Raw genomic sequence first — 44,758 nt, 5'->3', positions numbered from 1 at the left:
CAATACTAATGAACCGTGAGGCTTAACCTGACAACACCGAAGGTGTTTTCGAGATTGAGAGATGAAGTTGATTCAATGAAGTGGGAAGCCGAGAGGTGGACACAACAGCTTGTTCAGGATTGATATTCTGGTTTAGTGGATTAAAGGCTAAACGGGAATAAACAGAATTTGTCTGGCGGCAATAGCGCGGTGGTCCCACCTGACCCCATGCCGAACTCAGTAGTGAAACGCCGTAGCGCCGATGGTAGTGTGGGGTCTCCCCATGTGAGAGTAGGGAACTGCCAGACATTAATTTAAAACTTATTGCGAAGCGATAAGTTGCCGAAAGGCAAAAAGAATAAGTGGAGCGGTAGTTCAGTTGGTTAGAATACCTGCCTGTCACGCAGGGGGTCGCGGGTTCGAGTCCCGTCCGTTCCGCCACTTAATTTAGGGGCGTAGTTCAATTGGTAGAGCACCGGTCTCCAAAACCGGGTGTTGGGAGTTCGAGTCTCTCCGCCCCTGCCAGTTACCAATTAAGTAATAATAAAAGAAGTATCTATTGATAACCCGATTATATTAATCGGGTTTTTCTTTTTGTATCCCTTAATTTTCTTCCTAACTGTGAAATTTTTTAGTATTTTTCATATCTTCATATCTTCATATCTTCATATCTTCATATCTTCATATCTGCTTTAAGTATTATTCCATTTAAGAGACATATATTTGCAATAAAAAAGGCGATAGCTCGCCCTATTTTTGAATTCTTTAATGCCTATTGTGTGTTTGGTATTGGTGTTTTAATAAGTTGATTAATTAGGACTTGCTGATCATTTTTTTTCAGCCAAATGGCATATAAAGGCTTAGTAATAACGTTATTTGAGAGTGTTTTTAACGTTGGATAATGTTGGAGCCAATGTGCTGGTAAAAATGCCGCTGAAAGCGATACAGGCAATAATTGACGCGTAATTTCTGCAGACGTCGTAATCATTACAGGGGAATCATCTTGCAGTAGAGTTGGCTCATTTTTGGGATGAAAATCAGCTCCCCATTCTAACTTGATAAAATTATATTGAGTAAGGGCTATGTTCTTTTGAGAAGCCATTAATTGAAGTTGAATAGAACCAATGATGGTACTTTCAAATTCATCCATTTTTGGTGGTTCGATCGCTATCAGTAAGTCTAATTCTCTAGAATGTAACTGTTTTACGAGTGATTGACGTGTGGAAACGCGTGCTTCTAATCGTAGTTCATCATGTTGGCTATATAGAACCTCTAACCAGCCAGTGAGATAGCTTTCCCATAATGATGACGTAGCGCCAATAGACAGTTCTGTATGCTGGGATGCGTGTGTGATCTCTTTTTTGGCTTGAAGCCATGTATTCATTAGAGATTCAGCATAGGGAACTAAACGTTCTCCAGCAGCAGTTAAACGAATATTATTACGGTGTCGTGTGAATAGGCTTGTGCCTAATTGTGTTTCTAACTGTCTGATACGAAAGCTAACGGCAGACTGGGTTAAGTAGAGAGATTCTGCGGCTCTGCCGAAGTGTCTGGTTCTACTGACTTCTAAAAAAGTTCTTAATAACTCGCTGTCCACACGTATCTCCAATAATTTTTGTCGTGATGATTTAAATGTTTTGTTTTACAGATTGTCAATGCTGTCTAATACTCCGCGCCATATAGAGTTGACCGTAATCAGTTAGGAGTGTGTCAGATGGCAGATAGCTTCATCACGACTAATCGTTTTTTTGATAATAAACATTACCCACGTGGCTTTTCTCGTCATGGTGATTTCACCATCAAAGAAGCTCAGTTGCTAGAACGTCATGGCCAAGCTTTCAATGAGCTTGATACAGGAAAACGCGCAGCGCAAACAGAAGAAGAAAAATTATTCGTCGCTGTTTGCCGTGGAGAGCGCGAACCTACAACCCTTGAAGAAAAGGTATGGGTGAAATATTCTAGCAGAATTAATCGTCCGAAGCGCTTCCATACACTATCAGGTGGTAAGCCACAGATAGATCCAACAGAAGACTATACCGATACGGATGATTAATTTCATTAGTATTAAAACAGTATAAGCATTAAAACAAATAGGGACTTAGGTCCCTTTTGTTGTTTATGTCTAATCATTAACTTTTACCTTAATTCCTTCAGCTTACTTGTTTTTGCAAATGAAGCAATAACTTATCCATTGCTCGATATCCTAGCGCCTCTAGTAAATGTTCCCGTTGTATATTCGATGAATAATTAAGATCTGCAATTGTTCTAGAAACTCTAAGAATTCTGTGCCAAGCACGAATAGATAGCCCTAGTTTATTAAGTGCATTCTCTAAGAATAGTGCATCTTCAGTGGCCAGTAGGCAGGTTTTTGTTGTTTCACTTGCGGTTAGCTGACTATTAATTTTACCAGCTCGATTGATTTGTTGGTTTCTTGCTTCAATAACTCGTAAGCGAATTTGTTTGCTAGTTTCGCCTTGATGCGTTTGCTGGCTTAAAGTACCTAGAGGGAGTAAAGGTATCTCAATAGAGAGATCAAACCTATCTAAGAATGGCCCTGAAACGCGTGATAAGTAACGTAGTACTTTTGCTGGAGAGGAACGACTCATTTCTCCTTGGTAATGCCCTGTGGGGCTAGGGTTCAGGGCGGCGATTAATTGGAAGTTAGCAGGGAAACATACCTTAGCCTTTGCTCTTGAAATGATAATTTGATGAGATTCTAGTGGTTCTCGTAAAGAGTCTAATACAGAGCGCGTGAATTCAGGTAATTCATCTAAAAATAATATACCGTGATGGGCGAGGGATATCTCTCCTGGCTTAGGTAATGAACCACCGCCAATCAAAGCGGTCATTGATGTATTGTGGTGAGGGCACCTAAATGGTCGTGTAGGCCACTTATCTATGGTTTCCATGGTTTGGCTAAGGCTATGTAATGCTGTGACTTCTAGAGCTTCTTGAGGCGTTAAGGACGGCAGTAAAGTTATCAACCGGTGGGCTAACATAGTTTTACCTGTACCGGGAGGACCTAGCAATAATAAATTGTGCCCACCTGCAGCGCTGATTTCTAATGCTCGCTTTCCTTGCTCTTGGCCTATGATATCGCAAATATCGTTTTCATAGTCAGAGGGATAAGCATGTTGAATAACTTGTTGATTAGTCGATAGTGTACTTTTTTGATGCAAGTAATGGCAAAGTTCCAGTAAAGATGTGGCAAAACTGACGCTGCTATCAGCTAATAAACTGAGTTGATATTGATTATCTTTCGATAGAATTAATTGCCTATTTTGACTTATTGCCGCTTGAGCGGCAGGGATCCCGCCGTTGACATAACGTATATCTCCGGAGAGCGCTAATTCACCAAGAAACTCATGGCGCTCTAATAACTGATCAGGAATTTGTCCGGATGCAGCAAGTATTGCAATCGCAATAGCTAAATCATAGCGACCACTTTCCTTCGGTAAATCTGCTGGCGCTAAGTTTACCGTCATCTTTTTTACAGGATATTCAAAGCCGCTATTAACCATAGCACTCCGTACTCTATCTCGCGCTTCTTTAACTGCCGTTTCTGGTAACCCAACTAAAGTTAACCCCGGTAGTCCATTACTAATATGCGCTTCAACAGTGACAAGTGGAGCGTCTAATCCAATAGATGCTCGAGTGTAAACAATCGCTAACGTCATAAATCATCTCCTTGATTGGCTAGCATAATATGCTGTTATGGATTAGACGTATTTTCCTATTGAGATTCCGATATTTGCGAAGCGACTCGATAATTAAATTGTTTAATTGCACGGTGTTTCATTTTTTTTCGAAGCGCTTTGAAGCCTTTAATTTAGCTAGTTACATTCATTTTATTTTTTGAATAATAATAGTTTCAACAGCAAATTGATTAAGTTAAGTTAATTTTTTGGATAGGCATGATGGCGTACATTTCGCTAAATCAAAGGCAGAGAGTTGAGCTGAATCATGGGTGAATATTATTGCTAATCGCTGGGTTTTTACTTTATTAATGGTTGTTTAGTCTGAATTTTTTGTAATTCATTGAATTTAAATGAGATAAAAAACTTAATCATTAAAAAAATAAATAAGGGTTGTCAAAGTAATTTTAAAATGATAACTCTTTAATAAAGATAACGATTAAAGTTGAAAAGATTAAACACATGAACAAATTCATCCAAGTGATTAGCCTAATTATTAGCGTGGTGGTGATTATTATCCCACCGTGCGGGGCTGCACTTGGACGACGAAGGCTGAAATAGTAGCCAAATCTTACGAGAACCCCGCACCGAAAGGCGCGGGGTTTTTTTTGACATAAAATTTATGCAAACCAACAAAGATAATAAAAACATAAGAAATACAAGTAAATAAACAAAGGCAGATAGGTGATAAACATGAACGGAGCACAGTGGTTAGTTCAAGCATTAAGGACACAAGGCGTTGATACTGTTTTTGGATATCCAGGTGGCGCTATCATGCCTGTTTATGACGCACTGTACGATGGTGGCGTGGAACATTTGTTGTGTCGCCATGAGCAAGGCGCAGTTATCGCAGCCATCGGATATGCTCGTTCGACAGGAAAAACAGGTGTTTGCATTGCGACCTCAGGCCCTGGAGCAACAAACGTGATTACAGGGTTGGCTGACGCATTGCTCGACTCCGTCCCTGTTGTTGCTATCACAGGGCAGGTAGCTTCAGAGTTTATTGGTACAGATGCCTTTCAGGAAATTGATGTTTTAGGGTTATCTCTGGCCTGTACAAAACATAGTTTTTTGGTGGAATCCATAGAGGACTTACCTCGTATTCTCGCTGAAGCTTTCGCAATCGCAAATAGTGGGCGTCCTGGGCCAGTACTGATTGATATTCCGAAAGATATTCAGCTGCAACATGCAGATTTATCCCCCTATTTAATGCCTGTAGAGCAACCAGACTCAACTTCTGAGGATGCAATTCAGCAAGCAAGAATGCTGTTAGAGCAGTCAGAAAAACCAATGTTGTACATTGGTGGTGGAGTCGGGATGTCTGGGGCTGTAACTGAATTGAGAGCCTTTATCGAACAGACAAAGATCCCATCAGTTGTCACCTTGAAAGGTTTAGGTGCCGTACATCCATCAGACAAAAACTATCTCGGTATGTTGGGGATGCACGGTACGAAAGCGGCTAATATTTCAGTGCAACGTTGTGATTTACTCATCGCAGTTGGTGCGCGTTTTGACGATAGAGTCACAGGTAAATTAAACACGTTTGCTCCGAATGCGAAAGTTATTCATATCGATATCGATCACGTTGAATTGGATAAATTACGTCAAACTCATGTTGCACTATTGGGTGATGCGAAAGCGTTATTGCCTCAATTGATGGTGACAAAAAACATCACGAGTTGGCAGGAAGAAGTTCAACAGCTTAAGCAGGAGTTTGGTTGGCGTTATGACCACCCAGGTGAACCCATCTACGCCCCATTATTGTTGAAACAACTGTCAGACAAAATGAAACCCAATACCGTTGTTACAACAGATGTTGGTCAGCACCAAATGTGGTCTGCTCAACATATTGTTGTTGATGGACCAGAGAACTTTTTAACTTCAAGCGGGTTAGGAACGATGGGTTTTGGGATCCCGGCAGCAGTGGGTGCTCAAGTCGCTCGACCTGAAGATACTGTTGTTTGTGTATCTGGCGATGGTTCTTTCATGATGAATGTCCAAGAGCTAGGAACGATTAAACGCAAACAGTTACCCGTTAAGATTTTATTGTTAGATAACCAACGCTTAGGAATGGTTCGTCAATGGCAAGAGCTGTTTTTCGAGCAACGCTACAGTGAAACCATTTTGACTGACAACCCAGACTTTGTTGCATTAGCGAACGCTTTTGGCATTCAAGGTCGCCGTATTACATGTAAATCAGAAGTGGACGCAGCACTCGATGAGCTACTGACAAGTGAAGGTGCGTTTTTATTACAGGTATCAATTAATGAATTAGAAAATGTCTGGCCATTGGTTCCACCAGGGGCTAGTAACGAAAAAATGATGGAGAAACCGTTATGATGCAGCATCAACTCTCGATATTAGCCCGTTTCCGCCCCGAGGTTTTAGAGCGTATTTTGCGAGTGACTCGCCATCGTGGATTTCGGATTAGTTCTATGAATGTGGATCAATTATCAGATAGTGATAATGTAAGTATCGAACTAACTGTCAGCAGCCAGAGACCGTTGGCACAGTTATGTGCACAGTTAACGAAGTTGGCAGACATCACTGAAGTTGAAATAAAACAACAAGAATCGCGACTATTACGCACACAAAGTGCAATGTAAGGAATAGATAAAATGACTAAGAAAGCTGACTTTATTTGGTTTAACGGTGAAATGACGCCATGGGCAGATGCTAAAGTTCATGTAATGTCTCACGCTCTGCATTACGGAACTTCCGTATTTGAAGGCGTCCGTTGCTATGATTCACACAAAGGACCCGTTGTTTTCCGTCATCGTGAACACATGCAGCGTTTACATGATTCTGCGAAAATTTACCGTATGCCAGTCAGCTACAGCGTCGATGAGTTAATGGAAGCTTGTCGTGCAACTCTGCGTAAAAATAACTTAGTCAGTGCCTATATTCGTCCATTAGTTTTCATTGGTGATGTGGGCATGGGCGTGAATCCACCAGATGGCTACAGTACTGATGTCATTTTAGCCGCATTCCCTTGGGGGGCGTATTTAGGTGAAGAGGCATTAGACCAAGGAATTGATGCAATGGTCTCTTCATGGAATCGTGTTGCACCAAATACTATTCCTACTGGTGCAAAAGCAGGTGGTAACTACCTATCTTCATTATTGGTTGGTAGCGAAGCGCGTCGTCATGGTTACCAAGAAGGTATCGCGCTGGATGTTCATGGTTATCTTTCTGAAGGCGCAGGCGAGAATATCTTTGAAGTGAAAGATGGCATTCTGTACACCCCACCGTTTACTTCATCAGCATTACCGGGGATCACCCGCGATGCCATTTTGACATTGGCGAAAGATATGGGAATCGAAGTGCGTGAACAAACGCTGTCTCGTGAATCTCTGTACTTAGCGGATGAAGTCTTTATGACAGGAACAGCTGCTGAAATCACTCCAGTTCGCAGTGTTGATGGTATCCAAGTTGGTATCGGTCGTTGTGGTCCTGTGACGAAGAAAATTCAGCAAGCATTCTTTGGTTTATTTAACGGTACAACAGAAGATAAATGGGGCTGGTTAGATCCAGTAAACCCTCAATAATTAAATACTATAAATTACAGGCGGTCGTTCCCCGCCTGTTTTAAAACTCGGGAGTTAAGATATGCCTAAGTACCGTTCAGCAACAACCACTCATGGCCGTAATATGGCAGGTGCGCGAGCATTATGGCGCGCGACAGGTATGACCGATGATGATTTTGGTAAGCCAATTATTGCCGTTGTAAACTCATTTACTCAGTTTGTTCCGGGTCATGTACATTTACGTGATTTAGGTAAACTCGTCGCAGAACAAATAGAACAAGCAGGCGGCGTCGCGAAAGAGTTTAACACTATTGCTGTGGATGACGGGATTGCGATGGGGCATGGCGGTATGCTGTATTCCTTACCTTCCCGAGAGCTAATTGCTGATTCTGTGGAATATATGGTGAATGCGCACTGTGCAGATGCCATGGTCTGTATCTCCAACTGTGACAAAATTACCCCAGGCATGTTAATGGCGTCTTTGCGCCTGAACATTCCCGTGATCTTTGTTTCCGGCGGACCAATGGAAGCAGGAAAAACCAAGCTTTCAGATCAAATCATCAAGCTTGACCTTGTGGATGCGATGATCCAAGGTGCAAACCCAAATGTCAGTGATGAAGATAGTGAAAAAATTGAACGTTCAGCATGTCCAACGTGTGGGTCATGCTCAGGAATGTTTACTGCGAATTCAATGAACTGTTTAACTGAGGCATTAGGTCTTTCTCAGCCAGGAAATGGTTCATTACTTGCGACTCACGCTGATCGTAAAACGTTATTTATCAATGCAGGTAAGCGAATTGTTGAGCTGACTAAACGTTATTATGAGCAGAATGATGAGAGCGCATTACCGCGTAATATCGCAACAAAAGCCGCGTTTGAAAATGCGATGACATTAGATATCGCGATGGGTGGCTCCACAAATACCGTTCTGCATTTGCTGGCGGCTGCGCAAGAAGCGGAAGTGGATTTCACCATGGATGATATCGACCGCTTATCTCGCCAAGTCCCTCATTTATGTAAAGTTGCACCTAGCACCCAAAAATATCATATGGAAGATGTACACCGTGCTGGTGGCGTGATTGGTATTCTTGGGGAGCTGAGTCGTGCAGGTTTATTGCAGGAAGATGTGAAGAATATTTTAGGTCTTTCATTACCAGAAACATTGGCTCAGTACGATGTTATGTTGACGAATGATGAGTCTGTAAGGTCTATGTTCTCAGCGGGACCTGCGGGTATTCGTACCACCCAAGCATTTTCTCAGAATTGCCGTTGGCCATCACTGGATACTGACCGTGAAAATGGTTGTATCCGTAACCTCGAACATGCTTATAGCTTGGATGGTGGTTTGGCGGTACTTGCAGGAAATATCGCTGAAGATGGTTGTATCGTGAAAACAGCAGGGGTTGATGAAGGTAGCTTAACTTTCTGTGGGCCTGCGAAAGTGTTTGAAAGCCAAGATGATGCGGTAGAGGCAATTTTAGGTGGAAAAGTTGTCGCTGGTGATGTTGTCGTCATCCGCTATGAAGGCCCTAAAGGCGGACCGGGTATGCAAGAAATGTTGTACCCAACTTCCTATCTGAAATCGATGGGATTAGGCAAAGATTGTGCACTGATCACCGATGGGCGTTTCTCCGGTGGAAGTTCAGGTTTATCAATCGGCCATATCTCTCCTGAAGCGGCAAGCGGTGGATTACTGGCTCTGGTACAAGATGGGGATATTATCGATATCAATATTCCAAAACGTACCATGTCCCTAGATGTTAACGACAGTGAGCTGGCAAAACGTCGTGAAGCGGAATTAGCGCGTGGAGATAAAGCTTATACTCCGCGTAACCGTCAACGTGAGGTTTCTTTCGCTTTACGCGCTTATGCTTCTTTGGCGACGAGTGCGGATAAAGGCGCTGTACGCGATAAGTCTAAATTAGGAGGCTAATTGTGGCAGCCGCAAAACCATTACCAGCGGCACCGACAGGTGCCGATTATCTGAAGGCGGCGCTCAGTGCGCCAGTCTATGAAGCGGCGCAAGTGACACCGCTTCAGGAAATGAGCAAACTCTCTTCGCGTATGGGAAACACCATTTTAGTCAAACGCGAAGATAGGCAGCCAGTTCATAGTTTTAAGTTACGTGGCGCTTACGCCATGATTGCGGGCTTGACCGAAGAGCAAAAAGCCAAAGGTGTAGTCACTGCATCAGCGGGAAATCATGCACAGGGCGTAGCGTTGTCGGCTAATCGTGTTGGTATTAAGGCCAAAATTGTTATGCCAGTAGCAACCGCAGATATCAAAGTAGATGCTGTTCGCAGCTTTGGTGGAGAGGCCATTTTATACGGCGCAAATTTTGATGAAGCTAAAGCTCACGCAATTGAGATGGCAAAACGCGAAGGATATACCTTTGTACCGCCGTTTGATCATCCGTCTGTGATAGCAGGTCAAGCAACTATTGCACTAGAACTCCTTCAGCAGGATGCTCACCTCGACCGTATTTTTGTGCCTGTTGGGGGCGGTGGATTGATTGCCGGCGTCGCTGTATTAATCAAGCAGTTGATGCCTGAAATTAAGATTATCGGTGTAGAAGCTGAAGATGCTGCTTGCTTAAAAGCGGCATTAGAAGCTGGTCATCCCGTTGATCTCCCTCGTGTTGGTTTATTTGCGGAAGGCGTTGCTGTTAAACGTATTGGCGACGAAACCTTTCGACTATGCCAGCAGTATGTCGATGATGTGATCACCGTAGATAGTGATGCCATTTGTGCGGCACTGAAGGATATTTTTGAAGATGTGAGAGCGATTGCAGAACCGTCGGGGGCGCTAGCGCTGGCGGGACTGAAAAAATATGTTCAGCAACATAACATTAAAGGTGAAAGGCTGGCGCATATTCTGTCAGGCGCCAACATGAACTTCCATGGTTTACGTTATGTATCCGAGCGTTGTGAATTAGGTGAACAACGAGAAGCGCTTCTTGCAGTGACTATTCCTGAACAGAAAGGCAGTTTTTTGCGATTCTGCCAATTGCTTGGTAACCGCTCAATCACTGAGTTTAATTATCGTTATACTGATGCTGATCCAGAGCGAGCCTGCATTTTTGTGGGTGTTCGCTTAAATGGTGGTGAGCAAGAGCGGCATGACATCATTCAAGGGCTGCAAAATAATGGTTATGAAGTGGCTGATTTATCGGATGATGAAATGGCGAAGCTGCATGTGCGCTATATGATCGGTGGGCGACCATCGAAGCCATTAGATGAAAAATTGTATAGCTTTGAGTTTCCTGAATCTCCAGGGGCATTATTGAAGTTCCTAGAAACACTGGGAACTCACTGGAATATCACGCTATTTCATTATCGTAGTCACGGAACAGACTATGGGAGAGTGCTGGCGGCCTTTGAGCTTTCTGGTCCAGAAGTACGCTTTGATCGCCACCTTGATGCACTAGGATATGAATATCATGATGAAACGGGAAATCCATCCTTCCGTTTCTTCCTAGCGCCGCAAGATAGCAAAAGAACATTAGATTGAGTGTTCTGGGAGCAATTCCCAGAATGCTTTAATTAATGGTTCACTTAGGCGTTTGCTGAGCAGGCAAACGCCAAGTTCAAATGGTTCTACCATCGAAATATTATCGAGTTGAGATACACGGCTACGGACAGGCTCGGGGCTATTATCAACGACGACACTTGGTATTAATGCAATACCACAGCCCAATGCCACCATTGACACAATGGCTTCATGACCCGAAACCGTCGCATAAATTACCGGGTTATGGATTCGATGACGCTTAAACCATAATTCAATACGTTTACGAGAAGGGCCATGTTCAGGAAGAATGAACGGTACTGTAGACCAATCCGGCTCCTCTTCAGTCACCATACTCCGTACTGCGCAAGGTAGTGATGGGGCAATAAGTACGAGGGGGATTTCTCCAATTTTGGCGAATCGCACGTTATCTGGCAATTTTTCAGGTTTACCTGCGATGCCTAAATCCGCCTCTTTGGTTTCGACTTTTTCAACGGCATCTGCGGCATCGCCCGTGGTGAGTTTTATTTCAACGAGCGGATGCAAAGCACGAAATTTATCAAGCACTTGAGGTAAATGACTATATGCCGCAGTGACCGAGCAGAATAGGCGTAATTCGCCACTTAGTGATGGACTTTGCTGATTAAGCGCATGCTTTAGCTGCTGATATTGCAACAATGTTTGTTGGGCAAACTGTTTGAGATGCTCACCCGCTTGGGTCAGTTTCACCGAGCGGTTATCACGAATGAATAGTGGATGACCCAGTTGATCTTCCAAACGCTGAATTTGTCTTGATAGTGTGGATGGACTGACATGCATGGCTTTTGATGTGCGACCAAAGTGGCAACTTTCAGCTAAGTGCAAAAACAGTTGTAGATCACGAATATCCATTTTGCCCTCTGATGATACCTTGATTGATGTTGCAAATATTGCAACATTATATTGTTAATATATCAATTTAAGCAATGCTCATCATCGCATATAGTAAATCCATAACTGCTCAATAATGAGCAACAGGTAACGAAATTGCCTGATAATACGAACACAACAGAACACTGACCGAATAATGGAGTAAGACCATGGCGAATTATTTTAATACATTGAATTTACGTGAGCAGTTAGCGCAATTAGGCAAGTGTCGTTTCATGAAACGCGAAGAATTTGCAGATGAAGCAGGCTATCTGAAAGGTAAAAAAATCGTCATCGTCGGTTGTGGTGCTCAAGGACTGAACCAAGGTTTGAACATGCGCGACTCTGGTTTAGATATCGCTTATGCTTTGCGTCCAGAAGCGATCGCAGAAAAACGTGCATCATGGCGTAAAGCGACAGAAAATGGCTTCAAAGTTGGGACTTATGAAGAACTGATCCCTGAAGCAGATTTAGTTGTTAACTTAACGCCAGACAAACAACACTCTACCGTTGTTCGTGCGGTTCAGCCAATGATGAAACAAGGTGCTGCGTTAGGTTATTCTCACGGTTTCAACATCGTTGAGGTTGGTGAAGAAATTCGTAAAGACATCACGGTTGTGATGGTTGCTCCAAAATGTCCGGGTACCGAAGTTCGTGAAGAGTATAAGCGTGGCTTCGGTGTTCCAACGTTGATCGCGGTTCACCCTGAAAATGATCCGAAAGGTGAGGGTATGGCGATTGCGAAAGCATGGGCAGCAGCAACGGGTGGCCATCGTGCGGGCGTTCTGGAGTCCTCTTTCGTTGCTGAAGTTAAGTCTGACTTAATGGGTGAGCAAACAATTCTGTGCGGTATGTTGCAGGCAGGTGCGTTACTGAGCTATGACAAAATGGTTGCTGATGGAGTAGAGCCAGGCTATGCAGGGAAATTAATTCAGTTTGGTTGGGAAACAATCACTGAAGCACTGAAGCAGGGCGGCATCACCCTGATGATGGACCGCTTATCTAACCCAGCGAAAATCCGTGCTTATGCTTTATCAGAGCAGCTGAAAACCATTTTAGCGCCACTGTTCCAAAAACATATGGATGACATTATTTCTGGTGAGTTTTCATCAACAATGATGGCGGACTGGGCGAATAATGATAAAAACTTACTGGCATGGCGCGAAGAGACCGGTAAATCATCTTTTGAAAACTACCCAGAATTTGCAGGTAAAATTGCAGAGCAAGAATATTTTGACCACGGCGTTCTGTTAGTTGCGATGGTTAAAGCGGGTGTTGAGTTAGCATTCGATACTATGTTGGAAGCGGGTATCTTAGAAGAGTCAGCATATTATGAATCACTGCATGAGCTGCCATTGATTGCTAACACAATTGCACGTAAGCGTTTATATGAAATGAACGTGGTTATCTCGGATACTGCAGAGTACGGTAACTACCTGTTCTCATTCGCAGCGGTTCCAATGCTGAAAGAGTTTATGACCAAGTTACAAGCGGGTGATTTAGCGAAACCAGTTGCAGATAATGGGACAGATAACGCGCAATTACGTGATATCAACGAAGCTATCCGTAATCATCCTATCGAGAAGATCGGTAAGGTTTTACGGGGGTATATGACGGATATGAAGAAAATTTCAGTTGGAAGTTGATTTTTCGTCACTCTTCGCGTGATAGGCGCGTTGGCTGCGTTCGGTTACCCAAGTCACATACTCAATGTATGCTCCTTGAGATAACCTAATTTTTCGTCACTCTTCGCGTGATAGGTGCGTTGGCTGCGCTCGGTTACCCAAGTCACATACTAATGTATGCTCCTTGGGATAACCTCCTTTGCCGCCTTCCTCTAACGCGAATAGTTTAGAAAAATGTATGGCTGTCAAAAAAAACAGAAAACAGAAAACAGAAAACAGAAAACAGAAAACAGAAAACAGAAAACAGAAAGCAAACAAAACCACATCACTCTGCTGAATGATGTGGTTTTTTGTTTTTTATAAATAGGCAGGATCGTTGCTCAAGAGTTGGTTGGGTTTCTGCTACAATCTGTAGCGAATTCCTTTTTGAATAACTAACTGATGCAGAGAAACCATGCGATTAAATCCTAGCCAGCAACAGGCAGTTGAATATGTAGATGGTCCGTGCCTTGTTTTGGCAGGGGCAGGCTCAGGTAAAACACGGGTTATTACCAATAAAATTGCGCATCTGATCCGCCATTGTGGTTATCAGCCTCGGCAAATTGCGGCGGTGACATTTACCAATAAAGCCGCGCGCGAAATGAAAGAGCGTGTGGGACAAACATTAGGTAAAAAAGAAGCCCGAGGGCTAATCATTTCCACATTCCATACTTTGGGACTGGAAATTATCAAACGCGAATATAAAGCGTTAGGGATCAAAGCTAATTTTTCTTTGTTTGATGACCAAGACCAAATGGCGTTACTCAAAGAACTCACATTTGATCTGCTTGAGGAAGATAAAGATCTTCTTCAACAGCTGATCTCGGCGATCTCAAATTGGAAAAACGATCTGATCTCTCCGCAGCAAGTGGTTGGGCAAGCGAGAACGGAAAAAGAGCACCATTTTGCTGAGTGCTATCGCCGCTATGAGCTGCATTTAAAAAGTTGTAATGTCTTGGATTTTGATGACTTAATCAGCAAACCAACATTGCTGCTTTATCATAATGAAGAAGTCCGTGAGCGTTGGCAGCAAAAAATTCGTTATTTGCTGGTGGATGAATACCAAGATACGAACACCAGTCAGTATCAGCTAGTGAAATTACTCGTGGGCAGCCGTGCCCGCTTTACCGTCGTTGGTGATGATGACCAGTCTATTTATTCTTGGCGTGGTGCGAGGCCTCAAAACTTAGTGTTACTCAGCCAAGATTTTCCAAAACTGAATGTGATTAAGCTGGAGCAAAATTACCGCTCATCAGGCCGTATTTTGAAAGCGGCCAACATTTTGATTGCCAATAACCCCCATGTCTTCGAGAAAAAATTATTTTCTGAGTTGGGTTATGGGGCGCCATTAAAGGTGCTGACTGCAAATAATGAAGACCATGAAGCGGAACGTGTGATTGGTGAATTAATTGCTCACCACTTTATTAATAAAACCCAATATAAAGATTATGCGATCTTGTATCGAGGCAATCATCAGTCACGTATTTTTGAAAAAATGCTGATGCAAAACCGTATTCCTTACCGAATTTCGGGAGGGACATCCTTTTTCTCACGTCCTGAAATTAAAGATCTTTTAGCTTATTTGCGGGTGCTGACTAACCCTGAAGATGACAGTGCTTTTTTACGTATTGTGAATACGCCGCGCCGAGAAATTGGCCCTAAAACTATCCAAAAATTGGGAGAATGGGCGAATCAGCGAGGCAAAAGCTTATATCACGCCAGCTTTGATTTAGGTCTGGAACAGACTTTAACAGGGAAAGGCTTGGAAGCGTTGCAGCGTTTCACTCATTGGATGGAAGGGATAGTCCGGATTTCGGAGCGTGAACCATTGATAGCGGTACGGGATCTTTTACGGGAAATGGACTATGAGAGTTGGTTGTATGAAACCTCGGCCAGTGCCAAAGCCGCCGAAATGCGAATGAAAAACGTCAATCAATTGTTTACATGGATGAGCGAAATGATTGAAGGGGATGAGCTAAATGATCCAATGACGCTCAATCAGGTTGTCACTCGCTTTACGCTGCGCGATATGATGGAACGTGGGGAAGATGATGAAGATTCAGATCAGGTTCAGTTGATGACATTGCACGCATCTAAAGGTCTTGAATTTCCTTATGTTTTCTTAGTTGGAATGGAAGAGGGATTATTGCCTCATCAAAGTAGTATTGATGAAAATAATATTGATGAAGAGCGTCGACTGGCTTACGTGGGAATTACGCGAGCGCAGCGAGAGTTATTCTTTACTCATAGCCGTGAGCGTCGCCAATACGGCGAACTGATCCGCCCTGAACTGAGCCGCTTTTTGATGGAATTACCGCAAGATGATTTGGTGTGGGAACAACAACGAAAAGTGGTTACCGCTGAAGAGCGAATGCAAAAAGGGCAGTCCGCTTTAGCGGATATCAAGGCACGCTTGGGGTTAAATAAGAAAACTGATCAGTAGCAAAAGAGTTTAAGAGAGAGTTCCCACGACGAGGTGGGAACCTATCATGATCAATTTAGAGCGATATCAATTGGAGCTATTACGCTCTTCTAAGGCCAGTTGCCAATTCACATACCCTTGCCACTGAACTTCTTGCTGTAAATTTTCAGCTCGTAAAGGGTGTTCCTCAAGCCAGCGGTATGGCAGTGCGATGGTTAAATCTTGCCCATTAGCGTTAAGGCGCAATGCTGGTAATGTATCGTCACGTCTACGGCTGGCAAAAATAATGGCTAGGCGCAATAAACGGCATAATGCGTAAGTTTGCTGAATAGGTAATGCATTTTGTTGGCTCAGCGAAGCGAGGTCGATTTGACCTTGCTGGTTCTTGAGAAGAACCGCGAGAAAGCGTTTTTGCGCTGGTGTGAAGCCTGGTAAATCAAGGTGAGTGATTAAATAACTTGCGTGCTCTGGGCCTTTGCGAAAATCAACACTCAGCCCAATCTCATGTAATGCACAAGCGCTGGATAATAAATCACGGCAACGGCTATCTAATTCCCACTCTTTGGCAACTTGCAGGTAGAAATGTTCAGCAAGCTGGCGCACGCGGCTAGCCTGTTCAATATCCACAAGGAAGCGACGCTGAATATTGCGTAGCGTGCGTGCGCGAATATCTTGCTCAATAGGCAGTTCAAGCATGCCATACACTAAGCCTTCGCGAAGAGCGCCGCCGGCTAATGTCATATTTTCGATATTCAGAGCTTTGAAAATTGCGATCAGGATCGATAAGCCACTTGGGAAAACGAGGGCACGTTCAAACGTGAGGCCCTCGATTTCAAGCTCTTCTAATTTATGGCACTGGATAGCTTTATGTTTCAGTTGCTGTAATTTACTCAGAGTGATGAGTTCATCCATCCCTTGAGCAATCATGATTTCCTGAATCGCTTGTACAGTACCCGATGCACCGACACAAATTTTCCACCCATGGTTTTTAAGGGCATCTGCGATAGGCGCAATGACCTGTTGAGCTGCCGCTTCGGCTTGAGCGAAGTTTTCTTCTGTTAGCGTTCTGTCGCTAAAGTAGCGTTCAAGCCAAGTCACACAGCCCATTTCTAGGCTATAAAGTAGCTGAGCTTTAGCGCCTGTACCGGTGACAAGTTCGGTGCTGCCGCCCCCGATATCGACCACTAAGCGTTGCTCTGGCCCGCCAGTTGTATGGGCGACGCCTTGATAAATCAAGCGAGCTTCTTCTTCTCCTTGGATTATTTTTACGGGATTTCCGAGGATTTGGCTGGCTTTCTCAATAAAGACATCGGCATTTTTGGCAAGGCGTAATGTCGCGGTTGCCACAACTCGAATTTGCGAGTTAGGAATATCTTGCAGATGTTCTGAGAAGAGACGCAGGCATTGCCAGCCTCGTTCCATGGCTTGCTCAGATAAAATATTATCTTTATCTAAACCCGCAGCCAGACGAACTTTCCGTTTAACCCGAGAAATAATCTGAATGCTACCTGCAGTTTCGCGAACAACCAGCATATGAAAGCTGTTGGAACCCAAATCGATAGCGGCATACAGAGAAGAAGATTTCAGCATAGGGTATTTACTCAGCCTGCACGTTTATGGTTATTACGTGGGCCATTATGGCGACGCGGCGCATTAGAATTGCGGCGTGGACCACTAGGGCGCGGACGGTGACGGCGTTTTGGTGCCGGCAGGTCGCTCAGCAGTGCATCACTGTTATATTTACTGACAGGGATGGAGTGCTGAATATACTCTTCGATTGCAGGTAAGTTTAGTGCGTATTCTTCACACGCTAAGCTGATAGAATTTCCGCTTTCACCTGCACGACCTGTACGTCCAATACGGTGCACATAGTCTTCGCAATCGTCAGGTAAATCATAGTTAAATACATGAGTTACTGATGGAATATGTAATCCACGAGCAGCAACGTCAGTCGCAACCAAGATATCAATTTGACCTTGGGTGAACTGTTCTAAAATGCGCAGACGTTTTTTCTGTGCGACATCGCCAGTTAATAACCCGACACGGTGGCCATCGGCAGCAAGGTGAGCCCAGATATCATCACAACGATGCTTCGTATTGGCGAAAATAATGCAGCGCTCTGGCCACTCTTCTTCGAGTAGCGTTTGCAGTAGGCGCATTTTTTCTTCGTTGGATGGATAAAATAGCTCTTCTTTAATACGGTGACCGGTTTTTTGTAGTGGTTCAACCTCCACATATTCCGGGCTGTTCATTTGTTCAAACGCTAATTCTCTAACGCGGTAAGAGAGTGTTGCGGAGAACAGTAAGTTGAGTCGGTCTGCTGCGCCAGGCATACGGCGGAATAACCAACGAATATCTTTAATAAAACCGAGGTCGTACATACGGTCAGCTTCATCCAAAACAACAACTTGGATAGCCGCTAAATCAACGTGACCTTGTTTTGCATAATCAATAAGACGACCGGTTGTTCCAATAAGGATATCAACGCCGTTTTGTAATACGCGTAATTGCTCGTCATAGCCATCACCACCATAGGCTAGACCCATTTTCAAACCAGTGTACTCAGCCAGCTCTTTAGCATCTGAGTAAATCTGTACGGCTAATTCACGAGTAGGAGCCATGATCAGCGCACGTGGCTGATTGGTTTTTTTCCCCTCGATTGCCGGGTGAGTTAAGAGAAAATGAAATGTAGACGTTAGGAATGCTAACGTTTTACCTGTACCTGTTTGTGCTTGCCCCGCAACATCTTTGCCTTCGACAGTATAAGGCAGGGTAGACGCCTGAATAGGCGTGCAAAAGTTGAAGCCTTTTTTATTAAGTGCTTCAATGACTTTTGGGTGCAATGCGAAGTCGGAAAACTTCTTTTCTGTCAAGTGTGCTTTACTCATAGTATGTTAGAATATCAGTTATCGGTTGGTTTACGAAAGCGTATCTTTTGAAATAAAGCATACTGCTGCCAATTAATGTTACACTATGTCTGTAAAAATGATCCTTTGGAGTACAACATGAGCGACAAAATTAAACATATTACTGATGCAAGTTTTGAGTCAGACGTTCTAAATGCAAGTTCACCTGTTTTAGTCGACTTCTGGGCTGCATGGTGTGGACCTTGTAAAATGATCGCGCCAATCCTTGATGAAGTTGCTGAAGAATATACAGGCAAAGTGACTATCGCAAAACTGAATATTGATGATAATCCAGCGACTGCCCCAAAATTTGGTATTCGCGGTATCCCTACACTGTTATTATTCAAAAACGGCAGTGTAGCTGCAACTAAAGTTGGTGCTTTATCTAAAACTCAACTGAAAGAATTTCTAGACGAAAATCTGTAAGTTATAGCTTTATATAAGCCAAAACGTTTAGCGGCGCATTTATTTTATATAGAGAGTCGCTAGACGTCCCCATTTAAGCATGATAAGTTATCCGCATTCCTCATAGAGTACCCATAAGAATTACCTTGTTTTCCTTTGCTCTTTTCTGAAACGTCTAGCTTGCAGTTCTGTTCAATGCCAATTTTAGTTACTGACTATTAATCTAAAGTTGATAATTCATGGTTGTATCACTGTGACTTGAGTCTTGAGTAAATAAATGGGCTGTATTAGGGATAAGATGTTGTCCTAAAATGTATAAAAAACTATTGCTAATATTGATTACGTTTCTAATAATATGCGGCATGTCATCTTGATGATTACAACGCTTTCGTTAGTCACAACACCTTCACAGCAATATTAGTTGTAGCTAGCACAAATTTTAATGCATTGTTGTTGGTTATAAGTCCATATCTATCAACAGGGCACTATAAAGTTAAACTGGCGCTTCATAGGTTCACTATACTAAATAGGTTCACTATAAAAGTTGCCTCCAATTTACGTTCATAGTTCGAGAAATACCCCGAGTTAAAGAACCCACCATTATGAATCTTACCGAATTAAAAAATACGCCTGTATCAGAACTGATTACGTTAGGCGAAAACATGGGGCTAGAGAACTTAGCCCGTATGAGAAAGCAGGATATTATTTTCTCAATTTTGAAGCAGCATGCTAAAAGTGGAGAAGATATTTTCGGCGATGGCGTACTGGAAATATTGCAGGATGGATTTGGTTTCCTCCGTTCAGCAGACAGTTCTTACCTCGCAGGCCCTGATGATATCTATGTTTCCCCTAGCCAAATTCGCCGCTTTAACCTACGCACCGGCGACACCATTTCAGGAAAAATTCGTCCCCCGAAAGAAGGTGAACGCTATTTTGCACTCTTGAAAGTTAACGAAGTTAACTTTGACAAACCTGAAAATGCCCGCAGCAAAATCCTTTTTGAAAACTTAACCCCATTACATGCCAATAATCGTCTGCGCATGGAGCGTGGTAACGGTTCTACTGAAGATTTAACGGCGCGCGTATTGGATTTAGCCGCACCTATCGGTCGTGGACAGCGTGGTTTGATCGTTGCACCACCGAAAGCGGGTAAAACCATGTTACTGCAAAATATTGCGGCTAACATTGCCCATAACTACCCTGACTGCGTATTGATGGTTCTGCTGATCGATGAGCGTCCAGAAGAAGTTACTGAGATGCAACGCTTAGTGAAAGGTGAAGTTATCGCTTCAACGTTTGATGAGCCAGCTGCGCGTCACGTCCAAGTTGCTGAAATGGTTATCGAGAAAGCGAAACGTCTGGTTGAGCATAAAAAAGACGTTATCATTTTACTGGATTCTATTACTCGTCTTGCTCGTGCATACAACACCGTCGTTCCTTCATCAGGTAAAGTATTGACCGGTGGTGTGGACGCAAACGCATTACATCGTCCAAAACGTTTCTTCGGTGCTGCTCGTAACGTTGAAGAAGGTGGTAGCTTGACTATCATAGCGACCGCGTTAGTTGATACCGGTTCGAAAATGGATGAAGTGATTTACGAAGAATTTAAAGGAACAGGTAACATGGAATTACACCTGTCCCGTAAAATTGCTGAAAAACGTGTTTTCCCTGCGATTGATTACAACCGCTCTGGTACACGTAAAGAAGAGCTGCTCACCTCCCAAGATGAGCTGCAAAAAATGTGGATCCTGCGTAAGATTATTCACCCAATGGGCGAAATCGATGCAATGGAATTCCTCATCAGCAAATTAGCAATGACTAAGACTAACGAAGAGTTCTTTGATTTTATGAAAAGAGCATAGTCTCGTTAGGATTATGAGTATAGAAATAGGCGCTCTAATTAGGGCGCCTATTTTTTTATCAGTGAACAGTGAACATTCACAAAATAATAGTCTTTATTATTTATCAACATAAGCATGAATTACTTTCTTGATGAGTAAAATGAAATAATCAACGGATGCTAGCTTATTCTCTATAAGATGGTATTTTTTACATTAATTTTTATACTTAGATTTATCCAATGACTGATATTTACTCATTCATATGAAAAGTGATAGTGATGGTCGGTTAATATGTTGGAGATTGTTTTTATGGCATGCATCTTGCAATGTTAAGGGATAAAATCTTTAAGGTGAGTTTGTAACGCAAAACTATATCGGCGTATTGGTATTTCCGGCATGTTTTGTGCATATCAAAACGCAGGAAATCTGTTTTAGAGTACCATTTTTTGTTCGAATACTATGTGGCGGCAGTAATTTATCACAGCAACCAAAAGTTTTAGTGTTTAAAAGTTGGATAGAAATATAAGAGAGTAGAACAGTGGATAGCACACACTTTGTAAGTAATCTCTTCTATGTCTTTTTGTTTACCTTAGCTTTTATTTTTGTCGCGCGTATTGTGGCGAAAAAAATTGGCTTGGTTGATAAACCGAATTTCAGGAAGAAACACGTAGGATTGGTTCCTCTCGTTGGAGGGATCTCTGTTTTCTTTGGCGTTTGCTTCGCGTTTATGATCACGGAAGAATACATTCCCCATAAGTGGCTATATATTGCTTGTGCGGGGCTCTTAGTGTTCGTTGGTGCTCTGGATGATAGGTTTGATATCAGCGTGAAATTACGCGCTGGGGTTCAAGCTATCGTCGCTGTCGTCATGATGACAGCTGGTGGGTTGTCGTTAGAGTCTCTAGGCCATGCATTTGGTCCTTGGGAACTGGTACTTGGGCCATTTGGTTATATCGTCACCTTATTTGCCGTTTGGGCTGCAATCAATGCCTTTAACATGGTTGATGGCATCGATGGTTTATTAGGCGGATTGTCCTCGGTTTCCTTTGGAGCCCTTGGTTTCTTACTGTATCAGAATGGTAACTATGCGTTAGCGTTTTGGTGTTTTGCATTTATAGCAGCTATTCTTCCTTATATCCTCATGAATATGGGCGTTTTAGGGCGTCGCTTTAAAGTGTTCATGGGTGATGCGGGAAGTACGTTGATTGGCTTTACCATTATTTGGATCCTTGTTGCTTCAACACAAGAAGATGTCCATCCAATAAACCCTGTGACTGCATTATGGATTATTGCTATTCCGCTTATGGATATGGTGGCAATTATGTACCGCCGTATTCGTAAAGGTATGAGTCCATTCTCACCGGATCGTCAGCATATTCATCACTTGATTATGCGCTCAGGTTTTACCCCGAAAGGGGCATTTGTAATCATCACATTGGCTGCGGCAATTCTTGCGTGTATTGGTATTATTGGCGAGCGCCTTTCATTCGTTCCTGAATGGGTAATGTTGGCATTATTTTTGCTTGTATTTATGATGTATGGTTACTGCATCAAGCGAGCATGGAAAGTCGCCCGTTTTATCAAGCGAATTAGACGTCGTGCGCGTAAGAGTGCGGTCCGGTAACGACAAACGAACTATAGAGGTTCTGTGCAGTGAATAACTCAGAAACGCAACCTAATCAACATCAAACCTCGCTTGAAGCGGAGTTAGATATTCGTGATTTATGCCGTTCACTATGGCAGGGTAAAATTTGGATCGTCGCATGTGCAGTGATTTTTGCTGCGATTGCACTGGGAGCATCCTATTTTATGCAGCCGAAGTGGAGCACAACGGCTATCACGGATTTACCGACTGTGAACAATCTGGGAAGTTATTATTCTCAGCAACAATTTCTGCGCAACCTTGATTCTCGTATTAATGCGGTGGGGCAAGAAGGGCAGCTACCAACGATTGCCAAAGAAGCTTATGAAGAATTTACCAAACAATTAGGTTCTTACGATACTCGCCGCCAATTTTGGTTAGGTACTGAGTATTATAAGCAACGCTTGGAAAATGACCCGAAAGCGGATGCGGCATTGTTGGACGAGCTGATCAACAATATCGAATATACGCCAGCTGATGCACTCAAAAACCCAACAGATAGCGTGAAGTTAGTAGCTGAAACAGCAACAGACAGCAATCAACTGTTACGTGAATATATTGAGTTTGCTAATCAGCGTGCAACGACAAATTTGAATGATGAATTGAAAGGGACGTGGGCAACCAAAACCCAATCAATGAAAGCGTTAGTTAAACGTGAAGCGATGGTAGCAACGGCAGCGTATGACCGTCGTCTAAATAGCCTTGAACAAGCTCTTAAAGTGGCTGAGAAGCAAGGTATTTCACGTAATCAAACGACTGCTCCAGTGGATGAAATTCCTGACTCAAAAATGTTCATGTTAGGTGTTCCATTACTGCAAGCTCAAATTGAGACGTTAAAAGCAACAGGTCCAGATTTTGATACAGATTATGATCAGAATGTGGCGATGTTATCGACGCTGAATGTTGAACCTGTTCTTCAAGATAATTTCCATGCGTATCGTTATCTGCGAACGCCTGAAGATCCAATCAAACGCGATAGTCCGCGCAGAGCATTTATTGCTGTTCTGTGGGGTGCAATTGGTATGTTAGTAGGTGCCGGAGTGGTACTGTCTCGCCGTCGCCCATCGTAATGTCATATTCGCCACCGGCGGCAAGGTCGGTGGCGAAATAGCATCATTAAAACTAAAGAAAGCAGTAAACTGCGAAGAAAATATAAGAGAGTCACTGTGAAAGTATTGACTGTATTCGGCACACGGCCTGAAGCCATTAAAATGGCTCCATTGGTTCATGCTCTTGCTGATGATGCAGACTTTGAAGCGAAAGTGTGTGTCACCGCTCAGCACCGTGAAATGCTAGATCAAGTACTGAACTTATTTGAGATCACGCCCGATTATGATCTCAACATTATGAAGCCAGGTCAGGATTTAACCGATATTACTTGCCGTATTTTGGAAGGATTAAAGGCAGTATTTGCGGATTTCCAACCGGATGTTGTCCTTGTGCACGGCGATACCGCCACAACAATGGCAACCAGTCTTGCGGCATTCTACCATCGCATTCCAGTTGGGCATGTTGAAGCTGGACTGCGCACAGGAAACCTCTACTCGCCATGGCCAGAAGAAGGTAACCGTAAAATTGCGGGACACCTTGCTCAATACCATTTCGCGCCGACAGAAAACTCGCGCCAAAACTTACTCAATGAATCTATTCCCGATAGCCATATTTCTGTGACTGGCAATACAGTCATTGATGCGCTGTTGTGGGTCAAAGAGAAGGTCATGGGTAACCAAAATATGATGGCTGAATTAGCCGGAAATTACCCATTTATCGATCCAAATAAAAAAATGTTGCTTGTGACCGGCCACCGCCGTGAAAGTTTTGGTGGCGGTTTCGAGCGTATTTGTCATGCATTAGCGGATATCGCTCAAGCGCACCCTGATGTTCAAGTGGTTTACCCAGTTCACTTGAACCCAAATGTGAGCGAGCCAGTAAAACGAATTCTGCATGGTATTGATAATATTATCTTAATTAGTCCTCAAGAATATCTGCCGTTCGTCTATTTGATGAACCATGCGTATCTGATTTTAACGGATTCCGGTGGTATTCAAGAAGAAGCGCCATCTTTAGGCAAACCTGTTTTAGTTATGAGAGATACCACCGAACGCCCTGAAGCGGTTGATGCAGGGACAGTTCGTTTAGTGGGAACAGATACACAAACCATTGTAAATGAAGTTAATCGGTTACTGACAGATGAAGCGGAATATCACGAAATGAGCCGCGCACATAACCCGTATGGTGATGGTCATGCTTGTCAGCGTATTCTTGCAGCATTAAAAAGCAATCAGGTGAAATTATGAGTTTTGAAACTATTTCTGTTATCGGCCTCGGTTATATCGGTTTACCAACAGCGGCAGCCTTCGCATCTCGTAAGAAGCAGGTTGTCGGCGTAGATGTCAACCAGCATGCTGTTGACACTATCAATCAAGGTAAAATCCATATTGTGGAACCTGAGCTGGATGTTGTGGTGAAAAAAGCGGTTGAAGAAGGTCACTTAAAAGCCTTCACCAAGCCACAACCCGCAGACGCATTCCTGATTGCTGTTCCTACACCATTCAAAGGTGAACACGAGCCTGATTTGGTGTACGTGAAAGCGGCAGCTGAGTCTATCGCACCAGTCCTGAAAAAAGGCGACTTAGTGATCCTTGAATCTACGTCTCCAGTGGGTACGACTGAGCAAATGGCGCAGTGGTTAGCCGCCGCTCGCCCTGATTTGACCTTCCCTCACCAAGCTGGTGAAGAAGCAGATATCGATGTGGCATACTGCCCTGAGCGCGTACTACCGGGCCAAGTGATGGTTGAACTGATCAAAAATGACCGTGTTGTTGGCGGGATGACACCGAAATCTTCACTGCGTGCTAGCGAACTGTACAACATCTTCTTAGAAGGTGAGTGTGTAATCACTAACTCAAGAACGGCTGAAATGTGTAAGTTAACGGAAAACAGTTTCCGTGACGTTAACATCGCATTTGCTAACGAGTTATCGCTGATTTGTGCAGACCAAGATATCAATGTTTGGGAACTGATTAGCCTTGCAAACCGTCACCCTCGCGTGAACATTCTGCAGCCGGGCCCAGGCGTTGGTGGTCACTGTATCGCGGTCGACCCGTGGTTTATCGTGGCTCAAAGCCCAAAACAATCTCGTTTAATCCACACTGCGCGTTTAGTTAACGATGGCAAGCCAATTTGGGTTGTTGATCAAGTAAAAGCGGCGGTGGCCGATTGCTTAGTGGAAACTGGCAAAAAAGCGAATGAAATCAAAATCGCATGTTTCGGTTTATCGTTCAAACCAAACATCGATGACCTGCGCGAAAGCCCAGCAATGCACATCACCAAGATGGTTGCGAACTGGAACCCAGGTAAAACATTTGCGGTGGAACCGCATATTCACGAATTACCAACGGCACTGAAAGGTATTGCTGAACTGGTTTCTATTGAAACTGCCGTGAGCGAAGCGGATGTGATCCTGATGTTAGTCGACCATAACCTGTTTAAAGGTATCCAAGGTTCTGCTATCCCACAAAAATGGGTTGTGGATACAAAAGGAGTATGGCGTTGAAACGTATTTTAATTACAGGTGGAGCCGGCTTTATCGGCTCTGCTGTTGTTCGTCATGTGATTGAAAACACAAAAGATCACGCGATTGTGGTTGACTGCTTAACTTATGCGGGCAATTTGGAATCATTAGCGGAAGTCGCCAATAGCGAGCGCTATGCTTTTGAACAAGTGAACATTTGTGACCGTGCTGCATTGGATAAAGTGTTTGCTGAACACAAACCTGATGTCGTGATGCATTTAGCGGCAGAAAGCCACGTAGACCGTTCGATTGATGGCCCTGCGGCATTTATCGAAACTAACATCGTGGGTACTTACACCTTGTTAGAAGCGGCGCGTCATTACTGGTCTGCACTTGAAGATAGTAAAAAAGCGGCTTTCCGTTTCCATCACATTTCAACTGATGAAGTGTATGGCGACTTGGAAGGTCCAGATGGCTTCTTTACGGAAGCTACACCGTATGCACCAAGCAGCCCATATTCAGCCTCAAAAGCGTCTAGCGACCACTTAGTGCGTGCGTGGCAGAGAACGTATGGTTTACCAACCATGATCACCAACTGCTCAAATAACTATGGTCCTTATCACTTCCCTGAGAAGCTGATCCCATTGATTATTTTGAATGCGATTTCCGGTAAGCCGCTGCCAGTGTACGGCAAAGGTGAGCAAATTCGTGACTGGCTGTTTGTGGAAGACCATGCGCGAGCGCTGCATTTAGTAGCGACTCAAGCACAGCCGGGTTCAACCTACAATATTGGTGGCCATAACGAGCGCCGTAATATTCAAGTGGTTGAAACAATTTGTGAATTACTTGAAGAGCTGCACCCGCAGAAACCTCAAGGGGTTGCTCATTACCGCGACTTAATCACGTATGTGAAAGACCGTCCTGGTCACGATATGCGCTACGCCATTGACGCCGATAAAATTGAGCGTGAATTAGGCTGGACACCAGAAGAGACGTTTGAATCCGGGATCCGTAAAACGGTGCTGTGGTATTTAAACAATGAAACTTGGTGGCGTCGTGTGCAAGATGGCTCCTATGCCGGCGAACGTCTAGGCTTAGGCAGCTAGGAGGCAATATGAAAGGTATTATTCTGGCTGGTGGCTCGGGAACACGTTTGCACCCGATCACTCGCGGCATCTCAAAACAGCTGCTGCCTATCTACGATAAGCCAATGATTTATTATCCGCTGTCAGTGTTAATGCTGGCAGGGATCCGCGAAATTCTAGTGATTTCGACGCCGGATGATTTGCCAATGTTCCAGCGTTTACTGGGCGATGGTCATGAGTTTGGAATCGAATTGAGCTACGCGGAACAGCCTTCTCCAGATGGACTGGCTCAAGCGTTTATCATTGGTGAAGAGTTCATTAATGGGGACTCTTGCTGCTTAGTGCTCGGAGACAATATTTTCTTCGGTCACTCATTCAGCCCTAAATTAATGTCAGTCGCGGCACGTCAAAAGGGCGCGACAGTATTCGGCTATCAAGTGATGGATCCTGAGCGTTTTGGTGTGGTGGAGTTTGATGACAATTTCAAAGCGTTGTCTATCGAAGAAAAGCCAAAAAAACCAAAATCAAACTGGGCAGTGACGGGTTTATATTTCTATGATAACCAAGTGGTTGATTTTGCTAAGCAAGTAAAACCTTCCGAACGTGGTGAACTGGAAATTACCTCCATCAATCAAATGTATTTAGAGCGCGGTGAGCTTAGCGTTGAGCTGCTCGGTCGTGGCTTCGCTTGGTTAGATACAGGCACTCATGACAGCTTAATTGAAGCCGGAACCTTTGTTCAGACCGTTGAGAAACGTCAAGGCTTTAAAGTGGCTTGTTTAGAAGAGATTGCATGGCGTAATGGCTGGTTGTCTGACGACCAAGTTAAAGAAGCCGCCGCTCGCCTGAATAAAACAGGTTATGGCAAATACTTAGAGGACTTACTTCGTGTCCGTCCGCGCCAATATTGATCCCCTAGATTGGGAATCTGATTTTTTCAAACGTTCAACGGCGAAACTGGATTTCGCCGCGACTGATGCACAAATTATTCTTTCTTATCAATTGGATAAGTTTGAGATTGTGCAAGCGAAAGTTGCGGCATCCGAGACAGCTAAAATCGATGAGCTAGCCAGTATGGGGTTCAGTTTTGTTGAAGGCGAAATTGATTTTGCGTTAACTATTGGCACAGAAAATGCTTATCTAAACACAGCGTTATCAGAGACGGATAATGTGGTTGTTGCACAAACAGGGGATATTGTTTCTCTGCGTGACACCGCCGCCTCTGTGTTTAGTAACAGCCGCTTTAGAACCCCTTGGTACCATGAAGGGGACAGCGGTCGGTTTTATGCATTATGGATAGAAAAAGCCGTTCTTGGCACCTTTGACCACACCTGTTTACTCCTTAGAGATAATGCAGGTGATATTTTAGGTTTCGTTAGCCTACGTAGCCTTGATGCAGATACAGCTAGAATTGGGCTGTTAGCGGCAACGCCAAATGCAACAGGACGCGGTATCGGTCGGAAATTAATGTCAGCAGCGTATCAGTGGTGTGTGCAACACCAAAAAAGACAGTTAAATGTTGCCACGCAAATGAGCAATGTTGCGGCGTTAAATCTTTATTCACGTAGCGGTGCGGCAATCGCCAGCACAGCATATTGGTTATACAGGGGACAACATGATTCCATTTAATAAACCACCCGTTGTAGGTACTGAAGTTGAGTATATGAAGCAGGCCATGGCTAGTGGCAAACTGTGCGGGGATGGTGGTTTCACTAAGCGTTGTGAAGAGTGGATGGAGAAACGTTTTAACTGTCCGAAAGTCCAGTTAACACCGTCTTGCACCGCTTCATTAGAAATGGCAGCGATCCTGATTGATATTAAGCCGGGCGATGAAGTCATCATGCCAAGCTTTACCTTCGTATCGACCTCTAACGCATTCGTGTTACGAGGTGCCAAAATTGTGTTCGTGGATATTCGTCCAGATACAATGAATATCGATGAAACCAAAATTGAAGCGGCAATCACTGATCGCACACGTGCAATTGTTCCTGTTCACTACGCTGGCGTGGCTTGCGAAATGGACACCATCATGGCTATCGCGAAGAAACACAATTTATTTGTGATTGAAGACGCGGCGCAAGGCGTGATGTCTACCTACAAAGGTAAAGCATTGGGTACCATCGGTCATATTGGCTGCTATAGCTTCCATGAAACCAAAAACTACTCTTCAGGTGGTGAAGGTGGTGCGACCTTAATCAATGATAAAGCGTTGATTAACCGTGCAGAAGTGATCCGTGAAAAAGGCACAAACCGCAGCCAATTCTTCCGTGGTCAAGTGGACAAATATACCTGGCGCGACATCGGCTCAAGCTACCTGTTATCTGACTTACAAGCTGCCTATTTATGGGCGCAGTTAGAAGAAGCCGACAAAATCAACGAACGCCGTTTACTGCTGTGGGATCGCTATTATCAAGCGTTACAACCGCTGGTAGCTGCAGGTCGTTTAGTGTTAGCCACCGTGCCGGAAGATTTGAAACATAATGCCCATATGTTCTATATCAAACTCAAAGATGTGGAAGAGCGCACTGAGTTTAATGAATATATGAAATCTCATGGTATTTTGACGGTATTCCACTATGTGCCACTGCACACCAGCCCTGCTGGAATGGAATTCGGTTATTTCCACGGTGAAGACAAATACACTTCGGTTGAAAGTGACCGTTTAGTGCGTCTGCCAATGTTCTACAACATGACAGACGACGAGCAACAAGTGGTTATTGAGCGAATCAAAGCGTTCTTTGCCTAATGTCACTCGCTAAAGCATCGGTTTGGACTGCTGGGTCTACCCTGATTAAAATCGGGGTGGGCCTGTTGATCGTCAAATTATTTGCAGTCTCATTTGGCCCGAGTGGTGTGGGTCTGGCGGGGAACTTCCGCCAATTAATTACGGTGCTAGGCGTATTGTCTGGTGCTGGGATTTTCAATGGCGTCACAAAATATGTGGCAGAACACCATCAAGATCCGCAGAAATTACGGGCTGTGCTGGGAACGTCTTCCACGATAATCCTCGGATTTTCAACGTTACTGGCGATTATTTTCTTGCTATGCAGTGCCCCGATCAGTGCCGCACTATTTGATACTGAGCAATACAGTGGCGTGATCCGTATGGTTGCCTTGATTCAAATGGGTATCGCATATGCGAACTATTTCTTGGCGATTTTGAAAGGCTACCGAGACGCTGCGGGGAATGCGACGGCCATCATTTTTGGTAGCATAATCGGCGTAGTCGCCTATTATTTATGCTATCTAATGGGTGGTTATGATGGCGCACTTGCAGGGTTAGCATTGGTTCCTGCGTTGGTGGTGTTGCCTGCGGCAGGTATGGTTATTCGACGTAAACAGTTTGCGTTGTCATCCCTCAAACCTGCGTGGGATAAAGCCATTGCCACTAATCTTGGTAAATTCACTATCATGGCGATGTTGACGGCGATTACGCTGCCAGTCGCCTATATCATGATGCGAAATTTACTGGCACAAACCTATAGCTGGGATGAAGTAGGATTATGGACGGGCGTCACCACGATTTCGGATGCCTATTTACAATTCATCACAGCAACATTTTCGGTCTATTTGCTGCCGACGTTATCCCGTTTACAGCATAAAAATGAAATCTCTGCCGAAATTGTTAAGGCATTGAAGTTTGTATTACCTGCTGTTGCCGCCGTGAGCTTTACGGTTTGGCTGCTGCGTGATTTTGCGATTTGGCTGCTGTTCTCAAAAGAGTTTACAGGGATGAGAGACCTGTTCGCTTGGCAGCTGGTCGGCGACGTATTGAAAGTGGGTGCTTACGTCTTTGGTTATCTGGTCATCGCGAAAGCGGCACTGCGTTTTTATGTTCTTACGGAAGTGAGCCAATTTGTTCTGTTAACGGGCTTTGCCCATTGGTTTATTCCTGAACATGGCGCCGTGGGGGCGACACAAGCCTATATGGCGACCTATATCGTATATTTTACTCTCTGTTGTTGCGTATTTTTGATCTACCGTAGGCGAGCATGACAACCTTAATACATGTACTGGGATCTGACCTCCCGCATCATAATCAGACGGTTTTAACGTTTTTTAATAACGTTATTTGCCAAGAGATGGCACCGTCACAAAAGCCGCATTTTATGGTGGTGAGCCAGGATGCGCAGCTCGCTGCTGCCTATCCGATGCTTGAAATTGAAGTTTTTGACAGCAAACAATCTATTGCAGATAGCGTAATTCGTCGCGCGAAAGTGGAACGTCGGACACGCTTTTTCTTCCATGGGCAATTTAATGCGCCAATTTGGTTAGCACTGCTTTTTGGCAAGATAAAATCCCATCAATTTTGGTGGCATATTTGGGGGGCTGATCTCTATGAAGAATCTAGCTCGCTGAAATTTAAGCTATTTTATATTCTTCGTCGTCTGGCACAAAAGAAAGTGGGGCACGTTTGTGCAACGCGGGGAGATTTGTGCCATTTCCAACAGTCGAATCCTAATGTGCCATCGTCGGTTCTCTATTTCCCGACACGTATGGATCCGGCATTGACGCTAAACGAACGTCAGCCTCGTGAGGGCGAGCAGCTAACTATCCTGCTCGGTAACTCGGGTGACCGCTCCAATCGTCATGTAGAAGCACTGAGCGCGATTAAACAGCAATTTGGCGACAAGGTGAAAGTGATAGTCCCAATGGGCTACCCAGCGAATAACCAAAACTACATTGCAGAAGTTGAGCAAGCAGCACAGAGCGAATTCCCTCAAGGGCAGGTGGATATCCTTAAAGAGCGTATGGCGTTCGATGATTACCTGAATTTGCTGAAAACCTGCGACCTTGGCTACTTTATTTTTAATCGCCAACAAGGGGTTGGAACGGTCTGTTTGCTTATTCAGTTCTCTATTCCTTTTGTCATTAGCCGCCAAAATACCTTCTGGCAAGATTTAACGGCGCAGAATGTCCCGGTCTTTTTCTATGGTGATGAGCTAACTCTGCCATTAGTGGATGAAGCACAACGCCAAATGAATTCGCTTAATAAACAGCATATTGAATTCTTTGCGCCTAACTTTACTGATGGCTGGAAACAGATCCTCAGCATCGCGGAGGCGAAAGCATGACATTGCTTGAATTGGGTGGCTTAGCGCTTATCTACCTAATCTCCATTATCTTTATCGGCACGCTGATGTATAAAGAGTTTTTACGCGTGCGCTTTAATTTTAATATTTTCTTTACTTTATTGTATTTACTGACGTTTTACTTCGGATTCCCACTGACTTGCGCATTGGTTTTCCAGTTTGATGTCGCGATAGTCCCTGCCGATTACTTGATGTATGCCATGCTGGCGTCAACCAGCTTCTATGCCATTTACTATGTGACGTACAAAACGCGTTTAACTAAGCGCGTGGATACCCAGCGTCGTGCCGTATTTAGCATGAATAAGGTGGAAACCAATCTGACCTGTCTGCTACTAATTGCCGTGGCGGTGGTTACTGTAGGTATTTTCTTCATGGATAACGGCTTCTTGCTGTTTAAGTTGAAATCCTATAGCCAGATATTTTCCAGTCAGGTGTCGGGCGTGGCATTGAAGCGCTTTTTCTACTTCTTTATCCCTGCAATGCTGATTGTCTATTTCTTGAAACCCACGCAAAAACGCTGGATTTTCTTCTTGATCAGCACGGTCTCATTCGGTTTCTTAACCTATGTAATTGTGGGCGGAACCCGTGCCAATATTATCTTGGCATTTGCCCTGTTCCTATTTATCGGGATTGTCAGAGGCTGGATCACGCTTTGGATGCTGGCGGCGGCAGGTGTGGCAAGTATTGTTGGGATGTTCTGGTTAGCTCTCAAGCGTTACGGTCTTGATGTGAGCGGTGCTGAAGCGTTTTACACTTTCTTGTATCTAACCCGTGATACGTTCTCGCCGTGGGAAAACTTAGGATTATTGCTCAGCTATTATGACCAAATGGAATTTCAAGGTTTAGCGCCGATTATCCGTGATTTCTATGTGTTTATTCCTGCATGGGTATGGCCTGAACGTCCTGATACGGTATTAAACTCAGCTAACTATTTTACGTGGGAAGTGCTGAATAACCATTCTGGATTAGCGATTTCTCCTACGCTAATTGGCTCTCTGGTGGTCATGGGGGGTGTGCTGTTTATCCCGCTGGGCGCGATCGTGGTGGGTATGATCATTAAATGGTTTGACTGGATTTATGGTTTAAGTCTAAAAGAATCCAATCGTTACAAGGCCGCGATTATGCAGGCATTTTGTTTCGGTGCCATCTTCAACATGATTGTATTAGCTCGCGAAGGGGTTGATTCCTTTGTCTCGCGCGTGGTCTTTTTCTGTTTAGTCTTCGGACTATGTTTAGTGTTAGCTAAATTACTGTACTGGTTATTTGAAAGTGCCGGTCTTATTCGTATTAAAGCCGCTTCATATTTAAAAAGTGGTCAACGGGAAAGCCGTTAAAAGGAGCATCATGGAACAGTCGTCAATTCCTCAATATAGCATCAGAGGTCATAATATTTGGGGCTTTAAAAACATGGCCCATTTCTTGGACTATCTGTTTGCTGACGGTAAGACCAAAACAGGCACACTTGTGGCTATCAACGCAGAAAAAGTGATGATCGCAGAGCAAGATACCGCGCTGAATACCTTATTAGGACAGGCGGAATACCTTTATGCTGATGGGATCAGCATTGTGCGTGCTATTCGCCGTAAATACCCGAAAGCCGAGGTTTCTCGTGTGGCAGGTGCCGATTTATGGGAAGGCTTGATGGAGCGCGCAGGAAAAGAAGGCACGCCAGTATTTTTAGTCGGTGGTAAGCCAGAAATTCTTGAGCAAACTAAAGCGAAGCTACGCGCACAATGGAATGTCAACATTGTGGATTCCCAAGATGGCTACTTTACGGCAGAAGATCGCAGTGCGCTGTTTGAGCGTATTCACGCGAGTGGTGCCAAGATTGTGACCGTGGCGATGGGCTCTCCGAAGCAAGAAATCTTTATGCGTGATTGCCGTGTCGTGCATCCTGATGCGCTGTATATGGGCGTCGGTGGGACTTATGACGTGTTTACCGGTCACGTTAAGCGTGCGCCTAAAGTCTGGCAAAACTTAGGGCTAGAATGGCTGTATCGCTTACTTTCCCAACCAACGCGAATTAAACGACAGTTTAAATTGCTGAAGTTTTTAGGCTACTACTACGGTGGTAAGCTTTAAGCCTTCTTCTTACTGAATAGACCCGCGTAATGCGGGTTTATTTATTTCTGGCGCCTCCATTCTCGCTTCAAATATACCTGTAATTGTTCAAAAATAGATGCAACCTAAGGGATCTCACGGTATCTTGGGGGATTGTATTTTTTATTTTATTTTCGACAACCAGCCGCGATGACTAAAAAGTTATGGCTATTAGAGCTGCGAATATCGAATGGTTATTATCGACAGGGGAAATTATGGATAAGCCACAGCAAGGTCTTCAGCGAGGGCTAGAAGCCCGTCATATTGAGCTGATTGCTTTGGGCGGAACAATTGGAGTTGGGCTATTTATGGGCTCAGCGAGTACGTTGAAGTGGGCGGGGCCATCCGTACTACTGGCGTATATTATCGCAGGGCTATTTGTCTTCTTCATCATGCGTTCTATGGGCGAAATGCTCTTTCTAGAGCCAGTCACTGGTTCATTTGCTTCATTTGGTTATAAATATTTAAGCCCTTTTTGGGGATGTTTAACCGCGTGGGGTTATTGGTTTATGTGGGTCGCGGTTGGAATTTCAGAGATAACCGCAATCGGGGAATATGCAAAGTATTGGTTCCCTGATGTGCCTCAGTGGATATTTGCGATGGTTGCCGTCGCGTTGGTGGCACTGGCAAACCTCGCCGCAGTGAGGCTATACGGCGAGCTGGAATTTTGGTTTGCGATGATCAAAGTGACCACAATCGTCGTGATGATTTTGATTGGTTTGGGGCTAATTTTCTTTGGTCTTGGCAATAATTTCGAACCGATTGGATTGGCTAATTTGACCGAGCATGGCGGATTCTTCGCTGGCGGCTGGAAAGGTTTCTTATTTGCGCTGTGTATCGTGGTGGCATCTTATCAAGGTGTTGAGCTCGTCGGGATCACCGCAGGAGAAGCCAAAAACCCACAAGTGACACTGAAAAAAGCCATCAATAATATTCTGTGGCGCATTCTTATTTTCTATGTCGGCGCCATTTTTATTGTGGTGACGCTGTTCCCGTGGACGGAAGTCGGGCAACAAGGCAGTCCGTTTGTGATGACATTCGCTAAAGTGGGGATTGTCTCGGCCGCCGCGGTCATTAACTTTGTGGTGCTCACCGCAGCATTATCTGGCTGCAATAGCGGCATGTACAGCGGTGGGCGTATGCTATACGCGCTGGCACAGAATAAGCAGTTACCGAGTGGACTATTAAAACTGACGAAAAACGGCGTTCCAGCGCGTTGTGTCGGCTTTACTATCTTATGCTTGGTTGCAGGGTCGAGCTTGAACTACATCATCCCAAACCCTGAGCAGGTGTTTGTGTATGTATATAGTGCGAGCGTCTTGCCAGGAATGGTGCCTTGGTTAGTGATCTTGACCAGCCAGCTACGTTTTCGTAAGCAGAACCAGCAGCAGATGGCAGGGCATACGTTTAAATCGATTCTGTTTCCATGGGTGAACTACGCCACACTGCTGTTTTTAGCCTGTGTGCTAGTGGGGATGGCGATTAACCCAGAAACGCGTTTGTCACTGATTGTCGGGGCTATCTTTTTATTGACGGTTTCAGGGCTTTATTTTGTGATCCGCAGCTTTAGTCGCCACGATAAAAGCCCATCGTAAAAATATTTTGTGGGTAAAATTTCATCTAATAGACGAGAAAGAGGGAAAAAATGCTCTCTTTCTCGACGAAATGGATAAAAGGCAAGCAATCGATAATTTTATTGAAAAAAGGACTAGACAGCAGGGGGATAAATCCGTACTATCCTCTCCCGCAACGGCGTTAAGCGCCCGTAGCTCAGCTGGATAGAGCGCTGCCCTCCGGAGGCAGAGGTCTCAGGTTCGAATCCTGTCGGGCGCACCATCAAAAGGTGACAAGCTACGGTGGCAAAGCAAAGTTGTATGTAGTAGTATGACAACACTTTGAAATAAGTGAAGTTATGGTGGCTATAGCTCAGTTGGTAGAGCCCTGGATTGTGATTCCAGTTGTCGTGGGTTCGAGTCCCATTAGCCACCCCATTTTTTTTGTGACATTGCGAGGGTGGCGGAATTGGTAGACGCGCTAGCTTCAGGTGTTAGTGTCCTATGGACGTGGGGGTTCAAGTCCCCCCTTTCGCACCACGAAAAAAATGATGTCGAGTTACTGCCTTAAGCAGTTAAATTTCGGCGAGTAGCGCAGCTTGGTAGCGCAACTGGTTTGGGACCAGTGGGTCGGAGGTTCGAATCCTCTCTCGCCGACCAATTTAAAGAACCCCGCTCAATCGAGCGGGGTTTTTGCATTTTAAAACTGTAATAATTTTTAACCTGGTTATTTTCCCTTCCGTATTCTTATCTTCTTATCTTCTTATCTTCTTATCTTCTTATCTTTATCCTTGAATCTGTTTTTTTATTATCTTTATTCTGATATCTCCGGTATCGCTTTTAACAAGAATGGTTCTTATCTGAATGTGTTTATAACATTATGTTTTTAATCAATAAAAATATTTGTCGCAGATCCGATACAAACCCCTATTTCCATGTCGTCAAAAAGAGACACTTTAATGATTGATTTATATGAATAAATTAATAGGCATTCTAAGCTGTCTCTAAATTGAGACAAAATAGCTGAATCGAACAGAATGGAATTTAGTCAGAATGAGGTATTAAAAAATCACAATAAGTAAGAAATAAAAATATCGTTTAAAAGCAGGGTAGTTGCGGGTTGAGAAAAGAAAAATTTTGGGTGATTTGAAAGTTGGCACGCATTCTGCATTATCTATTATGTAGATGCTCATCCCACTTATTATGACAGCCTAGCTTCATAAACCCAGGGATGACGCAAAGCCGATTATCGGTGCCTATTGTCCAATTTAGATGATCAAGAGTTAATCCTCTTACCATCAGCGAACGGGCGAAACGTTGAGTGAGGCACCATCCGTCTGTAGACCTGATTGTTATTTACACCTGCTTAGGCAGGTGTTTTTTTTTGTATCAATCTTGGGTTGTCATTTTCTTTCCTAACCAGATGAGCATTAGGAAAGAAACATTATCTTCTCGCTTACGCTTTTTTCTCTTTGCTTAACCACTTGCTGATCCAGCGAGTCACATAGGTATAGGCAATAATAATAAAGGTAATAATAAAGATATCTTTATTCAGATCGGCAGTATTGAAGCCAATGATCGAAATAAAAATAAACGGGGATAAAATCAGAAGTAGCAGGTCAAAAAAGATCTGTAAACGATTTTGGCTCGCTACAATCCAACGCCAGAGAGTTTTCACTACATTCATATCTTTATCCTGAATTCATTCAAAACGAAAATGTATACGATTATTTATACACTATGTGACCCTTTTATAATATAGCAATATGCGGTTTGCCTTGATTCGCTAAAAGTGACGCTCTCAGAGACTATCTTTTTGAGATAAATAGTAAAGGTCCAAACTGTAGACATAAAAAACGCCTCGGGCTAGGAGGCGTTTTAGATCAAAGCTTAATGAATGAATTAAAAATTTATCCTTTTGCTCGCTCTTGCTTGAGGGAGTGAGTGAGCGCCTCTTGGCGAATTTTCGCTGCTTCATTCGGTTTGTGTAGCTTGTCATAAGCATCGGCTAACCAAGCAGCATCATAGGCATCAAAACGCTGCGCCAATGCGGCTTTAAAGTAGGTTTCTGCTTTTTCCCATTGGGCATGTTGAAGTGCAAGGATCCCTAATGTGCTATTGAGTAATGGTGTCGCACCAGATTGTTTGACGAGGCTTAACAGTATTTTTTCAATCGCTTCAGGCTGCTCGCTCTGTAATTTCGGGATCAACAACAATAGACGTTCGTCATATTGCTGCTTCAATCCATCGATGATCATTTTTTCTGCGCTGCGCGTATCACCACATTCAATTAAATGCTCAGCTAAGAAAGCTTGTAAAGGGACTTCATGGCGAACTTTACGCGGCTGAGCTTTCCACCAATTTTTCAAACCATCGCTACCACCTTCAGCCATACATTGGTTCATGAGTCCTTTGTACGATTTGAGTTTTAACGCTTCCAGTTCATCTTCATTGTGTAATTGGACTTTCGCCATAATCGGCAGCAGCTCAATGAGCGCTTGGTATGCTCCAGTACCTAAGTATGCTTGTTCAGCTAAACGTAAAATCTCTGGGTGACGTGGTGCTTGGTCGAGTAGCTTGTCGATGCCATTACGGGCAGCATGAATTTCGCCTTCCGCCAATTGGATGCGAACACGGCTAATATCCACGGGAAGTTGATCTTTACCTGCGGCTTCAGCCGCTCTATCTAAATATTGATGGGTACGATAACTATCCCCACGTTGCTGGGCGGCTTCTGCGGCCATCAAGTAGTTAATCACTGGTTGCTGAGAGAAATCAGCGTGCTTACTCATTAATTTCTCAACTTGCTCTAAATCTCCTTCAGCTAATTTGAGCAAGGCTTTTTGAGTTTGAGTGTGTGCTTTCTGATATTTATGGCCACTGAACCAGCCTTTTGTCCGTGAGGTGGTGCTCATAAAGCGGCGGTAGCACCATCCAAGGAATAACAGAACAAATTGCAGCAGGATAAAGCACAACACAAGGTTGGTGACGCTGGTCGTAATATCGTAGCTATCGGTACGAATAAATACATAGCCTTGGTGCCCTGCTAATAGAGGACCCAAGATAATGCCAGCAATCAGGACGATAAAGAGAACAAAGACTTTAATCATGATCACCCCTTATGCTCAGGGGCGTTTGCCGCATCCGTTACGGGAGCTTCGACGGCAACGTCCGGTTTGTTAGTTTGCGTATCTGCAGGAGCCGTTGTCTCGTCGGCGGCTTTATCGGCTTCTTTTACTGCCTCAAGTGCGGCATCCTCGGAAACGCCAGTCGGTTCTTGATTTTGAGATAATAAATTACGTACTCGCGTTTGCATCACTTTTTCCAGCTTCGCTTGGCTTTCTAAAGCTTCAGGCATATCGGCATCAATCGGTTGATTAATTAAATCATCGAGTTCCGTCAAAAAGGCTTTAGTGGCTGGTGCGTCCACATCGAAGTAAGCGCGTACCCACGTAGAAGCTTGTTCGAGAGATTGTTTATATGTCTCTTCTTGATAACGCGGTACAGCTTGGGCTGCAATGAGCAATTGGGAGCGAATATTTTCACGCAGATAAATATCTTGGTTTGGGGCTAGCAATGGGGCTTCAGATCCATCACGAGCGCGCACGGTGATAAAATCGCTTGTGAAACTTTTCCAGCTGCGTGCGAGGTTGTCTTTCCAGTCTGCAATATCGTCACTGACATCAGTGCCGGTATCTTCAGGAGCATCGCCATTATTTAAATCAGCGAGGCGTAAGTTATCGACATCATTACTGAGTTGATTCAAACGCAAAATAATGCCGTCATAGTCAATTTGGTTGATGGCAGCTAGCTTGTTCATATCATTGGCGATAGCTTTACGAATATCCAGCAAACTCGGGTCATTCATTTCCGCTAAACTGGTATCTGCGCTTTTGAGTAGTACGGCAGCGGTAACAGGATCATGGTCATTCCATAATTTGCGGCCAGCCATTTTCACCATAAAATCAGCTTGGGCAATCAGCCAGTTTTTTACGTCCGAACTGGAAAGTGCCGTGACGTGAGCTTGTAATTCTTGCATGCGACGGTTGAGTTGATCTTCATAATCACGCGCATGGTTTTTCAGCTCTGTGTTGGTCGCGATAAGCGCATCCACACGTTGCCTATCGGCATTTTGTTGTTCAACTAATTCACTGACTTGTTGTTTCAGTTGGTTATTGTCATGAACCAATTGTGCATTGCTTTGCTGAGTAAAGTAGTACATCCCGCCGCCCATGACGACGATAATGGCGATAGCGATCGCACTGACTGCAAGACCAGGGCGTTTCTGTTTGGATGAAGGCGTCGGCTGACGAGTTTCTTTTTTCTCTGTCACCGCTTCATCATTAACAGTATCGGTAATTTTGTCTTGTTCCGTCATAAATTAGCATCCCATATCGGTTGAAATTAATGCTTCAAGTAAAGCGTGATTATCTGCGCTAGTTGCCACACAGACTCGACGCCACCCACTTTGGCGGGCTTTTTCTGCAATTCGTTCGCTGACAACCAGTAGTCGGCGGGAATACCACCATTGTTGCAGATCTTCAGCAATCAAATCGTTAAGTAGGGTCAACATTTCACCGCTTGTAACCACAATGTCGGTGATATCCGTGTTAAACCAAGTTTGGTTAAACTCAGTTTTATCATAGTGTACAGGTCGCCTTGCGTAGCATTCGCAGTAATCAACATCTGCACCTCGGGTGCGTAGTGTTGAGGCAAGGAGTTCGCGACCGCCATTACCTCGCAAGAGTAAGGCTCGTTTCCCCACTAAATTTTGCAGGCCAGGGTGGGTGAGTAACACCTCGCTGGTTTCTCCTGCTTCAGCCCAACGGATAGTTTGTCCTGTTAGTTGCTGAAAATAGTGACCTGTAGATTGTCCTATACCATAGTAGGATAACTTATCTGACCAGTCTCGTCCTGTTTGTTCCAATGCTAAATTTGCATACCAGACGGCATTTTTAGATAAAAGAAAGACGAGGTCGTTTTCCGATAATCCATCTAAGCGAGAGCACAAAGTGTTGAGCTGTGCACCTGCTTCAATCGTAATTAAGGGAGCCGGATAAGCCTGCCCCCCTGTAGCATTAATGGCTGTTATCAACGCGGAGCCTGATGGCTCTGGGCGAGTAACAAGGACTCTCATGCGGGTGCATTGCCTTTATAGACTTCCGCGAGAATTTCCCGAGCACCATTATCAAGCAACTCTTCCGCGAGAGAAATACCGGCTTGGATTGCGTCGGCAGGCGCGATTAAGCGTTCTCCACGAATGACTTGGCTACCATCTGGGGCACCGACGAGCGCGCGTAACCAGATTTTATCCTCTTGCCAAATAGCATAGCTCCCAATAGGGACTTGGCAACCACCTTCAAGGCGCATGTTCATTGCGCGTTCAGCAAGGACACACACGGAGGTTTCATCGTGATTCAATGCTGCGAGTAAGTCACGGGTCCGTTTATCATCTAATCGGCATTCGATACCTACGGCGCCTTGTCCAACAGCGGGTAAAGATTGCTCTGGCTCCAGTGCGGCTTTGATACGCTCATCGAGTTCTAAGCGTTTTAGACCTGCCACCGCAAGGATAATGGCATCGTATTCGCCATTGTCGAGTTTAGACAGGCGGGTACCGACGTTGCCGCGTAGGTCACGGATAACTAAATCTGGACGTAATTCTCGTAACTGGCACTGACGGCGTAAGCTGGATGTACCGACGATGCTGCCCGCTGGGAGTGCATCAATATTGGCATAATGGTTAGAAACGAAGGCATCTCGTGGGTCTTCGCGCTCACAAATGGTGACTAAGCCTAACCCTTCTGGGAACTCTACAGGCACGTCTTTCATCGAGTGAACGGCAATATCCGCGCGACCTTCAAGTAAAGCTAGCTCTAATTCTTTGACGAATAAACCTTTTCCACCGACTTTCGCTAATGGGGTATCTAAAATAATGTCCCCTTTGGTGACCATTGGGACTAACTCTACCTGTAAGCCGGGATGGCGTTGCTCTAATTCTGCTTTTACGAAATAAGCTTGCCATAGAGCAAGAGGGCTTTTACGCGTTGCGATACGCACGATATTTGTTGATGTCATTTCACTGTTTTCTCAGGCGAATATCGCCGCAGATTAACCATACAATTGGCGTTAGTTTTAACATGTTAGCGGTAATTTTTCCAGTTGGTCGCAGAATGAGCAATATAAGAAGAAAGAACGAATGAGATGTATCAAGTGAAGTTCGCTTTTTTACATCTTTTTTGTGAGCTTCTTGGAAAAAAATGACTTAAAAAAGGATCTACATAACAAATTTCTTTAGCTATTCGTGCTTTTTTAGGACTGCAATAGGCATTATTTTGCAGGAATTTTGTTGAAGCGTGTAAGCGTAGACCCTGCCAGCACTGGGCTGAATTTAGATTAAGGCTGCTTTTTTGTTATACAATCCATGATGGTGATATTATTCCATTGAAAAACAAGGGATATTTCCGCGATGCAAAAATAAAAAGTCTTTTTATACAATATGTTGAAAAATAATTTGTACTAAAAATAGACGGGAAAAATTATGTGATCTACTTTACCCTTTTGCTCCAAGGTGTTAAATTGATCACGTTTCCGACAATCCCTTTGAAAAGTAATTTAAGTTTTTCTCTATCTGTTGGGTGCTGGGAAAATTCCCCCAGGTTTGTCATTACATTCTTTCAGTCAGGCGTAACCTTTGTACCTCTATATTGAAACTTTAAAGCAAAGACTTGATGCGATAAACCAATTACGGTTGGAACGCGCGACGGCTTCTATGAGTGAAACCTTTTCGAAGGTTTACAGCTTGCTGCCGGTCTTGTTTCATTATCATCATCCAATGATGCCGGGTTATATTGAAGGCAACGTTCCTCATGGCGTCTGTTTCTTCTCGCCAGATGCAGAACAACTCAAATGGTTACAACCTTTCGAACGCTTCTTATCCACAAACAACCAAGCTAATGGTGAATTGCCAATTACAGGCATTTACTCAATGGGCAGTACCTCCTCTGTGGGGCAAAGCCACTGCTCTGATATTGATGTGTGGGTTTGTCATCCTTCTTGGTTAGATAACGAAGAAAAACGATCTTTACAGAAAAAGTGTACGCTAATTGAACAGTGGGCAGCCTCGCTGGGCATTGATGTCACCGTATTTTTAATCGATGAAAATCGTTTTCGCCATAATGCGAGTGGGCATCTTGGTGGTGAAGATTGTGGTTCCACACAACATATTTTATTGCTGGATGAGTTTTACCGTACAGCGGTACGTATGGCTGGGAAACGTCTGTTATGGACAATGGTGCCTGTTGAAGAAGAGCAACATTATGACGAATATGTCATGGGGCTGTATGCTCAAGGGGTACTGACACCGAACGAATGGCTGGATTTAGGCGGCCTCGGTGAATTGTCAGCCGCGGAATACTTTGGTGCCAGTTTGTGGCAGCTATATAAAAGCGTCGATTCCCCGTATAAAGCGGTGTTGAAAAGTATTTTGCTGGAGTCCTACTCTTGGGATTATCCGCACGGCAAGTTGTTAGCGTTGGAGTTTAAACGCCATTTACATGCCGGTGAAATCGTCTGTTATGGATTGGATTCATACTGTTTGATGTTGGAGCGCGTTACCCGTTATCTGACTGAAATTAATGATTCCACGCGTTTGGATTTAATTCGTCGCTGTTTCTATTTAAAAGTCTGTGAAAAACTTTCTGAAGATGAAGGTGACCAATGTTCCGGTTGGCGCCGTGATGTGCTGTCCCAGTTAGTGGAGTCGTGGGGATGGAGCGCCGAGCGTCTGGCGTTGTTAGATACGCGTAGCCAGTGGAAAATTGAGCGTGTGCGTGAAGCGCATAATGAGCTGCTCGATACGATGATGCAAAGCTACCGTAACTTAATTCGATTTGCCCGTCGTAATAATTTAAGTGTTAGTGCTAGCCCACAAGATATTGGGGTATTAACCCGTAAGTTATATGCTGCGTTTGAAGCTTTACCGGGTAAAGTGACGTTAGTCAATCCACAAATTTCACCGGATCTTAGCGAAGAGCACCTGACATTTATTTATGTGCCAGAAGGGCGCGCAAATCGTAGTGGCTGGTATCTGTATAACCAAGCGCCGCAAATTGACACGATTATCGGTCATCAACCGTTAGAATATAACCGCTATTTGAATAAGCTGGTGGCATGGGCCTATTTTAATGGGTTACTGACTGAAAATACGCAAGTCCATATGCATCATGGTAAATCCCAATGTGATGAACGTAAGTTACTGGAATTAATGCATGATGTATCGAGCCATTTTCCAATAAGATTGCCTGCTCCAACCCCTAAAGCGCTGTATAGCCCGTGTGAAATCCGCCACTTAGCCATCATCGTTAACTTAGAAAAAGACCCGACACAGGTCTATTCTGAGCAGGTGGTGCATGTGGATTTCAGAAAACTGGATATTTTCAGTTTTGGTGAATCTCAGCAGTGTTTGATAAGCAGCATCGATCTTCTGTATCGCAATTCATGGAATGAGGTTCGTACCTTACATTTCAGCGGTGAGCAGTGCATGTTAGAAGCGCTGAAAACCATCCTCGGTAAAATGCATCAAGATGCGGCACCACCAGAAGCGGTTGAAGTATTCTGTTATAGCGAGCATTTACGTGGGCTTATTCGTACTCGCGTACAGCAATTAGTGTCTGAATGCATTGAATTGCGCTTATCCAGCAATCGTCATGAACCTGGTCGCTTTAAGGCATTACGCATTGCAGGGCAAACATGGGGCCTGTTCTTTGAACGCTTAAACGTCTCTGTACAAAAACTCGAAAATGCCGTTGAGTTCTACGGCGCAATCTCCCATAACAAGCTGCATGGTTGGCCGGTAAAATTACAAGCGAAAGGGGATAATCATCTTCCTGCGGTTGTGGATGGCTATGCCAGTGA

At 44.1% G+C, this 44,758-nt stretch carries 21 protein-coding genes, 6 tRNA genes, 1 rRNA gene and 14 pseudogenes (1 of these 42 running past the window's edge); 32 read left to right on the top strand and 10 right to left on the bottom strand.

The window, feature by feature from the left end:
* The first annotated feature begins 171 nt into the window (after positions 1 to 171).
* The 3 genes from rrf (at position 172) to GKR74_RS07455 (ending at position 504) form a co-directional block, all read left to right on the top strand.
* Positions 172 to 287: ribosomal RNA gene (gene rrf / locus GKR74_RS07465) — 5S ribosomal RNA — on the top strand.
* 56 nt (positions 288 to 343) lie between these two features.
* Positions 344 to 420, top strand: a tRNA-Asp gene (locus GKR74_RS07460).
* A gap of 8 nt (positions 421 to 428) precedes the next feature.
* Positions 429 to 504: transfer RNA gene (locus tag GKR74_RS07455), tRNA-Trp, on the top strand.
* A gap of 247 nt (positions 505 to 751) precedes the next feature.
* On the opposite strand, the gene hdfR is transcribed toward GKR74_RS07455, so the two are convergent.
* A complete protein-coding gene (hdfR, locus tag GKR74_RS07450; protein WP_181478849.1) occupies positions 752 to 1,582 on the bottom strand; it encodes an HTH-type transcriptional regulator HdfR in 831 nt (276 codons plus the stop codon).
* A gap of 111 nt (positions 1,583 to 1,693) precedes the next feature.
* Here hdfR and GKR74_RS07445 point away from each other — a divergent pair, with 111 nt between their 5' ends.
* Positions 1,694 to 2,032: a DUF413 domain-containing protein gene (locus GKR74_RS07445; protein WP_154603099.1), complete on the top strand. Its 339-nt coding sequence runs from the start codon at positions 1,694 to 1,696 to the stop codon at positions 2,030 to 2,032.
* Between the two features lie 88 nt (positions 2,033 to 2,120).
* Here the strand turns inward: GKR74_RS07445 and GKR74_RS07440 are convergent.
* Positions 2,121 to 3,656: pseudogene (locus GKR74_RS07440) on the bottom strand (YifB family Mg chelatase-like AAA ATPase).
* 480 nt (positions 3,657 to 4,136) lie between these two features.
* Here GKR74_RS07440 and ilvL point away from each other — a divergent pair.
* The 6 genes and pseudogenes from ilvL (at position 4,137) to ilvA (ending at position 10,747) form a co-directional block, all read left to right on the top strand.
* Complete coding sequence (ilvL, locus tag GKR74_RS07435; RefSeq protein ID WP_112837475.1) at positions 4,137 to 4,235, top strand: ilv operon leader peptide; 99 nt, start codon at positions 4,137 to 4,139, stop codon at positions 4,233 to 4,235.
* 132 nt (positions 4,236 to 4,367) lie between these two features.
* Positions 4,368 to 6,038 (top strand): annotated as a pseudogene (gene ilvG, locus GKR74_RS07430) (acetolactate synthase 2 catalytic subunit).
* Positions 6,011 to 6,280, top strand: coding sequence for an acetolactate synthase 2 small subunit (gene ilvM, locus GKR74_RS07425; RefSeq protein WP_036948778.1), 270 nt, complete (start codon positions 6,011 to 6,013; stop codon positions 6,278 to 6,280). The pseudogene ilvG and the gene ilvM overlap by 28 nt, the downstream one beginning before the upstream one ends.
* Before the next feature lie 12 nt (positions 6,281 to 6,292).
* Positions 6,293 to 7,222 (top strand): branched-chain amino acid transaminase, encoded by a 930-nt coding sequence (locus GKR74_RS07420; RefSeq protein WP_006658220.1) that lies wholly within the window; start codon positions 6,293 to 6,295, stop codon positions 7,220 to 7,222.
* Positions 7,223 to 7,283: 61 nt separating this feature from the next.
* Positions 7,284 to 9,134: a dihydroxy-acid dehydratase gene (gene ilvD / locus GKR74_RS07415; protein WP_154603096.1), complete on the top strand. Its 1,851-nt coding sequence runs from the start codon at positions 7,284 to 7,286 to the stop codon at positions 9,132 to 9,134.
* A 2-nt stretch (positions 9,135 to 9,136) separates the two neighbouring features.
* A pseudogene (ilvA, locus tag GKR74_RS07410) lies at positions 9,137 to 10,747 on the top strand (threonine ammonia-lyase, biosynthetic).
* Here ilvA and ilvY read toward each other — a convergent pair.
* A complete protein-coding gene (ilvY, locus tag GKR74_RS07405; RefSeq protein ID WP_154603095.1) occupies positions 10,703 to 11,599 on the bottom strand; it encodes an HTH-type transcriptional activator IlvY in 897 nt (298 codons plus the stop codon). The pseudogene ilvA and the gene ilvY overlap by 45 nt on opposite strands.
* A gap of 188 nt (positions 11,600 to 11,787) precedes the next feature.
* On the opposite strand from ilvY, the pseudogene ilvC reads away from it, so the two are divergent.
* Together ilvC and rep are read left to right on the top strand one after the other, a co-directional pair.
* A pseudogene (gene ilvC / locus GKR74_RS07400) lies at positions 11,788 to 13,257 on the top strand (ketol-acid reductoisomerase); the annotation flags it as partial.
* Positions 13,258 to 13,696: 439 nt separating this feature from the next.
* Positions 13,697 to 15,724 (top strand): DNA helicase Rep, encoded by a 2,028-nt coding sequence (gene rep / locus GKR74_RS07395; RefSeq protein ID WP_154603093.1) that lies wholly within the window; start codon positions 13,697 to 13,699, stop codon positions 15,722 to 15,724.
* A 9-nt stretch (positions 15,725 to 15,733) separates the two neighbouring features.
* Here the strand turns inward: rep and gppA are convergent.
* Both gppA and rhlB read right to left on the bottom strand, forming a co-directional pair.
* A pseudogene (gppA, locus tag GKR74_RS07390) lies at positions 15,734 to 17,293 on the bottom strand (guanosine-5'-triphosphate,3'-diphosphate diphosphatase).
* Positions 17,294 to 17,307: 14 nt separating this feature from the next.
* Positions 17,308 to 18,591: pseudogene (gene rhlB, locus GKR74_RS07385) on the bottom strand (ATP-dependent RNA helicase RhlB); the annotation flags it as partial.
* 117 nt (positions 18,592 to 18,708) lie between these two features.
* On the opposite strand from rhlB, the gene trxA reads away from it, so the two are divergent.
* From trxA to GKR74_RS07290, 19 genes and pseudogenes are all read left to right on the top strand, one after another.
* On the top strand, positions 18,709 to 19,035 hold the full coding sequence (gene trxA / locus GKR74_RS07380; protein WP_036948804.1) for a thioredoxin TrxA: 327 nt from the start codon (positions 18,709 to 18,711) through the stop codon (positions 19,033 to 19,035).
* Positions 19,036 to 19,616: 581 nt separating this feature from the next.
* Entirely contained in the window at positions 19,617 to 20,876 is a 1,260-nt protein-coding gene (rho, locus tag GKR74_RS07375) for a transcription termination factor Rho (RefSeq protein ID WP_004915469.1), read from the top strand.
* Positions 20,877 to 21,393: 517 nt separating this feature from the next.
* On the top strand, positions 21,394 to 22,479 hold the full coding sequence (gene wecA, locus GKR74_RS07370) for a UDP-N-acetylglucosamine--undecaprenyl-phosphate N-acetylglucosaminephosphotransferase (RefSeq protein WP_181477696.1): 1,086 nt from the start codon (positions 21,394 to 21,396) through the stop codon (positions 22,477 to 22,479).
* A 29-nt stretch (positions 22,480 to 22,508) separates the two neighbouring features.
* Positions 22,509 to 23,567, top strand: coding sequence for an ECA polysaccharide chain length modulation protein (gene wzzE, locus GKR74_RS07365; protein WP_181477695.1), 1,059 nt, complete (start codon positions 22,509 to 22,511; stop codon positions 23,565 to 23,567).
* A gap of 96 nt (positions 23,568 to 23,663) precedes the next feature.
* Positions 23,664 to 24,791: pseudogene (gene wecB / locus GKR74_RS07360) on the top strand (non-hydrolyzing UDP-N-acetylglucosamine 2-epimerase); the annotation flags it as partial.
* Positions 24,791 to 26,065 (top strand): annotated as a pseudogene (gene wecC / locus GKR74_RS07355) (UDP-N-acetyl-D-mannosamine dehydrogenase). The pseudogenes wecB and wecC, both read left to right, overlap by 1 nt.
* Complete coding sequence (gene rffG, locus GKR74_RS07350; protein ID WP_195848755.1) at positions 26,044 to 27,117, top strand: dTDP-glucose 4,6-dehydratase; 1,074 nt, start codon at positions 26,044 to 26,046, stop codon at positions 27,115 to 27,117. Before wecC ends, rffG begins: the two are co-directional and overlap by 22 nt.
* A gap of 8 nt (positions 27,118 to 27,125) precedes the next feature.
* A pseudogene (gene rfbA, locus GKR74_RS07345) lies at positions 27,126 to 28,004 on the top strand (glucose-1-phosphate thymidylyltransferase RfbA); the annotation flags it as partial.
* On the top strand, positions 27,985 to 28,725 hold the full coding sequence (gene rffC / locus GKR74_RS07340) for a dTDP-4-amino-4,6-dideoxy-D-galactose acyltransferase (protein WP_286270049.1): 741 nt from the start codon (positions 27,985 to 27,987) through the stop codon (positions 28,723 to 28,725). The pseudogene rfbA and the gene rffC, both read left to right, overlap by 20 nt.
* Positions 28,712 to 29,842, top strand: a complete 1,131-nt coding sequence (gene rffA, locus GKR74_RS07335) for a dTDP-4-amino-4,6-dideoxygalactose transaminase (RefSeq protein ID WP_154603088.1) — start codon at positions 28,712 to 28,714, stop codon at positions 29,840 to 29,842. The genes rffC and rffA overlap by 14 nt, the downstream gene beginning before the upstream one ends.
* Positions 29,842 to 31,101: pseudogene (gene wzxE / locus GKR74_RS07330) on the top strand (lipid III flippase WzxE). The gene rffA and the pseudogene wzxE overlap by 1 nt, the downstream one beginning before the upstream one ends.
* Positions 31,089 to 32,195 (top strand): annotated as a pseudogene (locus GKR74_RS07325) (TDP-N-acetylfucosamine:lipid II N-acetylfucosaminyltransferase). The pseudogenes wzxE and GKR74_RS07325 overlap by 13 nt, the downstream one beginning before the upstream one ends.
* The gene (gene wzyE / locus GKR74_RS07320; RefSeq protein WP_154603085.1) at positions 32,168 to 33,523 is read left to right on the top strand and encodes an ECA oligosaccharide polymerase; all 1,356 of its coding nucleotides are present in this window, start codon (positions 32,168 to 32,170) and stop codon (positions 33,521 to 33,523) included. The pseudogene GKR74_RS07325 and the gene wzyE overlap by 28 nt, the downstream one beginning before the upstream one ends.
* A 10-nt stretch (positions 33,524 to 33,533) precedes the next feature.
* Positions 33,534 to 34,271, top strand: a complete 738-nt coding sequence (gene wecG, locus GKR74_RS07315; protein WP_036948834.1) for a lipopolysaccharide N-acetylmannosaminouronosyltransferase — start codon at positions 33,534 to 33,536, stop codon at positions 34,269 to 34,271.
* Positions 34,272 to 34,504: 233 nt separating this feature from the next.
* Positions 34,505 to 35,884, top strand: coding sequence for a bifunctional threonine/serine APC transporter ThrP (thrP, locus tag GKR74_RS07310; RefSeq protein WP_108478785.1), 1,380 nt, complete (start codon positions 34,505 to 34,507; stop codon positions 35,882 to 35,884).
* A 164-nt stretch (positions 35,885 to 36,048) separates the two neighbouring features.
* Positions 36,049 to 36,125 (top strand) — tRNA-Arg (locus tag GKR74_RS07305).
* Between the two features lie 79 nt (positions 36,126 to 36,204).
* A tRNA-His gene (locus GKR74_RS07300) sits at positions 36,205 to 36,280 on the top strand.
* A 16-nt stretch (positions 36,281 to 36,296) separates the two neighbouring features.
* Positions 36,297 to 36,382 (top strand) — tRNA-Leu (locus tag GKR74_RS07295).
* Between the two features lie 43 nt (positions 36,383 to 36,425).
* A tRNA-Pro gene (locus tag GKR74_RS07290) sits at positions 36,426 to 36,502 on the top strand.
* Positions 36,503 to 37,298: 796 nt separating this feature from the next.
* Here GKR74_RS07290 and GKR74_RS07285 read toward each other — a convergent pair.
* The 5 genes and pseudogenes from GKR74_RS07285 to hemC all read right to left on the bottom strand — a co-directional run bounded on the left by GKR74_RS07285 (position 37,299) and on the right by hemC (position 41,920).
* Positions 37,299 to 37,529 carry a DUF4014 domain-containing protein gene (locus tag GKR74_RS07285; RefSeq protein WP_006658197.1) on the bottom strand — a complete coding sequence of 77 codons (231 nt, stop codon included), beginning with the start codon at positions 37,527 to 37,529 and terminating at the stop codon, positions 37,299 to 37,301.
* A 223-nt stretch (positions 37,530 to 37,752) separates the two neighbouring features.
* Positions 37,753 to 38,952 carry a protoheme IX biogenesis protein HemY gene (hemY, locus tag GKR74_RS07280; protein ID WP_154603084.1) on the bottom strand — a complete coding sequence of 400 codons (1,200 nt, stop codon included), beginning with the start codon at positions 38,950 to 38,952 and terminating at the stop codon, positions 37,753 to 37,755.
* A gap of 113 nt (positions 38,953 to 39,065) precedes the next feature.
* Positions 39,066 to 40,220: pseudogene (gene hemX / locus GKR74_RS07275) on the bottom strand (uroporphyrinogen-III C-methyltransferase); the annotation flags it as partial.
* Between the two features lie 3 nt (positions 40,221 to 40,223).
* Positions 40,224 to 40,979, bottom strand: a complete 756-nt coding sequence (locus GKR74_RS07270; protein ID WP_154603082.1) for a uroporphyrinogen-III synthase — start codon at positions 40,977 to 40,979, stop codon at positions 40,224 to 40,226.
* Positions 40,931 to 41,920, bottom strand: a pseudogene (gene hemC, locus GKR74_RS07265) (hydroxymethylbilane synthase). Before hemC ends, GKR74_RS07270 begins: the two are co-directional and overlap by 49 nt.
* 616 nt (positions 41,921 to 42,536) lie before the next feature.
* On the opposite strand from hemC, the pseudogene GKR74_RS07260 reads away from it, so the two are divergent.
* A pseudogene (locus tag GKR74_RS07260) lies at positions 42,537 to 44,758 on the top strand (class I adenylate cyclase) (it continues 400 nt past the right edge of the window).

The organism is Providencia sp. wls1914 (assembly GCF_009706645.1).
Taxonomy (GTDB): Bacteria; Pseudomonadota; Gammaproteobacteria; order Enterobacterales; family Enterobacteriaceae; genus Providencia; species Providencia zhijiangensis.
Note: the sequence above shows the minus strand (reverse complement) of the source record. Positions and strands in the feature narration are given on the sequence as shown.

Bases quoted from the DNA above. Each gene is read 5' to 3' on its own strand.
- ilvD (WP_154603096.1), top strand. From the start codon at position 7,284: ATGCCTAAGTACCGTTCAGCAACAACCACTCATGGCCGTAATATGGCA.
- GKR74_RS07285 (WP_006658197.1), bottom strand. From the start codon at position 37,529: ATGAATGTAGTGAAAACTCTCTGGCGTTGGATTGTAGCGAGCCAAAAT.
- ilvL (WP_112837475.1), top strand. From the start codon at position 4,137: ATGAACAAATTCATCCAAGTGATTAGCCTAATTATTAGCGTGGTGGTG.
- GKR74_RS07270 (WP_154603082.1), bottom strand. From the start codon at position 40,979: ATGAGAGTCCTTGTTACTCGCCCAGAGCCATCAGGCTCCGCGTTGATA.
- rep (WP_154603093.1), top strand. From the start codon at position 13,697: ATGCGATTAAATCCTAGCCAGCAACAGGCAGTTGAATATGTAGATGGT.
- ilvM (WP_036948778.1), top strand. From the start codon at position 6,011: ATGATGCAGCATCAACTCTCGATATTAGCCCGTTTCCGCCCCGAGGTT.
- rffA (WP_154603088.1), top strand. From the start codon at position 28,712: ATGATTCCATTTAATAAACCACCCGTTGTAGGTACTGAAGTTGAGTAT.
- ilvY (WP_154603095.1), bottom strand. From the start codon at position 11,599: ATGGATATTCGTGATCTACAACTGTTTTTGCACTTAGCTGAAAGTTGC.
- GKR74_RS07420 (WP_006658220.1), top strand. From the start codon at position 6,293: ATGACTAAGAAAGCTGACTTTATTTGGTTTAACGGTGAAATGACGCCA.
- rho (WP_004915469.1), top strand. From the start codon at position 19,617: ATGAATCTTACCGAATTAAAAAATACGCCTGTATCAGAACTGATTACG.
- thrP (WP_108478785.1), top strand. From the start codon at position 34,505: ATGGATAAGCCACAGCAAGGTCTTCAGCGAGGGCTAGAAGCCCGTCAT.
- wecG (WP_036948834.1), top strand. From the start codon at position 33,534: ATGGAACAGTCGTCAATTCCTCAATATAGCATCAGAGGTCATAATATT.
- trxA (WP_036948804.1), top strand. From the start codon at position 18,709: ATGAGCGACAAAATTAAACATATTACTGATGCAAGTTTTGAGTCAGAC.
- wzyE (WP_154603085.1), top strand. From the start codon at position 32,168: ATGACATTGCTTGAATTGGGTGGCTTAGCGCTTATCTACCTAATCTCC.
- rffG (WP_195848755.1), top strand. From the start codon at position 26,044: ATGGCGTTGAAACGTATTTTAATTACAGGTGGAGCCGGCTTTATCGGC.
- GKR74_RS07445 (WP_154603099.1), top strand. From the start codon at position 1,694: ATGGCAGATAGCTTCATCACGACTAATCGTTTTTTTGATAATAAACAT.
- hemY (WP_154603084.1), bottom strand. From the start codon at position 38,952: ATGATTAAAGTCTTTGTTCTCTTTATCGTCCTGATTGCTGGCATTATC.